The 55,662-nt window shown below is 70.7% G+C and carries 58 protein-coding genes and 2 pseudogenes (1 of these 60 cut by a window edge); 24 read left to right on the top strand and 36 right to left on the bottom strand.

Annotated elements, in window-relative coordinates; translation table 11 throughout:
• The first annotated feature begins 645 nt into the window (after nt 1-645).
• On the top strand, nt 646-1,257 hold the full coding sequence (locus B207_RS0131235; protein WP_018640628.1) for a M23 family metallopeptidase: 612 nt from the start codon (nt 646-648) through the stop codon (nt 1,255-1,257).
• 102 nt (nt 1,258-1,359) lie between these two features.
• Here B207_RS0131235 and dprA read toward each other — a convergent pair whose 3' ends face one another.
• Both dprA and B207_RS36490 read right to left on the bottom strand, forming a co-directional pair.
• Nucleotides 1,360-2,589: a DNA-processing protein DprA gene (gene dprA, locus B207_RS36495; RefSeq protein WP_051102730.1), complete on the bottom strand. Its 1,230-nt coding sequence runs from the start codon at nt 2,587-2,589 to the stop codon at nt 1,360-1,362.
• A pseudogene (locus B207_RS36490) lies at nt 2,582-3,202 on the bottom strand (ATP-binding protein); the annotation flags it as partial. The gene dprA and the pseudogene B207_RS36490, both read right to left, overlap by 8 nt.
• Before the next feature lie 470 nt (nt 3,203-3,672).
• Here B207_RS36490 and B207_RS37680 point away from each other — a divergent pair.
• The 3 genes from B207_RS37680 to B207_RS0131200 all read left to right on the top strand — a co-directional run bounded on the left by B207_RS37680 (nt 3,673) and on the right by B207_RS0131200 (nt 5,002).
• Nucleotides 3,673-4,062, top strand: a complete 390-nt coding sequence (locus tag B207_RS37680; RefSeq protein ID WP_018640625.1) for a hypothetical protein — start codon at nt 3,673-3,675, stop codon at nt 4,060-4,062.
• Between the two features lie 185 nt (nt 4,063-4,247).
• On the top strand, nt 4,248-4,625 hold the full coding sequence (locus B207_RS0131205) for a hypothetical protein (RefSeq protein WP_018640624.1): 378 nt from the start codon (nt 4,248-4,250) through the stop codon (nt 4,623-4,625).
• A complete protein-coding gene (locus B207_RS0131200) occupies nt 4,625-5,002 on the top strand; it encodes a recombinase family protein (RefSeq protein WP_035743222.1) in 378 nt (125 codons plus the stop codon). The genes B207_RS0131205 and B207_RS0131200 overlap by 1 nt, the downstream gene beginning before the upstream one ends.
• Before the next feature lie 550 nt (nt 5,003-5,552).
• On the opposite strand, the gene B207_RS40395 is transcribed toward B207_RS0131200, so the two are convergent.
• Nucleotides 5,553-6,476 (bottom strand): hypothetical protein, encoded by a 924-nt coding sequence (locus tag B207_RS40395; RefSeq protein WP_154675748.1) that lies wholly within the window; start codon nt 6,474-6,476, stop codon nt 5,553-5,555.
• An 870-nt stretch (nt 6,477-7,346) separates the two neighbouring features.
• On the opposite strand from B207_RS40395, the gene B207_RS0131185 reads away from it, so the two are divergent.
• The 5 genes from B207_RS0131185 to B207_RS0131165 all read left to right on the top strand — a co-directional run bounded on the left by B207_RS0131185 (nt 7,347) and on the right by B207_RS0131165 (nt 10,177).
• Nucleotides 7,347-7,637, top strand: coding sequence for a DUF397 domain-containing protein (locus tag B207_RS0131185; RefSeq protein ID WP_407671490.1), 291 nt, complete (start codon nt 7,347-7,349; stop codon nt 7,635-7,637).
• Nucleotides 7,638-7,691: 54 nt separating this feature from the next.
• Nucleotides 7,692-7,904: a hypothetical protein gene (locus B207_RS0131180; protein WP_026311634.1), complete on the top strand. Its 213-nt coding sequence runs from the start codon at nt 7,692-7,694 to the stop codon at nt 7,902-7,904.
• Between the two features lie 25 nt (nt 7,905-7,929).
• Entirely contained in the window at nt 7,930-8,430 is a 501-nt protein-coding gene (locus B207_RS0131175; protein ID WP_018640618.1) for a hypothetical protein, read from the top strand.
• A 129-nt stretch (nt 8,431-8,559) separates the two neighbouring features.
• Nucleotides 8,560-9,507, top strand: coding sequence for a D-alanine--D-alanine ligase family protein (locus B207_RS0131170; RefSeq protein ID WP_018640617.1), 948 nt, complete (start codon nt 8,560-8,562; stop codon nt 9,505-9,507).
• A 49-nt stretch (nt 9,508-9,556) separates the two neighbouring features.
• Nucleotides 9,557-10,177 carry a C39 family peptidase gene (locus B207_RS0131165; protein ID WP_026311632.1) on the top strand — a complete coding sequence of 207 codons (621 nt, stop codon included), beginning with the start codon at nt 9,557-9,559 and terminating at the stop codon, nt 10,175-10,177.
• 87 nt (nt 10,178-10,264) lie between these two features.
• Here the strand turns inward: B207_RS0131165 and B207_RS0131160 are convergent, their stop codons facing one another.
• A complete protein-coding gene (locus B207_RS0131160; RefSeq protein WP_018640615.1) occupies nt 10,265-10,837 on the bottom strand; it encodes a hypothetical protein in 573 nt (190 codons plus the stop codon).
• A gap of 273 nt (nt 10,838-11,110) precedes the next feature.
• Between B207_RS0131160 and B207_RS40920 the strand changes: the two genes are divergently transcribed.
• From B207_RS40920 to B207_RS0131145, 3 genes are read left to right on the top strand one after another with little or no spacing between them, the layout of a single operon-like run.
• Nucleotides 11,111-11,269, top strand: coding sequence for a hypothetical protein (locus tag B207_RS40920; RefSeq protein WP_195905383.1), 159 nt, complete (start codon nt 11,111-11,113; stop codon nt 11,267-11,269).
• 41 nt (nt 11,270-11,310) lie between these two features.
• Nucleotides 11,311-11,466 (top strand): hypothetical protein, encoded by a 156-nt coding sequence (locus tag B207_RS42490; RefSeq protein ID WP_018640613.1) that lies wholly within the window; start codon nt 11,311-11,313, stop codon nt 11,464-11,466.
• Complete coding sequence (locus tag B207_RS0131145) at nt 11,466-11,852, top strand: hypothetical protein (protein ID WP_154675745.1); 387 nt, start codon at nt 11,466-11,468, stop codon at nt 11,850-11,852. Before B207_RS42490 ends, B207_RS0131145 begins: the two co-directional genes overlap by 1 nt.
• 184 nt (nt 11,853-12,036) lie before the next feature.
• Here the strand turns inward: B207_RS0131145 and B207_RS0131140 are convergent, their stop codons facing one another.
• Nucleotides 12,037-12,435 (bottom strand): hypothetical protein, encoded by a 399-nt coding sequence (locus B207_RS0131140; protein ID WP_018640611.1) that lies wholly within the window; start codon nt 12,433-12,435, stop codon nt 12,037-12,039.
• Nucleotides 12,436-13,284: 849 nt separating this feature from the next.
• Between B207_RS0131140 and B207_RS0131135 the strand changes: the two genes are divergently transcribed.
• The 5 genes from B207_RS0131135 (at nt 13,285) to B207_RS0131115 (ending at nt 17,694) form a co-directional block, all read left to right on the top strand.
• Nucleotides 13,285-13,467, top strand: coding sequence for a hypothetical protein (locus B207_RS0131135; RefSeq protein WP_154675744.1), 183 nt, complete (start codon nt 13,285-13,287; stop codon nt 13,465-13,467).
• A gap of 23 nt (nt 13,468-13,490) precedes the next feature.
• On the top strand, nt 13,491-13,880 hold the full coding sequence (locus tag B207_RS0131130; protein ID WP_035743196.1) for a hypothetical protein: 390 nt from the start codon (nt 13,491-13,493) through the stop codon (nt 13,878-13,880).
• Nucleotides 13,881-14,064: 184 nt separating this feature from the next.
• On the top strand, nt 14,065-14,418 hold the full coding sequence (locus B207_RS0131125) for a hypothetical protein (protein ID WP_018640608.1): 354 nt from the start codon (nt 14,065-14,067) through the stop codon (nt 14,416-14,418).
• A gap of 84 nt (nt 14,419-14,502) precedes the next feature.
• On the top strand, nt 14,503-16,173 hold the full coding sequence (locus tag B207_RS0131120) for an FtsK/SpoIIIE domain-containing protein (RefSeq protein WP_018640607.1): 1,671 nt from the start codon (nt 14,503-14,505) through the stop codon (nt 16,171-16,173).
• A 93-nt stretch (nt 16,174-16,266) separates the two neighbouring features.
• Nucleotides 16,267-17,694 carry a replication initiator gene (locus B207_RS0131115; protein WP_035743194.1) on the top strand — a complete coding sequence of 476 codons (1,428 nt, stop codon included), beginning with the start codon at nt 16,267-16,269 and terminating at the stop codon, nt 17,692-17,694.
• Nucleotides 17,695-17,978: 284 nt separating this feature from the next.
• Here the strand turns inward: B207_RS0131115 and B207_RS0131110 are convergent, their stop codons facing one another.
• The 16 genes and pseudogenes from B207_RS0131110 to B207_RS0131035 form a co-directional block, all read right to left on the bottom strand.
• Entirely contained in the window at nt 17,979-19,667 is a 1,689-nt protein-coding gene (locus tag B207_RS0131110; protein ID WP_084692404.1) for a recombinase family protein, read from the bottom strand.
• Between the two features lie 20 nt (nt 19,668-19,687).
• Nucleotides 19,688-20,614: pseudogene (locus B207_RS0131105) on the bottom strand (YifB family Mg chelatase-like AAA ATPase); the annotation flags it as partial.
• Nucleotides 20,614-20,970, bottom strand: a complete 357-nt coding sequence (locus B207_RS0131100) for a YraN family protein (protein ID WP_018640603.1) — start codon at nt 20,968-20,970, stop codon at nt 20,614-20,616. The pseudogene B207_RS0131105 and the gene B207_RS0131100, both read right to left, overlap by 1 nt.
• Before the next feature lie 307 nt (nt 20,971-21,277).
• On the bottom strand, nt 21,278-21,574 hold the full coding sequence (locus B207_RS0131095) for a DUF2469 domain-containing protein (RefSeq protein WP_018640602.1): 297 nt from the start codon (nt 21,572-21,574) through the stop codon (nt 21,278-21,280).
• Nucleotides 21,571-22,287 (bottom strand): ribonuclease HII, encoded by a 717-nt coding sequence (locus B207_RS0131090; protein ID WP_018640601.1) that lies wholly within the window; start codon nt 22,285-22,287, stop codon nt 21,571-21,573. Before B207_RS0131090 ends, B207_RS0131095 begins: the two co-directional genes overlap by 4 nt.
• Before the next feature lie 11 nt (nt 22,288-22,298).
• Nucleotides 22,299-23,510 carry a signal peptidase I gene (gene lepB / locus B207_RS0131085; protein ID WP_018640600.1) on the bottom strand — a complete coding sequence of 404 codons (1,212 nt, stop codon included), beginning with the start codon at nt 23,508-23,510 and terminating at the stop codon, nt 22,299-22,301.
• Nucleotides 23,511-23,706: 196 nt separating this feature from the next.
• Nucleotides 23,707-24,063, bottom strand: a complete 357-nt coding sequence (gene rplS / locus B207_RS0131080) for a 50S ribosomal protein L19 (RefSeq protein WP_018640599.1) — start codon at nt 24,061-24,063, stop codon at nt 23,707-23,709.
• 405 nt (nt 24,064-24,468) lie between these two features.
• Entirely contained in the window at nt 24,469-25,242 is a 774-nt protein-coding gene (trmD, locus tag B207_RS0131075; RefSeq protein ID WP_018640598.1) for a tRNA (guanosine(37)-N1)-methyltransferase TrmD, read from the bottom strand.
• 112 nt (nt 25,243-25,354) lie between these two features.
• A complete protein-coding gene (rimM, locus tag B207_RS0131070; RefSeq protein ID WP_026311630.1) occupies nt 25,355-25,984 on the bottom strand; it encodes a ribosome maturation factor RimM in 630 nt (209 codons plus the stop codon).
• Nucleotides 25,985-26,023: 39 nt separating this feature from the next.
• Nucleotides 26,024-26,257, bottom strand: a complete 234-nt coding sequence (locus tag B207_RS0131065; protein ID WP_006544182.1) for an RNA-binding protein — start codon at nt 26,255-26,257, stop codon at nt 26,024-26,026.
• A complete protein-coding gene (gene rpsP / locus B207_RS0131060; RefSeq protein ID WP_018640596.1) occupies nt 26,258-26,698 on the bottom strand; it encodes a 30S ribosomal protein S16 in 441 nt (146 codons plus the stop codon).
• Nucleotides 26,699-26,963: 265 nt separating this feature from the next.
• Nucleotides 26,964-28,562 (bottom strand): signal recognition particle protein, encoded by a 1,599-nt coding sequence (ffh, locus tag B207_RS0131055; RefSeq protein ID WP_018640595.1) that lies wholly within the window; start codon nt 28,560-28,562, stop codon nt 26,964-26,966.
• 537 nt (nt 28,563-29,099) lie between these two features.
• Nucleotides 29,100-30,386: a signal recognition particle-docking protein FtsY gene (gene ftsY / locus B207_RS0131050; protein WP_018640594.1), complete on the bottom strand. Its 1,287-nt coding sequence runs from the start codon at nt 30,384-30,386 to the stop codon at nt 29,100-29,102.
• Between the two features lie 95 nt (nt 30,387-30,481).
• On the bottom strand, nt 30,482-34,294 hold the full coding sequence (locus B207_RS0131045) for a chromosome segregation SMC family protein (RefSeq protein ID WP_018640593.1): 3,813 nt from the start codon (nt 34,292-34,294) through the stop codon (nt 30,482-30,484).
• A 602-nt stretch (nt 34,295-34,896) separates the two neighbouring features.
• A complete protein-coding gene (locus B207_RS0131040; protein WP_018640592.1) occupies nt 34,897-35,094 on the bottom strand; it encodes a hypothetical protein in 198 nt (65 codons plus the stop codon).
• A gap of 505 nt (nt 35,095-35,599) precedes the next feature.
• A complete protein-coding gene (locus tag B207_RS0131035; protein ID WP_018640591.1) occupies nt 35,600-35,911 on the bottom strand; it encodes an acylphosphatase in 312 nt (103 codons plus the stop codon).
• Between the two features lie 33 nt (nt 35,912-35,944).
• Here B207_RS0131035 and B207_RS0131030 point away from each other — a divergent pair, with 33 nt between their 5' ends.
• Nucleotides 35,945-36,319 (top strand): hypothetical protein, encoded by a 375-nt coding sequence (locus tag B207_RS0131030; protein WP_018640590.1) that lies wholly within the window; start codon nt 35,945-35,947, stop codon nt 36,317-36,319.
• Between the two features lie 138 nt (nt 36,320-36,457).
• On the opposite strand, the gene B207_RS0131025 is transcribed toward B207_RS0131030, so the two are convergent.
• The 10 genes from B207_RS0131025 to B207_RS0130980 form a co-directional block, all read right to left on the bottom strand.
• The gene (locus tag B207_RS0131025; protein WP_018640589.1) at nt 36,458-37,219 is read right to left on the bottom strand and encodes a DUF2786 domain-containing protein; all 762 of its coding nucleotides are present in this window, start codon (nt 37,217-37,219) and stop codon (nt 36,458-36,460) included.
• Between the two features lie 184 nt (nt 37,220-37,403).
• Complete coding sequence (mutM, locus tag B207_RS0131020) at nt 37,404-38,309, bottom strand: bifunctional DNA-formamidopyrimidine glycosylase/DNA-(apurinic or apyrimidinic site) lyase (protein WP_018640588.1); 906 nt, start codon at nt 38,307-38,309, stop codon at nt 37,404-37,406.
• 27 nt (nt 38,310-38,336) lie between these two features.
• Complete coding sequence (gene rnc / locus B207_RS0131015; RefSeq protein WP_018640587.1) at nt 38,337-39,185, bottom strand: ribonuclease III; 849 nt, start codon at nt 39,183-39,185, stop codon at nt 38,337-38,339.
• Entirely contained in the window at nt 39,185-40,195 is a 1,011-nt protein-coding gene (locus B207_RS0131010) for a hypothetical protein (RefSeq protein ID WP_018640586.1), read from the bottom strand. Before B207_RS0131010 ends, rnc begins: the two co-directional genes overlap by 1 nt.
• Nucleotides 40,196-40,202: 7 nt before the next feature.
• Nucleotides 40,203-40,373, bottom strand: a complete 171-nt coding sequence (rpmF, locus tag B207_RS0131005) for a 50S ribosomal protein L32 (RefSeq protein WP_018640585.1) — start codon at nt 40,371-40,373, stop codon at nt 40,203-40,205.
• Nucleotides 40,373-40,957 carry a YceD family protein gene (locus B207_RS0131000; RefSeq protein WP_026311629.1) on the bottom strand — a complete coding sequence of 195 codons (585 nt, stop codon included), beginning with the start codon at nt 40,955-40,957 and terminating at the stop codon, nt 40,373-40,375. The genes rpmF and B207_RS0131000 overlap by 1 nt, the downstream gene beginning before the upstream one ends.
• Before the next feature lie 222 nt (nt 40,958-41,179).
• Nucleotides 41,180-42,043: an ATP synthase F0 subunit B gene (locus B207_RS0130995; RefSeq protein WP_018640583.1), complete on the bottom strand. Its 864-nt coding sequence runs from the start codon at nt 42,041-42,043 to the stop codon at nt 41,180-41,182.
• Nucleotides 42,044-42,265: 222 nt separating this feature from the next.
• Nucleotides 42,266-42,754, bottom strand: coding sequence for a pantetheine-phosphate adenylyltransferase (coaD, locus tag B207_RS0130990; protein WP_018640582.1), 489 nt, complete (start codon nt 42,752-42,754; stop codon nt 42,266-42,268).
• Nucleotides 42,751-43,308, bottom strand: a complete 558-nt coding sequence (rsmD, locus tag B207_RS0130985; protein ID WP_018640581.1) for a 16S rRNA (guanine(966)-N(2))-methyltransferase RsmD — start codon at nt 43,306-43,308, stop codon at nt 42,751-42,753. The genes coaD and rsmD overlap by 4 nt, the downstream gene beginning before the upstream one ends.
• A gap of 7 nt (nt 43,309-43,315) precedes the next feature.
• Nucleotides 43,316-45,640, bottom strand: a complete 2,325-nt coding sequence (locus tag B207_RS0130980; RefSeq protein WP_018640580.1) for an ATP-dependent DNA helicase RecG — start codon at nt 45,638-45,640, stop codon at nt 43,316-43,318.
• Between the two features lie 217 nt (nt 45,641-45,857).
• On the opposite strand from B207_RS0130980, the gene rpmB reads away from it, so the two are divergent.
• Complete coding sequence (gene rpmB / locus B207_RS0130975) at nt 45,858-46,046, top strand: 50S ribosomal protein L28 (RefSeq protein ID WP_026311627.1); 189 nt, start codon at nt 45,858-45,860, stop codon at nt 46,044-46,046.
• A 139-nt stretch (nt 46,047-46,185) separates the two neighbouring features.
• Nucleotides 46,186-47,289, top strand: a complete 1,104-nt coding sequence (locus B207_RS0130970; RefSeq protein WP_026311626.1) for a D-alanine--D-alanine ligase family protein — start codon at nt 46,186-46,188, stop codon at nt 47,287-47,289.
• Nucleotides 47,290-47,372: 83 nt separating this feature from the next.
• On the opposite strand, the gene B207_RS0130965 is transcribed toward B207_RS0130970, so the two are convergent.
• The gene (locus tag B207_RS0130965) at nt 47,373-47,834 is read right to left on the bottom strand and encodes a DUF3515 family protein (RefSeq protein WP_084692403.1); all 462 of its coding nucleotides are present in this window, start codon (nt 47,832-47,834) and stop codon (nt 47,373-47,375) included.
• Nucleotides 47,835-47,949: 115 nt separating this feature from the next.
• Nucleotides 47,950-48,183: an Lrp/AsnC family transcriptional regulator gene (locus B207_RS0130960; RefSeq protein ID WP_018640576.1), complete on the bottom strand. Its 234-nt coding sequence runs from the start codon at nt 48,181-48,183 to the stop codon at nt 47,950-47,952.
• 210 nt (nt 48,184-48,393) lie between these two features.
• Here B207_RS0130960 and thiD point away from each other — a divergent pair, with 210 nt between their 5' ends.
• Together thiD and murA are read left to right on the top strand one after the other, a co-directional pair.
• A complete protein-coding gene (gene thiD / locus B207_RS0130955) occupies nt 48,394-49,209 on the top strand; it encodes a bifunctional hydroxymethylpyrimidine kinase/phosphomethylpyrimidine kinase (RefSeq protein ID WP_026311625.1) in 816 nt (271 codons plus the stop codon).
• 297 nt (nt 49,210-49,506) lie between these two features.
• Nucleotides 49,507-50,913, top strand: a complete 1,407-nt coding sequence (gene murA, locus B207_RS0130950; protein ID WP_018640574.1) for a UDP-N-acetylglucosamine 1-carboxyvinyltransferase — start codon at nt 49,507-49,509, stop codon at nt 50,911-50,913.
• Between the two features lie 25 nt (nt 50,914-50,938).
• On the opposite strand, the gene B207_RS0130945 is transcribed toward murA, so the two are convergent.
• Together B207_RS0130945 and B207_RS36480 are read right to left on the bottom strand one after the other, a co-directional pair.
• The gene (locus B207_RS0130945) at nt 50,939-51,946 is read right to left on the bottom strand and encodes an NAD(P)H-dependent glycerol-3-phosphate dehydrogenase (RefSeq protein WP_026311624.1); all 1,008 of its coding nucleotides are present in this window, start codon (nt 51,944-51,946) and stop codon (nt 50,939-50,941) included.
• Nucleotides 51,943-52,896: a lysophospholipid acyltransferase family protein gene (locus B207_RS36480; RefSeq protein ID WP_154675743.1), complete on the bottom strand. Its 954-nt coding sequence runs from the start codon at nt 52,894-52,896 to the stop codon at nt 51,943-51,945. Before B207_RS36480 ends, B207_RS0130945 begins: the two co-directional genes overlap by 4 nt.
• A gap of 196 nt (nt 52,897-53,092) precedes the next feature.
• On the opposite strand from B207_RS36480, the gene cofC reads away from it, so the two are divergent.
• Complete coding sequence (gene cofC / locus B207_RS0130935; protein WP_018640571.1) at nt 53,093-53,785, top strand: 2-phospho-L-lactate guanylyltransferase; 693 nt, start codon at nt 53,093-53,095, stop codon at nt 53,783-53,785.
• Entirely contained in the window at nt 53,782-54,582 is an 801-nt protein-coding gene (locus tag B207_RS0130930; protein ID WP_026311623.1) for a cyclase family protein, read from the top strand. The genes cofC and B207_RS0130930 overlap by 4 nt, the downstream gene beginning before the upstream one ends.
• On the opposite strand, the gene B207_RS0130925 is transcribed toward B207_RS0130930, so the two are convergent.
• On the bottom strand, nt 54,558-55,662 hold the end of the coding sequence (locus B207_RS0130925; protein ID WP_018640569.1) for a putative bifunctional diguanylate cyclase/phosphodiesterase. Its footprint extends 1,295 nt past the window's final position; the window shows 1,105 of its 2,400 coding nt (coding positions 1,296-2,400); its start codon lies beyond the right edge, outside the window; its stop codon occupies nt 54,558-54,560. The two genes, B207_RS0130930 and B207_RS0130925, sit on opposite strands and share 25 nt — an antisense overlap.

The following is a 55,662-nucleotide window of genomic DNA, read 5'->3' as shown; positions in this document are numbered from 1 at the left end:
CGACACCGACCAACGCCGGGGACCACGCGGCGAGAACCCCCTGGCCTGAGAGGCCCAGGAGATTGGCGACGCCGGGGTGACCCCAGCCAATGGACTCCGTGTCGATGATACCCGGCCCTGCTGACGACTCCCTGGCGGCAGCCGGCACCGCCCGTCCGCCGCTCCGATCGCCCCACGCCGGTCAGGACCCCCGCGGGATCCGATCGACCCAGCTCGCGCCCCGATCCGGGGCAGGACGCCGGCGGCCCGCCCCGGCGCCCGGGCCGCGGTGGGGAGCCGGAGGTCCGGCGGGCCCGAGCAGCCCGGCCCGCCTCGGCCCCCAGCCGGAGAACCGCCCCTCGAAGACCACACACAGACACGAACAACGCTCTTTCAATTCCAGTTATCCACATTTGCATTCACGGATCTGTTTTTGGCTCCGATAAGGGTCATTCTGGTATGGCTGGCACTTCAGGCCCCCGCCGGCCAGCCGGGCGGCGGTCGGATCCAACCCCGACAGGGTCCGACCGCCGTGCCGTTATCGCGGCCGTCCAGTGACGGTGGCCGCGTCACCGGCCCACGTCCGGGCCCGCCCGCTGACGCCGACCTGGCCCATCCTCGACCGGACGGCGGCAGCCCCCACCGCCGATCTGGAGGCGACGCGTCATGCCACGCCGATCCCGCTGCCACCTGACCTGGCTGGTCATCCCCGTCCTCGCGGTGCTGATCGCGACCATCGGCCCGGGGCGAGTGCCCGTCCGGGCCCTGCCAGAAGCCGGCCCGCGTGCTCCGTCCGCTCCGCCTGCCCTGCCGACACCGCCTGCCCCGCCGACACCGCCTGCCCCGAACCCGCCCGGCGCCGCCGGCAGCGACGACTGGAGGTTGCCGCTTCTGCCGCCGGTTTCGGTGGCCCGGGGCTTCCAGTCACCGGAGCATCCCTACGGCCCCGGGCATCGTGGGGTCGACCTGCGCTCGGCTGTGGGGGGCCAGGTCGTTGCGGCCCGGTCCGGCGTGGTCGGGTTCGCCGGGTGGGTCGGCGATCGCCGGGTGGTGACCGTGGTCCACGATTCTCTGCGGACCACCTACGAACCCGTGCGGCCGCTGGTACGTGAAGGCGACCTGGTCGCCGCCGGCGCTGTGATCGGGCTGCTCGACTCCGGTCACCCGGGCTGCGCCGAAGTCGCCTGCCTGCACTGGGGAGTGCTGCGGGCTGAGGAGTACCTCAATCCCCTCGGTTTCTTCCGCCGGGCCCCACCCCGGCTGCTTCCCTTCCTCTGAGGAGATTCCGGTCCCGCGGAGAACAAGTGCCGCCCGGGCCGGTCAGGAGCTCCTGACCGGCCCGGGCGGCACGCTTCCGTGGCGCCGGACGACACGGGCCTGTCAGAGCCCGGTCAGCTTCCCCTGGGTGGGGATCGCGGCGGACTGCCTTCGACGACCCTGCGAGGACGAGGAGCGGCCAAGCGCCGTCAACCGGTAACCGCCTCGGGTCACCTCGACCAGGCCCTCCACCGTCAGCGGGCCAAGCAGGGCCAGCGCCGTGCCCGGTGGGCAACCGACACGGCCGGCCAGTTCCGCGACGCCCACGGCGGAGCGGGCCGGCATCGCGTCCAGCAGCTCCAGGACAAGATCCGACAATCCGTCGCGGGCGAGGGTGGGGCCGGTCGAACGGTCCTCGAGCTCGCCGATACCGCCGATCTCCTCACAGACATCACCTGCGCTCGTGACCAGCACCGTCTCCTCCCGGTGGTCCCGCAGCAGCCGGTGGCAGCCGGCGCTCATCGCACTGGTGACCGGCCCGGGCACTGCCATGACGGTGCGACCGAGACGACGGGCGTGACGGACGGTGTTCAGTGCTCCGCTGCGGAGCCCGGCCTCGACCAGCACCGTGCCGGAGCCCAGCGCGGCGATGATCCTGTTCCGGGTCAGAAAGCGCCGTCGATACGGTGGGCTCCCCGGCGGTGTCTCGCTGAGGACGAGACCGTTCGCGGCGATCTCGTCTAGCAGGTCGGCATGGGCCGCCGGATAGGGCACGTCGACACCGCCGGCGAGCACCGCGATCGTCGGGCCCGTGCCGGCCAGCGCGCCGCGGTGGGCCGCCGCGTCGATGCCGAACGCCGCACCCGAGACGATCGTCCAGCCCCGCTCGGCCAGCCCCAGGCCGATCTCCTCGGCCTGGCGGATGCCGTAGTCGGTGGCCGCCCGGCAGCCGACGACCGCCACTGCCCGCGGGGCGATGTCGCCGAGGGCGGCCTCTCCCCTGGCCCACAGAACGAGCGGCGTACCGACGTCAGAGTTCCCGACACCGCTGATCCGGTCCAGGGCGTCGAGACCGGCCGGCCAGTCCGCGTCGCCCGGGCAGATCGGGCGTGCCCCGACCCGTGCGGCGGCCTCGATGTCCTGCTCCGGGTCGATGCCCGGATGCTGCGAGCGCAGCCGCTCCCACAGCACGACATCGCCGAAGGTGCGTAGCTGGGCGTTCAGGTCGGAACGGGCCTGCCCGGTGATGCGGCTGAGCCCGATCCGTGCCAGCGCCCGTGGAACAGCGTCTCCCCGCGCCGGAGACACCCGCGGCGTGGGTTGTTGATCCGTCAGGTCTGTCAGGTCACTCATGCCGGCCTCCGGGCAGACGGAGGTCGAGCGCCAGCCCCACCTCTTCGGGGCCAGGACGCTCCTGGCCGTTGAGATCCGCGATGGTCCAGGCGACACGGAACACCCGGTCCAGCCCCCGGGTGGTGAGCAGGCCCCGCTCGAAGGCCCGGTCTGCCAGGCGGGTGGCCTCCGAACGCAGCGGCCAGCGACGCCGTAGCGAGGGGCCGGGGACCTCCGCGTTGCGACGCCATGGAGTTCCGGCGAAGCGACGTTCCATCACACACCGCGCCTGGCGGACCCGTTGGGCGGCGGCGGCCGAGGAGCCCGCCAAATCCCGGTCGGCCCTGAGCTCGGCGCGGCTGGGTGAGGTCAGCGCGATCTGGATGTCGATCCGGTCCAGGAGCGGCCCTGACAACCGGGCGAGATAACGACGACGCACGGTGCTCGGGCAGTCGCAGCGGAGATCGCGAGGACCACGCGCCCGAGAGCACGGGCACGGGTTCGCGGCAAGGACCAGCAGGAACCGGGCCGGGAAACGGGTCGTCGCCCGGGCCCGGGCGATCTCGACCTGGCCGCTCTCCAGCGGCTGGCGCAGCGCATCCAGTGCACTGCGTCCGAACTCCGGGGCCTCGTCGCCAGAACCCTAGTACACCGTGACGTGGGTCACATCTTAGTTCGAACAACTACGTCGGCGGCTCACGGTGCAGATCGGTCCTGCTCCCCCTACCAGGACGGTCAGCTAGCCATGCGTCGACCGTCGACGCCTTCCACCTAGGCCGGTCGGGCACCGACAGGTCATCCGGCTCGGGGAGCAAACCTTTATTGCGGTAGCTACGTAGCGTGCCCGGCTTGATGCCGGCCCGTTCCGCCATCTCCCGATAGCCGATCAACGGGTCTTCGTCCGCCACACATCTCCCCGTCCACCGGAACTATGGGACGCACCGTCCTATAGTGAGAGTCGTAGCGGTTCCAGGGCGGAGCTTGCACCTCCAACCCCGGAACCTTGATCACGACCTGCGCGAACAGGGGTGACCCATGTCTAGTATTCCGCCGTCCGGTCCGGGTAGGTGGCGCAACCCGTTCGACGGGCACCGGTTCGTTGCCGTGACGTCTCGCGCCCACGGGGTCTATGAGGTGACGGTCGCGGCCGGCGCGCTCCTGCGGGATCTCGTCGACGCCACGGCGACCCTGCCGCGGGCCATCTACACCGACCATCGCCCGGTTGCTCCGGGTCACACGGATGTGTTGTTGACCTTCCGGACGCTGGGTGACCGGCTACCGGCGTCTGGTGGCGGTGACGGGTGGGTGCCTCCTGACGGTACGTGGACAATGCCCGCGTGGAATTCCTTTCAGGAAGCTCTTCATGTGCTGCTGACGAGGATTCCGGGCGGTCCAACCGGTGAGCGGCTGTCCTCGGAGATCCTCGGGCTTGACCCTCGGTCCGTCGTGGCACTGGCGGACATGGTCCGCGACCATCGCCCGGTGCGCACGTAGCTTCGACGGTCCAGCTCAACGGCCGGCATCCGATCTTCGGATGTCGGCCGTTGCCGTTGATCGGCTGCGTTCACGTCGTACAGCAAAGTTGCGATAATTGATCTACAGAACAAAACGGCCCGGACGGTGCGGCAAACACCGGCTCCGGGCCTGGTCCCACACCTGAGAGAGCAGGAGCGGAACCTGTGAACAGGGTACGTGAGAACGTGAACGACACGGAAGTGATCGTCGGGAACGGAACATCCGCTGTGGTGGAGGTGCCGTCGCGGACCTGCCCGTGGTCGACAGAAGTCGTGGTGGTGGGCCCCGGGGTGCGGCTGCGGATGGATGCGGCCGATCCGGTCTGGGGATGGCTGTCCCTGGGCGTGGCCTGCCTGGATGCGGCGGCGGAAGAGCTGTGGCCGTCCTGGGCTGACGCGGGCCCGGATGTGGACGACGCGGTGTGTGAGGCGCGGGCGGCGGAACTGCGGGCGGCGGTGACCTCGGCGATGATGGCGCTGCTGTCGACGAACGTCATGGTTCTGCGTCGTCGTGCGGCGCGGCGGCGGCGGTGGTGGCGCTGATGCGGGCGCTGAGCTTCGTCCGGGATGACGTCTGCGTGATAGAGCGGGCGGTGCAGCGAACCGTGTTCGTGACCGTGTGCAGGTGGCGCGGCTGGGAGATCGGTCCGACGGTCCATCAGGAGCGAGAGGGGCTGTGGGCCTGGTCGGTCGTGCTCCGGCGGCTTCGGGACGAACGCTGCGGCCTGGTGGTCGTCGACAGCATCGATCGGATGGCCTCGACGGATGTCGGGCGGGTCGCGGTCCTGGCGCTGCTACGCCGTGAGGACGTGCGCCTGGTGGTCGTTCGTGACGACATCGACACAGCAACACCGGACGGGTGCAGACTGGTCGACGATCTGATCACGATGCCGGGGCCACGTCCGCTGATCATGCAATGACCGTTGGGATCGGGTCCGGTGCTCAACAGATCACCGGACCCGATTCTGATCTTCAAAGGCTCCGTGCTGAGCTGATCTCCTCCGGCGGCTGGGCAGGCTGCGCCTTACCCCGGGTTCTCCGGCCGTGCAAGAGCGCCAACGCTCCGGCCGTGCCTGCTGGGTGCTGTGCGCTCTTGCACGGTCGGGGGTTCCGGGGTAACCCCTCGGGTGTCCGGCCGCCGGAGGCGATCAGCGGACGTTCGCGTCCCTCCCCCTCCTCTGGAGCTGGCCGGGGTTTGGGGCAGAGCCCCAAAAGAAGCTTGAATAGCCGTAGGCGCCAACTTGCCGGTGCACAGCGGGTGATCTGACGCTCCGACGGGCAGACGCACCGACGCACCCGGTAGGCCGACGCTCCGGCGGGGTGCCGACCGAAGGGAGGCGGGGCCCCGTCGCGTGCGGCGAGCATGCCGGGCGCGGCGACGTGCGGCGCGCCCGGCGTGTGCGGCGGATCACACGCGCGCCCCGAAGGGGCGCCTTGAAACCGTACAGAAGATTAGCGACACCTTGGCTATCAGTCGGGCAAGGCCAGTAGGGCACCCTCGGAGACGTATGTCTGGATGGTGGCCGTGATATCGCGGGCTTGGGGAGAGCGCCGGCAAGCCGGGTCCGCGTCGATCACGGAGATGATGCGGTGCGCTCTCATACGGATCGGGAGAACCCTGTGCTGGGCAGGAATACTAAGGATCGCTTCTAGGGCTTGCTGAGCTCCGTCAAGATCATGCCTCCGGATCCGAGCGAGCGCCAGATCGGCATGGGCGATGGCTTGAGAGTTGTGAGAGCGGTCGGCGTAGGCGGCGTCGCCATAGGCGGATATGGCGTCCAGCGCGGCTTGCTCGGCAGCGGCGGCCTCGGGCAACCATGCAGCGGTGCCGGCGATGATGCCGAGCTGCTCGGGGAGACTCAGACGCATGATGCCGCCGATTGCGTCGAGGTCATCAGGACAGACCTGATCGCGCATCCGGCGGCTTGTCGCCAGTGCACCGCGCGCTTGCTCGACATCGCCGATCGCGGCATAGGCGCGGGCCTGTTGAACCGAGGGAAGTACGGCGATGGAGCCTCGGACGTGGTCGGCATGTCGTTGGGCGCGTTCGGTATGGCGGATGGAATCAGCGTATTCGTTCATCCAATATGCAGTGGCAGCTTGTTCGGTTCCAATGATTACATGGAGACCGGGGTGTCCGGCGCGTTCAGCGCAGACTAGCGCGGCGCGCTCGTACATAAGGACACGTTCGGTATTGCCTAGATCGCGCGAGGCGTGGACCAGCATGGCGCAGACCAAACCGCCGAGAAGGTAGAGATCCCGAGCATCAGCCGGATCGGTCGGTCCGTCGAGGAGTCGAAAGATGGCCTTTCGCGCGATGATCAGATCGCTAACTAGCAGGGTCAGGTGATCGCCGTATGCGTTCGCGAGTCGTTCAACTTGATTCCATAGCAAGGCGAGAATTTCCGGTGCCGGGGTGTTCTCAGTGCGAACGAGGAACCGAAAGGCGTCTTCAGCTTCGGTATCAAGTGTGGCCGGTATTTCCGGCCCAGCAGTGCGTGACTTCGTTACGGCCGCGGGTACGAGGGGTGTATGCGCGTATGGCCCGGTGGATGCGATATCCCGGTTAGGTACGTGTGACACTTCAGGTATGGGTGGGGGTCTTAGCAGGTCTTCGACCGGGTACCCGAAAAGACGCTCAAGGACGAGACAAGCGGCGGGATACGGTTTCCCGGCCACCGCTCCCGTGATCCATCTTTTCGCCTGGCGGTCGCTAACGGCTAGGTGACGGCCGTCGGGCACGGCGCGGGAGGCTACCTCGTAGCGTCGCCGAAAGTCGTCGATGCTCCATCGACGGTCGCGGAGCAGCTGGGCGAGCAAGGTCCGGGGATGGCCACTCGCTGCGGCTGTTGTCATGGTGCTCCTTAGCGGATGGCTACACAGCATCTGAGGAGGCACCGGCTTGCGAGTGCCGCGTCTCCCACGTCTCATCGTCGGGTTCGTGGCCAGCAATGTCACGACGTGGCAGCAAGAAGGCACCGGATGGGACATGGCGATGTCACCGCGATGGCACCACGACGTCTACAGCACGTCACTGTGGTGGCACGGTCCTGCACGCATAGTGACTGGTGTCGGTTCTGGCCGGGCTTGGGCCCTCCCCCCGGTTGGAACCGTTTGGGGAGGACTGCGCACCCAGCTCCGATGGCTGGTGTTTGCGGTCATCCTTTGGCGGCCCTGGGTGTGGCGTCGGACCACACACATTTGTCCTGTCCTGCCTGGGGCCGCCGTTTCTTCGTTCCGTCCGGCTGATCGGGGGGTGTGTGGGTGCGGGATGCATGGATGCGCCGGTGGGCGGCGAGTCTGGATTTCGAGCTGCCGGCGTTCGGTCGGGAGCGGATGGCGTGGCGGCGGGCATCGGGCTCGGGTGACGCGGCGGTGGAGATCGCGCCGTTGGGCTTCGCCACTGCGGCTGTCGGCGTGGGGGTGGCGCTGCGTCAGGCCGGCTGGCCGGATGGCCCGTCCTTGCTGTTCTCGGCGGTCGAGTGGCGGGCGTTCCTCGCTGGTGTCCGCGGAGGGGAGTTCGACGATCTGACGGATTTGGGAGGTAAGGGGTGAAGGACCAGGACAGATACGACCCGGATGATGAGGAGGAGGAGTGGGATCGTGACGATGAGTACGAGTACGGTCCTCGGAACGGCGGTGACCGTGCAGAGCGTGGTTACTCCGTTGGGGGTATGGGCGCTGGTGGTGCCGGGGGTGCAGGTGGTGGCCCCATTCAGGGACCTTGCGGCGCTGACCGAGTACGCCCGGGAGCAGGGGATTCCGGCGGCGGGGTATCGGGCGCTGCCGTTTCTGGGGCTGGGAGTGATTGCGACTCTTTGACCGGTGCGGGCTCGACGCTGGAGGCGTGGTGAAGGGGACAGCAACGGCGGCGGGCTGGGAATTCGACGCCGAGCAACTACCGGAGTTCATCCCGCACGCTTTTGACGGATTGATCATCGGTTTCTTGCCTGACCTATTGCAGGCGGGAAGCGATAGTCAGGAGATGCTCCTGTCGGATGACTTGCAGGTGGATGAAGACATCATGGTCGGAGCGAGCCTCGGGATTGCCCAGCTGGGTCCGGTGGGGCTGGTGGTGCTACACCGCCGATTCACGACCTTGATGTCGTCGCGGGTGGCGTGGGCGGTGGGGACTCGGTTGCGGCGACGGAAGCTTATGGCTGGCGAGTCGCCTCGGATTGTGATGGCCGGGTCGCTGCCGAGTGCGGACATGGTTCCGGACGGTGTGACGTTTACCTGTCACCCGGTACGGGTGCGGGACGGTGGCGTCATCTCGCCGATGGCAGTGTGGGAGGTTCATTTCCCTCCGCTAGTCACTGGTGCGGGAGATATTTGCACGCACCTGTAACATGACCGTTCCTCGAAGAACGATTCCACGACGTTCTTAGAAATTCCATTAGCGCGTGGTTATCGTTGCGCTCCTCTAAAGAATGAGAGCAAACGTGATTACGAGTATCGGGCTGATTGGTGGTGGCGGATGAGTGTCCTGTCGGACAGGATTACCGTTGGTGTCCTATGCGGCGGCAAGAGTCCTGAGCGTGCGGGTTCGCTCGTGTCGGGACAGGCGGCGGCGGGGGCGCTGCGGAGGCAGGGGATACGGGCCGACCTGATCGACTTGGTGGAGATGCCGGACGATCTGAGGATCGACGTGGCACTGATGGCGCTGCACGGTCCGCCTGGTGAGGACGGGAAGGTTCAGGGAGCGCTGGAGATGGCGGGTGTTCCCTACACCGGGTCGGGTGTGCTCGCGAGTGCTGTCGGCATGTTCAAGCCTGCGTTCAAGCACATTCTGAGTGGCGTTGGGATTGACACCCCGCGCTTCATGCAGTTGTCTCCGCAGGGTGACCCGATGGCGATCGCCGAAGAGGCTGCCGATCGCTTCCGACTTCCGGTGGTTTTGAAACCCGCTTCGGGTGGTGGAAGTCTGGGGACGACGGTTGCTCACACTGTCGAGGAACTGGTTACGGTGTTACAGGCGGGGTCGGTTGAGTATCAGACTTTCATCGTTGAGGAGTTTACGCCCGGTATCGATGTCACGGCCGGTATCCTGGAGTCGGACAGTGTAGCTCGCTGCTTTCCGCTTCTGGAGATGGAGACGGACCGCGACTTTTTCGACTATGTCGCGAAGCACGATCCGGACCAGCGGCGGTACTTCTGCCCGGCCCGTGTCTCCACGGAGCAGGCTGCCGAGGTGCGGGATATCGCTCTTCGGGTGCATAAGGCTGTGGGTGCGTGGGGTGTGAGCCGTGTCGACTTCCGGATCACCCCGGGTGGCCGTATTTCCGTGCTGGAGATCAATACGGGGCCGGGCCTGTCGCCGTCCGGGAATCTGGCTACGATGGCGAACGCTGCTGGTCTCAACTACGACGATCTCATCATCGCGCTCATGGGAACCGCGTTCAATAAGCCGTCCTACGTCCCCTAGCAGGGTGTCACCCGGCCGGGTCTCGGCGGGGCAGGCATACTCCTGATCCGTGTCTATCGTCCATCAGGTGCCGTATGTCAGTCAGTTCGCCTCGCCGGAACTGGCGGCTGAGTTCGTGCGGGAGGATGACCCGCTGCCGTTGGCCGCTGATCCTCGCTGGGCTGTAACGGGGGCAGCATGCCCCGAGGAATACGCTTGGTGGGCTCGGCGGCTCTGCGGCATGGCGTGCCTGAGCATGGCGCTTGGCGCACGCAACATCGTTGCTCCGGGGCTGGTGGCGCTCGCTGAGGAATGCACGACTCACGGGGGGTACGTACGCAGGGCGGACGGCGGGCTCGACGGCCTGATCTATGCACCGTTCGCGACGTGGGTAGGGGACCGCTTCGCCGTCAAGGCGGAAGTGCTGCCGACTCTTCCCATCGACCAAGTGGTGGACGCGATCGGCGCGGGCTGCCTCGCGATGATCTCCGTCCACCCTTGGGTCCGATGGCCGGACCGGCGCCCCCCGCACCGCGGCGGTCATCTGGTGCTCGTCGTGGGCGTGACGACCGACACGCTCGTGATCCACAATCCGTCCGGACTACCAGGTAGCTCCCAGCAATACGTCCATCTAACCCAAACCCAATTGGAGAACACATATGCGCAACGTGGCATCGTAATCCACCCTTAGATCTGGCGCTCGACTCAAGCTGACGGCCCCGTTGATCTTTCCCGCCCTTCCCTCGTTGGCGGATGTGGTCCGGGGCCGTCGTCGTTGCTAGGGACGACGCGGGCGGAACGCTGTGGCCGGTGGGGGTGGGGTCCTGGGTGCGGGTGCGGCGGCTTGGTGGGTGCCTTGCGGGTCGAAGGTTGCGGTGGGCATGGCCGGGTGTGGCTGTGGCCCGGTCTGACTGATGATCTCTGCGGCTAGCAGGACGGTGATGCGTCGTTCGGGTCGGCGTTGGAAGCTGGCGCCGCTGATGGGTTTGGTGGGGTCGGTGCTGTAGATGCGGGCTGCTTGCTCGCGGCGTTTCTCGATGCCGCCGCGGACGCGGGTCCGGTCGTCGTGGAGGTCGAGCAGGTGCCGGAGCATGCCGGTTTCCGGCTCGCCGATGGCGTCGACGGCGGCGCGGATGCGGGTGTGGGCCTGGGTGAGGCGGTGCAGGCGTGCGTGGTCGTCGGCTGGTGGGGTGTGGCCGGTGATCAGGCGGATGGTGTCCGCCGCGTAAGGGCTGTGAAGCAGGGTGGCGGGGTGGCGGATGCCGCTGCGGTAGAGGCGGCGGAGGAGATCGGCTAGCTCCTCGATGGTGCCGGGCTGGCTGGCGGTGGGGGGTTCCTCGGTGGTGGTCACGGGTGTCGGGGTCCTGTCCGGGTTCCGTCGTCTCTTTGTCCTTGTTTCGGCATGGAATCGTCCGGCTACTGATCGTGTCAAGGGTTGGTCCGGGTCTGGTCGGTATCGGGCGTGTGGTCCGGGTTACACCTGGTGTGGGCGTCGGGGTGTGGTCGGGCTTTCGGCGAGGAAAGTACGTGCTGGCGGTACTGTTTTTGTCGCGCTGTCCTCTTTCAGGATGTGCGGTGTGGGGCTGATCGGCTCCGCGTCGTTTCCTGAAAGGGGCTGGTTCGGATGTCTCGGCGGTCGTGGTGGTGGGTGTTCTGGCGGATCTGCGCGGCGGTCTGCGGGTTGTCCCTGGTGCTGGTGGGGGTGGAGTGGGCGTTTGAGACTGCGCCGTATCTGGTGGCTGGCGTGGCGGTGCTGGCGGTGGCTGGGCTGGTGGCCCAGTGAATCGGGAGGTGATATCTCGTCGTCAGAAGGTGCTGTTTTGGGTGGCGCTGCTGGCGTTGAATGTGGGTGTCGGGGTGGCCACGTTTTCGGTGGTGTTTCTGTACACGGTGCTGGATCCGGGTTCGGGGTCGGGGGGTTCGGTGTCGGTGACGGTGCCGGCGTCGGGTCCGGCTGGTCGGGTGGGGGTGTCGTGGTGATGGATGCGGCGGATGTGTGGGTGGAGCTGGATGGCGCGGTCCGGTGGGGGGCTCGGGCGTCGGCGCTGACGGTGCATGCTCCGGGGCTGGTGGATGTGCTGTTTCCGCCGGACGGGGTCTGTGACCTGGTCGTGCGTGCCGTCGCCGCGGAAGGGTTGCTGCGGCTGGCGGTGGAGGGGATGGAGCCTCGGGAGGGCGCTGCGGTCGCGGCGCTGCTGGACCTGGCGGACGGGTTGGGGAACGCGCCAATGGGGGTGCGACGTCGGCGGGCGGCTGCTGCGCTGGGGGTGACGCATTGGGCGTTGGAGAAACCGGCTCGCCGTGAGGGGCTGTTGCTGGCGCTGGCGGTGGAGGTATGCCGGGTGGCCGCGTATACGGCGCGTTAGTTCCGGCGGGGAATCCTGGGAGCTGGCCGGGTACGGGGTAATTCCCGTACCCGGTTTTCCTTTCCTGCGGGGGTTGGGGGCTGTGGTGGGGTTCGGGAATGGAAAAGGCCCCGGGGCGTGTCCGCTGGTGCGGGTGCTCCGGGGCCGTGGTTTTCCGGTGGTGGTCGGGGCCGGTGTTGCAGGGTCATGCGGCGTTGCGCTGGTGCTGCCAGATCTCCCAAGCGATGTCGCGCAAATAGGTGGCTTCGTGGTGGGGTCGGCGGAAGGCTCCCGGGGTGATGCCGAGAAGGGCGGCGGCGCGGTCGCGGCGGGTTTCGATCCGGACGTGCCAGGTTCCGGGTTCGAGACCGAGCATGATCCGCATGGCCGGGCCGATGGGGTCGCCCAGGGGCGTGGTCGCGTCCCGGATGATCTGCTCGGCGGCGATGGCCCGTTCGTCGGGGCTGCCGGTGGTGCGGTGGGTGAGCAGATCGACCAGGTGTGGTGCGTGCTTGGCGAGGCTGGCGGCGCGGGTGCCGTGTCGCATCGCCGTGCGGAGTTGCCTGGTCAGGGTCGGGACGTCGATCTTGGGTGTACTGGTCATGTGCGGTCCGGCTGGGGCCGTCTGTCGGCCCCCGCTTTCCCCCGCCGTGCCTCCCTTCTGGTGTGTTGCTCTGTACGCGGGGCCTCAGAGCAACAGCGAGCATCCTGACACATTCCGTCACCGTTTGCGGAGTTTGCGTCCACTAGCGTCCAACAACGCCCTGTGTGATCGCCTGCCGGTGGCTGCGTGCTGGTCCGCTCGGGGTGGCGTCGGTGGGTGCGCGGGCGGCCTGTCCCGGCGGGGTACGTCTGCGGGTGTCGGTGGTTGATCAGCGTCATAAGGCCAGGATGCGGGCTATCGGCGGCAGGTGAAGGCTAGTGGCGGCTGTCGTCGTGTTTCGGCTGTGTGACGGTCTGTCCGTGGTTGTCTGCCGACGTCCACCGGTGTCCACCGGCGTCCGGCTGCCCGCGTCGGATTTTCTTCCTCGGACTGGCACTTAAGTGGGGGTAGCTCCGGCCTCGGGACGGTGGGTGGCCGTGCGGGGGCTGTCCCCGGCTGGCTGCCTCGGGTGCGTGCCGCGGGGATGGGCCGTGGTCTCCGGGACGAGTGGGGCCCCCTGGGGGGTGCGGGGTGAGGTCGCTCGGCGGGGTGCTGCGGCGGGGTGTGGGAGCTGGGGTGATGCCGGGATGGTGCCCTGGGTCGTGCCGGGTGGCTGCCGGGCTGGTGGCACTGGGCTGCCGTTTCCCGTGCCGTTTCCGGTGCCGTTTTGGTTCCGAAAAGATTCCGGAAAGTGGCCGGTCTCGTGTGCAGCTTTCTGCCGGCGTTTCGGGCAATGCTTTGTGCACGGCGGGACAGCCCGCCGGTAGCCCGATCCGGGCTGCGTGAATCCTTCCCGGAAGGCGGTATGTGATGGGCCGGTATGTGTATCGGCGGTCGCCGTTGTGGTGGGTCTTCGCGAAGATCTGCGCCGCGGTGTCCGCGCTGTACCTGGTGCTGGCGGCAATCGAGTGGGTGTTTGAGGCGGCGCCGTACGCGGTTATCGGTGGCGTGACGGTGGCGGCGGCGGCGATGGTCGCGCGGGGTAGCCGATGACCGCCCCGGGGTCGGTGCCAGAGGTGGCGGACCTGTGGGTGGCGTTGGACGGGGCCCTACGGCGCGGTGCCCACGCGGACGGCCTGATGGGCCATGCGCCGGAGGTGGTGCGGCTGCTGGTCCCGGCCGGCGGGCTGGCACCGCTGGTGCGGGCGGTCGCGGCGGAAGGGCTGCTGCGTATGGCTTCGGAGCGTCTGCACCGTCCGGACGGTCCGGCGGCGGCGGTCCTGTTCGGGCTGACGGACGGGATGCGCGGTCAGCCGCTGGGCGTGCGGCGGCGTCACGCGGCGCGGCTGCTGCACCGGTCCCACTGGGCGTTGGCGAAGCCTCCGCGCCGTGACGCGCTGGTCCTGGCCCTGGCCGACGAAGTCCGCCACCTGGTGGCCACGGCCAACGGCTCGCGCCCGGCGTAGAAACGGCCGGTGCTCCCGGCTGCGGCCCGGAGCACCGGCGACGGTTCCGTTTCCTCTCCCTGTTCGGTCCGACGAATGTCCGTATCAACGGTGGACCTTTTCCGTGCGTTCCGCGGCACAGTCGTGGCAGCGGCGAAAATCCGCACTTCTTTCAGGTCTCTTTCTCATCTTCGGAGGTTTTGTCATGCGTGTGATCCCGATTGACATGGCTGCGTTCACGGTCGTTTTGGCGATGGGGCCGGCGGCTCCGGTGATGGAGCCGGACGCCCGTGGAAAGCAGATCCAGAAGGCGAACGCGGACGGTGAGCTGATGTTCCAGGTCCCGGTGGTGGTCGGGCTGGTGGACGGCCCGGCCAGCGTGATCACGGTCAAGGTTGCGGGTGCGGCCCCGGTGGTGCAGGTCGGTGCGCCGGTGGTGATTACGGGCCTGGTCGGGCGGGCGTGGGAGATGGGCGGCCGGCACGGCATCGCGTTCTCCGCGACGTCGATACGCCCGGCGTCCGGCCCGGGTTCGGTTCCGGCGGGTTCCAAGAGCTGATCACACGCGGGGGGCGGTTCTCGTCTGCGGGGCCGCCCCCCGCTTCCTCGTCCTGTCCGGTCTGCGTGAGGGGTGGTGGGTGTGATGCCGGTGTTGCAGGTGCGTCAGGGGCGGCTGCGCGCGGACTCGTTCCGGTTGCGGTTGCGGCCGTCGGTGTTCGAACTGGCGGTGAAGTACGGCGGGCGGCTACTGCTGGGGTGGCGCCGTGAGCTGGGGGTGCTGGTCGGGCTGGTGTGGCTGCGGGCACAGCTCGTCGGGTTGGTCGGCGGTGACGGGGCGATGGTGCTGCTGGGTCTGGCGGCGGTGCTGGTGCTGCTGGTCGGCCGGTGGCGCCGGGCGGTGCTCGGGTGGCTGGGGGTGGGTCGCCTGCGCCGTCGGTGGGCCGCTGCCTGTCGGGCCTGCGGTCTGGAAGTGGGGATGCGGACGCCGCGGGTGTGGCGGGTACGGCGCACCGAATCGGGCCGGCGGTTCCGTGTGCAGCTGCGGCCCGGTCAGGACGTGACGGATCTTCAGCGCAACGCGCTGCGCCTGGCGGCGGCGTTGGGGGGCCGGGGGCTGCGGATCATCCCGGACCTGACGCATGCGGGGCGTGCGGATATTGCGTTGGTCAGTCGTGAGGCGCTCGGGGACATGGTGACGGTCGAGCATCTCGACCCCGGTTCCGGGGATGTGTCCGGGCTGGATGCGGTGGTGGTGGGCCGGCGTGAGGACGGCGGGCCGTGGCTGCTGCGGCTGCGTGGCTCCCATGTCCTGGTCGCGGGCGCCAGCGGGGCCGGTAAGGGGTCGGTGCTGTGGTCGATCGTCCGCGCGCTCGGACCGTCGATCCGCTCGGGGCTGGTCGAGATCTGGGCCTGTGATCCCAAGGGCGGGATGGAGCTGGGGTTCGGGGAACCGCTGTTCACCCGGTTCGCCACTGACATCAGCGCGATCGCGGACGTGTTGGAGGACGCGGTGTCGGCGATGAACCGCCGTACGGGCTGGCTGCGGGGCCGGTCCCGGCTGCACAAGCCGACTCCGCGCCATCCGCTGATCGTGGTGATGGTCGATGAGATCGCCGCGTTGACCGCGTACGCGACGGACCGGGAGTCCAAGACCCGGATCTCGGCGGCGCTGTCGCTGCTGCTGTCCCAGGGCCGCGCGGTCGGCGTCGTCGTCATCGGCGCGGTGCAGGACCCCCGTAAGGACGTGCTTCCGTTCCGGGACCTGTTCCAGGTCAGAGTGGCATTGCGCATGCGGGCGGCGGAAGTCGCCCTGGTGCTGGGTGACGATGCGTACACCCGGGGTGCGTGGACGGATCGCATCCCGATGTCGCTGCCCGGCGTCGGCTATGTGTTGGAGGACGGCGACCCGACGCCGGTCCGGGTCCGCGCGGCGTTCGTGGACGATCCGGACATTCACACCATGGCGGCCCAGTACGGGCAGGCACCGGCGTGGGCTCCGGCAGCCTGGGAGAGCCTGCCCGGCGCTGCCCCTGCGCGGGGCCTGCCCTCGCTCGGCGGGCCGGTCCCTCCGGTGGTCCAGCCGCTGCCGGCGCGGCGCCCGGTCGACCCTGCACCACCACCCCCGGCGCCGGCGGGCGGCTGGGTGCCGGATGTGAGCGCCTACCAGGACGACGACCCGACGGTGCCGCTGCGGGCGTGGACTCCTCCGCCTCCGCGGGAGCTGCCGCCGGTTGCCCCTCCGGGTTTCGACGACGGAAGTCCTGCGGCTGAGTCGTGGGAGGACTTCGTGCGCCGGTACACCGACCAGGACTAGCCCGCTCTCCTTCTCCCTCCTTCTCGCGTGGCCGTAACCGGCCCGGTATACCCCGGGCCGGTCCTCGGCGCGCCCTTACACAGGGACACGATCATGAGTGAGGCGTCTACGGACGATCGGCCGGTCGCGGGGGGCTGCTCGCGTCCGATCCGCCTGTCCGGCCATGTCGATCACGTTGATGTGCACACGGGTGAGGTGCGACGCGCCGTGTCGGGGGCGGATCTACCCGGCGGGGTGCTGCATGTGCGGTGCAACAACCGGCGGGAGAGCGCCTGTCCGGCGTGCAGCGCGGTGTACAAGCGCGACGCGCGGCGCCTCGTCCTGGCGGGCTTGGCGGGCGGCAAGGGCGTGCCGGAGACGGTCACCGGGCATCCGGCGTGGTTCGTCACGCTGACCGCACCGTCCTTCGGCCCGGTGCACTCCCGGCGCCAACAGGGCGGGAAAACCGGTCCGGTGCGGGCGTGTCACCCCCGGCGGGGGCTGTGTCCGCACGGCCGTCCGGCGGGCTGTCATGAGCGGCACCGCGAGGATGATTCCCGGCTGGGTTCCCCGATCTGCCCGGACTGCTACGCCTACGGCCGGACCGTGGTGTGGAACGCGCTCGTCCCCCGGCTGTGGAAGGCCACCCGCGACGCGACGGAATCCGCGGTGGCGGCGGCGGCCGGGCTGACCGTGGCGAGGCTTCGCCGTGCAGCGCGGTTGAGCTTCGTCAAGGTCGCGGAGATGCAGGCACGCGGCGTGGTGCACCTGCATGTGGTGGTCCGGGTCGACGGGCCGGACGGCCCCGGTTCCGCTCCCCCCGCGTGGGCGGATAGTGATCTGGTCGCGGACGCTCTGCGGGACGTTGTCGGGTCGGTGGCGGTCCCTGCTCCCGATCCGGACGCGCTCACTCTCGACACGGGCACCGTTTCCGATGACGGGTGGGCGGTGCGCTGGGGTGTCCAGGTCGACATCCGGCGCATCGCGCTCGACGGGCCCACCGACGTCGGGCGAGTGTCCAACTACCTGGCGAAGTACATCACCAAGTCCGCGGCGGCCGGCGGGGCGTTGGATCATCCGGTCCGGTCGTTGGCCGCACTCGGCCGGCTGGTCCTGGCTCCGCATGTGCGGCGGTTGGTGGAGACCTGCTGGCGGCTCGGCCAGGATGCGACGTTCACCGCGGCGTTGGACGCGGTACTCGGCCGGGATTCCGGTGATGTCCCGCGGCTGCTGCGCTGGGCCCACCAGATGGGGTTCGGTGGCCACTGGCTCACGAAATCGCGGGCCTACTCGACGACGTTCACCGCGTTGCGGACGGTGCGGCGGGTGTGGTCCCGCACGATCGGGGCCGCGATGGCGGGCCGAATCCCGGTGGACGCCTTCGGCAGGCTCGACGGAGACCCGGAGACGATCATCCTCGGTGCGTGGACCTACGCGGGCCGCGGGCTACATCTCAGCCACGGACACGGCGCCGACCCTCCCGGCCTGCCAGCGTCACGGCCGGCTGATAGCCGTGGGGGCACCTGGCGGGCTGATCTATGAGCACCGAAGGTTCCGATGCCGGTTCGCAGGACCCTGCCACGATGCCGGCCGGCAGCGGTGATCAGAAGGCGGCCACGGTGTGGGTGGGCGGGTGGGCAGACACGCCGACCGCCAACGATGATCATCCGGTGGTGCCGGCTTTCATCGGTGACGGTGAGCGTGCTGACTACGTGGCAGGTTGGCGGGCGGGCCGTCAGGCTGCGGCGCTGGGTCCCCTACCCGACGAACTAGCACGTGATGTGATTCACATCATTGATGGCTTCGGGCGCGCCTCGGCCAGACCGTCACAAACGGGGAGCGATCTTCACTCTTTCGGCGAGCGGCTCCTTACCCGCAGTGACATCGATCCGCTCGATCACGCGGGCGAGTAGCTGGCGCCGTTGGCTCAGGTCCATGTCGGGCCACTGGGCGATGAGGTCCGCGTGGGAGGTCACGGGCAGCGTGTCCACTGTTGCAGCGTTCGCCTGCGCCTCCAGCTTGTCTATCCGCTCCTGCACATTGTCGATCATGCCGAGCAAGATCCCTACCTTGGGTCCACGGTAGGCAGGGCTCCCCTGCTGCGCAACCAGGATCTCACGCTCGGCTCGGGCGGCTTCTAGATCGCGCATCAGGCTGCCCGTCGGGCTCGCAAGCTGTCGGGCGGCGTCTTCCTTCGCGCGTGCCTGGGCGAGACGGTCATCGGTGAGGTAGGCAAACAGCCACCCCTGCACGTGCGCCTCCCCTGGCTCGGCGTGCAGCACCGATCGATAGGTACATGTCCCGGCGCCCTTCCGCCGGTTGGCGGTGCAGCGGTAGGCGTAGCGGCGGCGGATCACGCCTCCCTCGCCCTTGTACGCCTTCTGGAGCCCATAGAGCCTATGACCACACTCACAGTAGGTCAGCCCGGTCAGGAGCCACTCGAACGACCCCCACGGGCTGCGGGTCTGAGAGTTCCGGGCTGCCTCCAGCTTGCTGACCACCTGCCGCCAGACCGCAAGATCGCACACCGGCTGCTGCGCGATGACCGGGTTTCCTTCGGCGTCGCGGGCCACATAATCGAATAGATTGATCTTGACGCCCCGCTGATGTTCCGGGACCTGGCGCATGCGGTAGCCCACCATGCGCGGGGAGGTCAGCATGCGGCGGATGTTGGCTTCGGCCATCAACGACCCGTCCGCGGTCGTGATGCCGAACTGATCTTTCCAGTACCGGGCCACGCTCCGCAGACTCTTGCCGGAGATCACCAGCGGTACGGCGGCCTTCAGGGCCTCGAACTCGACCGGATGCGGCACCAAGCGCACCCCGCTCCGTCCAAGCTCGTCGGTCTCACGGGCACCGGCCATCCACCCAAACGGGCGCGTACCACCGTGATGGAACCCAGCTTCCGCAGCATGGCGCTTGGCGTTCAGCTGCCGCTCGGACATCACGTCAGTCTCAACCTCGGCCAAGATCGCCTTGATCCCAACGACAAGCTTGGCTCCGGCCGTGGCGGTGTTCAACTCATCAGCCGAATCCTGATGTGAGACCAACATCACACCCTTGATCTGACAGCGTGCGATCCACTCCATACAGCGAGTGGCGATCCGGTTGGTTCGGTCCAGCTTCCAGAACGCCACGGCGGTGACCGTCCCGGCTTCCACATCCGCGTTGAGCGCGTGCCACCCCTTCCGGGTCCGCACGGCGGCTGCGCTCGCCGAGTCGTTGTCGACGTACTCACCCATGATCGTCCATCCACCCTGGATGGCCAGTAGCCGCGTGAGGTCGATGCGGTGACGCTCGATCGCATCCGCACCATCCCGGTGGTACTTCGACAACCGCAGATAAAGCCAGATCGGCTTCGTTCCTGGCCGAACCTCGACGCCGTAGGACTTAAAGGGCGGATACACCACGGCCCGTGTACGCCTGCCTGGGCGACGCAAGAACGGGCGCTCTTCACCTGTTTCGGGGTCGATGGCGATGCCTTCGACCGTTCCGTCACTTAGTTCGCGTTCCATAGGGTGTACTTTAGTTTGCACGACTCGTCAAGAAAAAGCACACCGTGATGTGCCTGGCTGGCAAGCCCTGGACGGATGACCGAGGAGCCCGAGCCGACGAGCGCGGCCGGGGTGGCGGAATGATGCGGGCTCCGGAACGGAGGCCTGGTCACCAGCGGCTCGCCCAATGGGAGGACGCCTGCGACCGAGTGCACGGCCGTGACCTCGAGCGCCGCCGCCGTGTCGAGAGCCGGCAGCAGGCCGGGCAGTCGTTCGGCGATCATCGTCTTGCCGGTGCCGGGAGGGCCCTGCAGATACAGGTGATGGCCGCCGGCCGCGGCCACCTCGGCCGCGAGGCGCCCCCGAGCCTGACCCGCGACGTCCGAGAGATCCAGCTCGGGCGGATCAGGACGGACTGCGGTCACCGCCTCCGGCAGGACCTGGTCGAGCCGGGGGCGGCCGCGTAGCAGGTCGAGCACGCCCGCGAGGTCATGCATGGGCTCGATCACCGCGCCTGGCACCAGCGCGGCCTCCCGGGCGTTCGACGCCGGGACGACGATGCGCTCCAACCCGGCGCCGACCGCCGCGAGCACGGCCGGCAGGACACCGCGCACCGGGCGGAGCCTGCCGTCGAGGGCGAGTTCACCGATCAGGATCCGGCCGACGAGGGCCGCGCGCGGCACGGCACCGGCCGCGCCCAGGATCGCTGCGGCCATGGCGAGATCGAACGCGCTGCCCGACTTGGGCAATGTCGCGGGGAAGAGGCCGACGGTGATCCTGCGATCCGGCCAGCGCTCGCGCGAGTTCACCACCGCGGCGCGCACCCGGTCGCGCGCCTCGTGCAGAGCCGCGTCGGGCAGGCCGATCAGTGTCAGTCCGGGTAGGCCGTTCGCCAGATCGGCCTCCACCTCGACGAGGTGCCCTTCGATACCGACCACGGCGACGGCCAGTGAACGGGCGAGCGCCATCAGAAGGCTCCCCGCAGGTGATCCACACGCACCGCGCCCTGCTGCTCCCGACAGACTGAGAGCACGTCGAAGCGCACGATCGCGGGCGGCTGGGGATGCTCCGCCAGCCAACGCACGGCGAGCCGCCGGATCCGGGCCGCCTTGCGGCCGGTGACCGCCTCGGCGCCGCTGCCGTATCCGGTGCCGGCACGCGCCTTCACTTCGCAGAAAAGCAGAAGGTCGCCCTGGCGGGCGACGATGTCGATCTCGCCCTCACGGCAGCGCCAGTTCCGGACGAGGATCTCCGCGCCCTCCGCGCTGAGATGACGGGCCGCGACGTCCTCACCGAACCTGCCGAACCGCTGACTGACCCGCATCCGAGTCTCCGTCCCACCGCGGGTCGATCGCCCGTCGGTGAGATCAGGTTGCGTGTGCTCAGGCCGCAGAGGCAGCTCGGACTGCTCACTGTGGACAACCCGTTTCCGTCCACAGCCCCCCGGTGGCCCTCGTCCCCGCGTGACCGCGGGGCGCACGCGTGCGAATCGCGCAGGGGCAGCACGCAGCGGCCCGTGGGCCGAACCGCCGACACACGCGGGACGGACGAGGCCGCAACGGGCACGACGCAGCGGAGCGGAACGGAGCCCCGGCAGCCGGGTCCCCGACCTCAGCGGCAGACCTCGGGGTTCAGAGCTCGGCTTTGGTCAGTTCCTCGACGTTGATGTCCTTGAACGTGACAACCCGAACGTTCTTCACGAAACGTGCAGGACGGAACATGTCCCAGACCCAGGCGTCGCGCAGGGTGAGCTCGAAGAAGACCTCGCCGTCCGAACTGTTGCGGACCTCGATCTGATAGTCGTTCGCCAGATAGAACCGCCGCTCGGTCTCGATCACGTACGAGAACAACCCGACCACGTCGCGGTACTCGCGGTAGAGCTGGAGCTCCATCTCGGTCTCGTACTTCTCGAGATCCTCCGCGCTCATGCGCTCTCCGTGGCGCCATGCAGGCTGGTCATACCAACTCTGTCCTCCAGCCGCAACGATCGTGTCTTTCCTGCCGGCACCGCCTGAGCGGCGACGTTGACGTAGGACAGGCGGTGCTCCTCGCACGGCCCGTACCGCGCCAACGCGGCGTTGTGCGCCGCGGTGACGTACCCCTTGTGCTGCGCGAAATCGTACTCGGCATACCGCTCGTGCAAACTACGCATGATCCGGTCTCTGGTCACCTTGGCCACGACCGACGCCGCGGCGATGCACCCGACAACACGGTCTCCTTTGATCACCGCCAGCGACTCCACCCCGAAGCCCGCGACTGCGAACCCGTCCGTCAGCACGTAGCCCGGCCAGACGTCGAGTGCCGCCACCGCTCGGCGCATACCCATGATGTTGGCCACATGCACACCGATCCGGTCGATGTCCGCCGCGGAGACCACGACGGTCGCCACCGCGGCGGCACTCGCCAGGACGTCGGCGTAGACCTCCTCGCGGATGCGCTCGGTGAGCAGCTTCGAGTCGGTGAGCCGGCCGAGCAGTCGCGTCCGGCGCAGGTCGAGAACCACCGCGGCCACGACCAGCGGCCCCGCGCAGGCGCCCCGACCAGCCTCATCCACACCGGCCACCGGCCCGAGGCCGCCGCGGACCAGCGCCCGTTCGTAGCCGAAGAGGCCGGCATCGCTGCGAATCGCCGCTCTGCGCACCTGCGTCGAGATCAGGGTGAACCACCCGCGTCACGCCACGGCCACCTGTCCCGCCCGCGCGTCCCGTTCCGGTCCCGCTGACCGATGCTCCGCTGACCGATGTCCGGACGCCCTGTGCTGTCCGGACGCCCTGTGCTCGGGTGTCCCGCGCCTGACCGGCCCGCGTCCGGTCGCCGCCGGCCGGTGCGGCGGCGGAGCGGAACCACGAGGGCAAGCGCGGCGAGGGGGGCCGACAGCGCGTCCGAGGACCCGAGCGGCCCCGAGGCAGCCGGCGTGGGCGGCCCGGTGCCAGCGCCGGGCAATGTGGGAGCACCCGCTGCGGACGGCACACCTGAGAAGGTTCCCGGCACTGACAGCATCCCGAACCGGCCGAGTGGCCAGACTCGGACGAAGGCCCGACCGATCACCTTGTCCTGCGGAACGGGGCCGTTCTGGCGGGAGTCCGAGGAACGGGAACGGTGGTCACCCATCAGCCACAGGTCGCCGTCCGGAACAGTGATCGGCCCGAAGTCGCGGAAGTCGTTCTCATAGACGTACGGCTCGTCGAGACCCTTGCCGTTCACCGTCACACGCCCGGCGTCGTCGCAGCAGGCGACGACGTCGCCGCCCACTCCGATCACCCGTTTGATGAAGTCCTTCTCGCTCGGCGCGCCGAGCCCCAGGAGCTCCTGCACGTTGCGGACGAGACGGCTGAACCCGTTGCTCGGCGGCGAGACGACGACGGACTCCCGCTCGAACCCGGTGCCCTGACCGTTGAACACGACGATCTCGCCACGGTGCACGTCGCGGAAGTGGTAGACGACCTTGTTCACCAGGACGCGGTCGTCGATGAGCAGCGTCCGCTCCATCGACTCGGACGGAATCCAGAACGCCTGCACGAAGACGGTCTTGATCAGCAGCGCGAGCAGGAAGGCCACCAACACGAGGATCGGAAGCTCACGGAGGAAGGAGCCACGCCCGTGATCCCTTCCGCCTGCCGGCCGGGAGACCCGCCGGCCCGTGGCAGCGGACGTGCCGCCGCTCTCCCCGCCGGCATGCGATCCGGCCGAGGACGAATCGCCTGGACGGTCGTCGGCGGCGCCGGAAACGCTGAGTACGTCCGTCTGGTCCACGGCAGGGCCCTCGGCACCGGGGAGATCACCGCGGCCGGCGCCGGCCGGCGCCGGAACGCTCCCGGCAGGGCCGTCGAACGGCTCGGGCAAGCCGCGGTCCGATCCACTCACTGCGCCACCTCGTCAGGTCGGCCGTCGTTCGTCATGAGGACGGGCAGAGACCCGCCAGGGCTGCGACCTGACGAGATCAGCCCGCAGCCTGACCATCCTGATGCACCGCGCGCGCGGTGGAGTGGTTTCGCACCCGGCAAGTCGCCCGGTGTCCGCTCCGAGGGGGACACCGGTGGACGACCCCGCTCGGGAAAATTCAGCGGCCGACCGGCTCGCGCTTCTCCTTGATCTTGGCAGCCTTGCCACGGAGCTGGCGCAGGTAGTAGAGCTTCGCCCGACGGACGTCACCGCGGGTCACGACCTCGATCCGCGACACGATCGGGCTGTGGAGAGGGAAGGTCCGCTCCACACCGACGCCGAAGCTGACCTTGCGGACGGTGAAGGTCTCCCGAACGCCGCCTCCCTGGCGGCGAATCACCACGCCCTGGAAGACCTGGATGCGCTGGCGGTTGCCCTCGACCACGCGCACGTGGACCTTCAGGGTGTCGCCCGGCCAGAACTCCGGCACGTCCGTCCTGCGCGACTCGGCGTCGAGGCTGTCCAGGGTGTGCATGGCAGTCGCTTCCTCAGGGTTGTCACAGGCAAATACATCGAACGGCCCAGGGCCGTGCCTGGTCAGCCGCCCGGGCCCTCCGGCCGCATGGCGCGCGCCGCCGCCCCGGCACGGAGCCGGGCGGGCAGACGCCAGAACGGCGGAAAGCCAGGACAGCGGGGACCAGGCAAGCGGTCCAGTGGGGTGCGCCGGCTCGTCGGACCGACAACGCCAACCGACAGTGTGAGCAGACAGCCACCATCAGTGGACGATGCCATCGATGGTGAGTGCCAGCGGACAAGGTCAGTGAGCAGTGTCGGTCCAGTGAACGGTGTCGGTCATGGAACGATGTCGGTCATGAACCGGCGGACACTGCATCCTACTGTGCCACACGAATGCGGTGTCCGGCCGGTAGCCCCGCTCCGGTCAGCCTGGGCTGCCCGTCGGACCGAGGCTCACCGGAGCGGAGTTCACCGGAGCGGGGCGTGCCAGCACCGAGCGATCCCGTTCCGACAGATCGACGCGTTCCAGCAGCTCGGGGCGCCGACGGCCGGTACGCAGCAGCGCCTCGTCCCGCCGCCACCGGGCGATGGCCGCGTGATCGCCGGAGCGCAGGACCTCCGGCACCGCACGCCCCTCCCAGACCGGCGGACGGGTGTAGACCGGCCCCTCGAGGAGGCCATGCGCGAAGGAGTCGTCCGTAAGCGACTCCGCGTTACCGACCACTCCCGGCAGCAACCGCGTGACCGCCTCGACGATGACCAGCGTGGCGGCCTCTCCCCCGGCCAGCACGTAGTCCCCGATCGAGATCTCGTCGTCCGCCCAGACGTCGACCACGCGGCCGTCGATGCCCTCGTAGCGACCGCAGCAGAAGAGAAGCCAGTCCTGCGCGGCAAGCTCAGCAGCGTAGCTCTGGGTGAACGGCCTCCCGGCCGGCGTGGGGACGACCACCCGGGGCCGGCGGGACGGATCACGCGCGCAGATCTCGCGGAGCGCGCCGTCCCACGGCTCGGGCCGCATCACCATGCCGGGCCCGCCGCCGTAGGGTGAGTCGTCGACCGTGCGGTGGATGTCGTGCGTCCACTGCCGCAGGTCGTGCGTGTGGATGTCGACCAGGTCCCGCGCCGCCGCCCGCCCGACCAGGGCCAGTTCCAGCGGGCGCAGGTAGTCCGGAAAGATCGTCACGACGTCTATGCGCATCCGCTGCCTTCGTGCCTGAGGTGTGCCGCGGCCCGGAGGGACACCTGCCGAGCCCTGCCGCGGCGCCGCGCCGGGCAATCCGTCGTGCCCGGCAGACGGCCGTGCCGCGAGGTCAGTCGAGGTCCAGCAGGCCCGGCGGTGGGTCGACCACGATGTGGCCGGCCTTCGGGTCGACGGTCGGCACGATCTCACGGACGAACGGGACCAGGTACTCCCCACCGGCCGCACGACTGATCGCGAGGATCTCGCCTGCCGGGGAGTGAACGACGTCGGTGACGTCCCCCAGCACCACACCGTCGGGGGTCCGTGCCTGCAGGCCGACCAGGTCACGATCCCACCAGGTCTCACCGTCGTCCTCGCCGGCCACCGTCGGCGGACCGGACTCGTCGGAGTCGATGGTCAGCAGGCTGCCCCGCAGCGCCTCGGCGGCACGGCGGTCGGCGACCCCGGCGAACCGCACCAGCAGACGCCCGGAATGCCACCGGGAGGTCTCCACCCGCAGGACCGACCCGAAGGGCGGCACGGCGGCAGCGTTCGGCGGCGCGGGCCCCTCTTCCGTGCTGGGACCGCCCCCGGCGGGGGGCGTGCCCACCGCCGTCACCCGGTTCTCCGCGGCCTGGCGGACCAGGGCGGACCCGGGCGCGAAGCGCCGCTCCGGAAGGTCGGTACGGACGTCGATCGTCACATCCCCACGGATGCCGTGGGGACGCCCGACCCGCCCGACGACGACGGGTTCACCCATGGGACGCGGCAGCGTGCCCACGGGCGCCGACAGCGGGCATCAACGGTCCACGTCGACGACGTCGATGCGCAGACCGCGACCGCCCACACCGCCCATCACGGTGCGCAACGCCCGGGCGGTCCGGCCGCGGCGGCCGATGACCTTGCCGAGGTCGTCGGGATGGACCCGTACCTCCAGCGTCCGGCCGCGCCGGTTGCTCGACAGATCGACCCGGACATCGTCGGGATAGTCGACGATGCCGCGGACGAGATGTTCGAGGGCCGCCTCGAGCACTTACTGCCCCGCGGCCGGCTCTGCCGGCGCCGCCTCGGCGCCGTCGGCAGCGGCCGCCTTCTTGGCCTTCTTCGGGGTGGTCGCCGGCTTGTCGTCGGCTGCGGCCGCCGCCCGCGCCGCCTCGGCGAAGACCTCACGCTTGTCGGGCTTCGGAGCCGGGAGCCTCATCGGCGGAGGAGCCGGCAGGCCCTTGAACTTCTGCCAGTCACCGGTGACCTTGAGGATCGCCAGGACCGGCTCGGTCGGCTGGGCGCCGACGGACAGCCAGTGCCCGACACGGTCCGCGTCGACCTTGATGATGCTCGGGTCGGACTTCGGGTGGTACTGCCCGATGGCCTCGATGACACGGCCGTCCCGCTTGGTGCGGGAGTCGGCGATGACAATGCGGTAATGCGGCTCGCGCATCTTGCCGAGGCGCTGAAGTTTGATCTTTGTTGCCACGGTGGTCGAACGACTCCAGACATATCGGTGACCACCGGAACACACGGGAGGACCGTGGCGTCCCGATGGCGGGAGAGCACCGCCGGCGGCCGACCGCAACGGAACTCCCTCAGGGAGCCGACCCGAGCGGCCACACCGACGCCGGCAGGCAAGGCCTGTATGACCTTACAGTCTGCCAGATCACCCGCCGGGACAACGCCCTGGGGCTCGCCACGCTCGAAGGGACCCCGGAGAACACCGCGCGAACACCACCCTGCGGTGGAAATCAGCGGCCCTTCCGGGGCCCACGCCCCGGGTTCCCGCCGGCGCCGGGGCCACTCCCGCCGGCGTTGCCCCCGCCGATCCCGTGCTGCTGCATGAGGGCCGCGAGGTCGGGCATCCCCTCCAGGTCGGCCCCGCCGACGCCCGGGCCGAGGGCCGGCGCGCCGTCCTGGCCGGTGCGGCGTTCCTGCGCCTGGGCCGCCCGAGCCGCCGGGTTCCCGCTGCGCCGCGCGCCCTTGCCCTTCTTGACCGCCTTGCGCGCCTGTGCGGCCTTCCCTCGCCCCATCCCGGGGAGGAGGCCGGCGCCGCCCGCCATCTGCTTCATCATCTTGCGGGCCTCGCCGAAGCGGTCCAGCAGCTGGTTGACCTCGGTCACCGTGACACCGGAACCGCGGGCCACCCGGGCCTTGCGGGAGGCCTGCAGGATCTTCGGGTCCTGCCGCTCGGCCGGGGTCATGGACCGGATGATGGCGACGACCCGGTCGAGATCGCGGTCGTCGACCTGGGCCAGCTGGTCCTTGATCTGGCCCATCCCCGGCAGCATCCCCAGCAGGTTGCCGATCGGGCCCATCTTGCGCACGGTGAGCATCTGCTCGAGGAAGTCCTCGAGGGTGAACTCCGAGGCGGCCATCTTGGCGGCCATCGCCTCGGCCTGCTCGACCTCGAAGGCCTTCTCCGCATGCTCGATGAGCGTCAGGACGTCGCCCATGCCGAGGATGCGCGACGCCATCCGCTCGGGGTGGAAGACGTCGAAGTCCTCGAGCGCCTCACCCGTGGAGGCGAACATGATCGGGGCCCCGGTGACCCGGGCCACCGACAGCGCGGCGCCACCGCGGGCGTCACCGTCGAGCTTGGTCAGCACGACGCCGGAGAAGCCCACCCCGTCGGCGAACGCCTGGGCCGTGGAGACCGCGTCCTGACCGATCATCGCGTCGAGGACGAAAAGGATCTCGTCCGGCGAGACCGCGTCCCGGATGTCGGCGGCCTGGCGCATCATCTCCTCGTCGACGCCCAGGCGGCCGGCGGTGTCGACGAGGATCACGTCGAAGACCTGCCGGCGGGCGTGCGCGAGTGCGTCCCGAGCGACCCGTACCGGGTCTCCGACGCCGTTGCCGGGTTCGGGCGCGAACACCTCGACGCCGGCCCGCGCGCCGACGACCTGGAGCTGGTTCACCGCGTTCGGGCGCTGCAGGTCGGCGGCCACGAGCAGCGGGGTGTGCCCCTGGGTCTTCAGCCACCGGCCGAGCTTGCCGGCGAGCGTGGTCTTACCCGTTCCCTGCAGGCCCGCCAGCAGGATGACCGTGGGCGGCGTCTTGGCAAAACGCAACGTGGTCGTCCCACCGCCGAGAACGGCGACGAGCTCCTCGTTGACAATCTTGATGACCTGCTGCGCGGGATTCAGCGATGTACTGACCTCGGCGCCACGGGCACGCTCGCGGATCGCCGCGACAAAGCTGCGGACGACCGGCAGGGCGACGTCGGCCTCCAGCAGCGCCACCCGGATCTCACGGGCGGTGGCGTCGATGTCGGCGTCGGTCAACCGCCCCCGGCCGCGCAGCGACGTGAAGACCTTGTCGAGGCGGCTGGAAAGGGTGTCGAACACGCGCACACACTCCGAGATCGCAGACGGACCGCAGCCACCAGCGTACGCATCACCCGCTGATCCGGAACCGGGGGCCGCGCGGCGGCGGCGCTCCCCACGGACCGCACGGCGCCGCCGCCCAGCCCGGCGAGGCGTGCCCGCACGGAACCCGGCATGACGCCGGACGGCTCCGCCCTCTGCGCTGAGGAGGGCGAGACACCTCGCCGGAGGCTCACAAGCCCGACTGGCCCGACTGGATGGACCAGGGACAAGGCCTGGGCGCGGCTGGCCGCGGATCTCGGGCGAACCCGGCGCAGTTCCGGGCGCCAGACGGCATGGGAGACCAGGACGGCCTGGAAACCCGTGCCGCGCTGACGCCGAGAGAGCGCCGAGCCCGGCGGATCCGCGTACGCGGAAAGCGTAGATCCGCACCCGCCCACAGGGGAAGAGCACTGACGCCCCGGAGTGTGGTCCCTGCGTCCGCAGAGGTCAGGAGAAGCGGACCAGACGGGCCAGGCGAGACGGATCGGGCGATCGGGCGGTCAGGCGGTCAGGCGGTCAGGCGGAGTCACCCACGAGTGCGTCGACGAAGGCCTCGGGCTCGAACGGCGCCAGATCGTCCGGGCCCTCGCCGAGACCGATCAGCTTGACCGGCACGCCCAGCTCGCGCTGCACCGCGATGACGATCCCGCCCTTGGCCGTGCCGTCGAGCTTGGTCAGCACGATGCCGGTGATGTCGACGGCCTCGGTGAACACCCGCGCCTGGACAAGCGCGTTCTGGCCGGTGGTCGAATCCAGCACCAGCAGCACCTCGTCCACCGGACTCTGCTTGCCGACCACTCTCTTGATCTTGGACAGCTCATCCATCAGGCCAACCTTCGTGTGCAGCCGGCCGGCGGTGTCGACGAGCACTGTGTCCGCGCTGTCCTCGATCCCGCGTTTCACGGCCTCGAACGCGACCGACGCCGGGTCGGCGCCCTCCGCGCCGCGGACGGTCGTCGCACCGACCCGGCCGCCCCAGGTCTCCAGCTGGTCCGCCGCGGCGGCTCGGAAGGTGTCCGCGGCGCCGAGCACGACCGACCGTCCGTCCGCGACCAGCAGCCGGGCGATCTTCCCGCAGGTGGTCGTCTTACCGGTTCCGTTGACTCCCACGACCAGCACGATGGCGGGTCGGCCAGGCACCGAGGTGCACAACGACCGGTCCATCGCGGTGCCGACCTGGGCGAGCAGCTCGTCCCTCAGCATGGCGCGGGCGTCGGCCGCGGTGCGGGCGCCCAGGACCCTGGTGCGCTCGCGCAGGGCCTCCACCATCTCCGTGGTCGCCGCGACGCCGACGTCGGCGACCAGGAGCGTGGCCTCCACGTCCTCCCAGGTCTCCTCGTCCAGGTTGTCCCCGGACAGCAACGCGAGCAGGCCACGGCCCAGCGCGTTCTGGGAACGGGCAAGCCGCGCCCGCAGGCGCACCATCCGACCAAGCGCCGGGGCGGGGACGTCCAGCGGGGTACGCGGAGAGACGATCTCCGGCTCGGCGGAGAGCTCGCCGGAGAGTTCGCCGGCGGGGGCGGGGACGGCGGGTGCCGGCTCCGTCTCCTCGACGGGCGCGGGCGTCCCGACCGCCGGCGGACCGGACAGATCCACCCGGGTCTCGCCCGTGGGCAGGACCGACGGGGCATCGCCGGGGGTACCGGCAACGGAACCCGGTGGTTCGGTGCCCCCGTGCCTGCCGGCGTGGCCCAGACCACGCGGGCCCCGGCGGGTGCGCCCCCGCAGGGCGCTGCCGGCGACGAGGCCGACCACACCCACCAGGGCGACGGCGATGAGAACGATGAGGATGACCAGCTCCACGACACGATCCTTACAGATCGCGGCGCAACGATCGCTCGTCCACCCCCCGCGCCACCGCGAACGAGGTACCCGGACGGGGTGGTTCCAGCACCTGGTCAGGCCGAGGCGCGTGCCCGCAGGCGCTGACTGATCACCGTCGTGATGCCGTCGCCGCGCATCGCCACGCCGTAGAGCGCGTCGGCGATCTCCATCGTGCGCTTCTGGTGGGTGATGATGATCAGCTGCGACTTCTCCCGCAGTCCCTCGACGGCGTTCAGCAGCCGGCCGAGGTTACGGTCGTCAAGCGCCGCCTCCACCTCGTCCAGGACGTAGAACGGCGACGGCCGGGCACGAAAGATCGCGAGCAGCAGGGCGAGTGCCGTCAGTGACCGTTCGCCGCCCGAGAGCAGCGACAGCCGCTTGACCTTCTTGCCCGGCGGGCGTGCCTCCACCTCGATACCGGTGGTCAGCATGTTCTCCGGATCGGTCAGGACGAGCCGGCCGTCGCCACCCGGGAACAGCGTGGCGAAGACGATCTCGAACTCGCGGGCGGTGTCGGCGAACGCCGTCGCGAACACCTCGCGGACCCGCGCGTCCACCTCGTCCACCACGAGTAGAAGGTCCCGCCGGGTGCTCTTCAGATCGTCCAGCTGGGTGGAGAGGAACGCCGCACGTTCCTGCAGGGCGGCGAACTCCTCCAGCGCCAGCGGGTTGATCTTCCCGAGCCGGGCCAGCTGCTTCTCGGCCCGGCCCGCCCGGGTCACCTGCTCGGCGCGGTCGAACGGGACGGGCTGGCCGTCCGGTTCGTCGGGTGGCACCAGAACATCCGGGCCGAACTCGGCGATCAGGTCGTCCGCGGCGACCCCGTGTTCCTCGAGGGTCTTGGCCTCAAGTGTCTCGACTCGCAGCCGCTTCTCGGCGCGCGCCAGATCGTCACGGTGCGCGGCGTCGCGCAGGGCCGCCAGATCGTTCGCCCACCCGCGTACCTGTTCGCGGACGGTGCCGAGCTCGACCTCGGTCTCCCGGCGAGCCGCCTCCGCCGTCTCGCGCTCGGCCGCCGCAGCGCCGAGCGAGCCCTCGAGCGCCACCAGCGCGGTGTCCGCCGCGGCGGCGAGTGCGGCCGCGATGGCGGACTGGCGTTCCCGCACCTCGCGGCGCGCGGCGGCGGCGGCCCGCGCCGTCCGCTCGCCCGCGGCGGTCCGCATCAGCGCCTCGGCGCGGCCGTGCAGCCCCCGCACCCGCTCCTCGCTGGTGCGCACCGCCAGCCGCGCCTCGACCTCCGCCGCGCGGACCGCCGAGGTCGCCGCCACCAGGCGATCCCGCTCCGCCTGCGAAGGCTCACCGACATCCGGCTCGGCAGAGCTGGCCGCGAGCTCGCCCTCCAGCTCGGTGAGCGCCCCGTAGGCCTGGTCGCGTGCGGTCTCCGCCGCGAGTCTGGACCGCTCCAGGCGGGTGATCTCACCGGCGGCGGTACCACGGGTCCGGTCGATCTGCGCCAGATGCTCGGACAGCGCCCGATGCCGGGCGTCTGCCCCGTGCCGCTCGGCGAGTGCGGCGTCAATGGCGGCGCGGGCCCGCTCCACGGCCTCACGGGCCGGGCCCAGGTCCTCGCGGGACGCCTCCCGGCGGGCCAGGGCCTCGATCGCCCCGCGGTCCGCCTCGTCCGCGGCGGCCTGGACCTCCAGGACTGACGGCGGCGTGGCACTGCCGCCCAGCGCCGCCCGCGGGCCCAGCACATCGCCGTCTCTGGTGACGACTGTCGTGTGGGGGTGGCAGGCGAGGACCTGCCCGGCCACCTCCAGATCGTCGGCGACGACGGTGTCTGCGAGAAGATCCTGGACCGCGGCCTCATAGCGCGCATCGACCACCGTGACCAGGTCGAACGCCGGCACGGACCCGGCAGGCAGCGCGATGGGCAGCGCGCCGCCGGACGATGCTCCCCCGGCTGGCTCCCCGCGGTCGGTGCGCGGAGGGTCTGCCGCCACGAGCGCCGCCCGGCCGGCGTCCGATCCGCGCAGCCAGCGCAGCGCCGCGAGAGCATCCTGCGGGGCGCCCACCAGCAACGCGTCCGCGACCGGACCCAGCGCCGCCGCGATCGCCGCCTGTGCGCCCGGTGCGACGGTGACAAAGCTGGCCAGCCGTCCGATGATCTCGACCGACGGATCGAGCGGCGGGAGCTCGATGATGGTGTCCGGCTCGTCGCGGCGGGCACCGCGCCCGTGCCGCTTCTTCCCTCCCCGCCCCTGGCGGCCGGCCTCGGTGGCAGTGGATGTTCCGGCGCGCGCTGCCGTGGCTGCCACCGTCGCGGCGGCTGCCACCGTCGCGGCGGCGGTCGCCGGGTCGGCGGCGGACGCCGTCTCCTGATCGTCCGGCCGAATCCCCGCCGCCGCGCGTTCGCTGGCGGTCACGGCCGCGGTCAACAGTGCGCTGGCGCCGTCAGCGGGAGCGAGAGACAGTTCGAGGGCTTCTCTGCGCGCCTGCCAGGAGGCCCGGTCACGCTCCGCCGCGCGCTCGGCGTCGCGAAGCGCCTCCAGGCGTTCGCTGGCCGCGCCGTGCACGACAACAGCCTCGCTGTGCCGTTCGGCCAGTTCGTCCCGCGCGGTCTCGATCCGCGCAAGCTCCGCGTCGAGCGCCGAGCGGGAACCCGCAGTCTCCTCGTCCCGCGCGTGCGCTGCCTGCAACGCCTCGGTCATCCGGATGATGTCGGCCTCGGCGGCCGCAGCGCGCGACCGGGCCGCCTCCACCCGCCCCGCGAGCCGGGCCAGGGTCTCGCGGTGATCCGACGCCGCCTTCGCGGCGGCGAGCAGGGCCTTCTCCTCATGTGCCAGCAGCTCTTCGAGCGAGCCCCGGCGGGCCATCACCTCGTCGAGCGTCTCACGGTCCAGCTCCAGTCGCTCGGTCAGCGCGAGTTCCTGTTCCCGGACCGCCGTGGCCTCCTGCTCGAGCTCCTCCGGATCGCGGCCGCCCCGGTGCTCCTCGGCCGCCCCCAGCAGCCGCGACCGCTCGGCCGCCAGCGATCTGCTGCCCCGTAGCCGCTCCCGGACGGAAGCGAGGCCGTACCAGGTCTCCGCCGCTCGCGACGCCCGCGGAACTGCCGCCGCGAGCTGGGCCTCGAGTTCCGCCTCCCGCCGCTGGCCGTCGGCCAGCACCCGCTCGGTCCGCGTGACGCGGGTCCGCAGCGCCTCCTCGTCCGCCGCATCGGAGACGATCGCGGCCCGGGAGGCGGCGAGGTCGTCAGCCAGCAGCCGCAGTCGGGCGTCGCGCAGCGCAGCCTGGATCACTCCGGCCTTGCGGGCGATCTCAGCCTGGCGGCCCAGCGGCCCAAGCTGCCGTCGCAGCTCGGCGGACAGATCGGTGAGGCGAGTCAGGTTCGCCGCCATCGCCTCAAGCTTGCGCAGCGCCTTCTCCTTGCGCTTGCGGTGCTTGAGGACGCCCGCCGCCTCCTCGATGAACGCTCGGCGGTCCTCGGGGCGGGCGTGCAGCACGGCATCGAGCTGGCCCTGCCCCACGACCACGTGGAGCTCGCGCCCGATACCGGAGTCGCTCATCAGCTCCTGGATGTCCAGGAGGCGGCAGGTTGTGCCGTTGATGGTGTATTCGCTCTCGCCGCTGCGGAACATCAGTCGCCCGACAGTCACCTCGGAATACTCGATCGGCAGCGCGCCGTCAGTGTTGTCGATCGTCAGGAGCACCTCGGCACGGCCCAGCGCGGGACGGGACGGCGTGCCGGCGAAGATGACGTCCGACATCGTGCCGCCACGCAGAGCCTTCGCCCCCTGCTCGCCCAGCACCCAGGCGATCGCGTCGACGACATTGCTCTTGCCCGACCCGTTGGGGCCCACGACACAGGTGATGCCGGGCTCGAGATGCAAGGTGGTCGAGCTCGCGAAGGACTTGAAACCCCGCAGGGTGAGACTTTTGAGATGCACCGGGCTCCGGGCGGCGGAGGGACGAAAAACCGCGTCTGGGCCGGCGACCGCCGGCCCAGACGAAGATCAGTCGACATTCGACCCGCTCATGGTACCGAGCGAGGCCCTGCACCCCACCCAGGCACCCCGAACACAGGGCCGGTGACCTGCGACATTCCGCCCGCCGCAGCTCCCCGCCGCGACAACGGGCCGTACGAACGGCCGTCAGCTCGGCGCAGCCACGCCCGACGTCAGGAACTCACAGCGCACACAGGCGCAGACCACCAACGTGTGCGACAACTCGGACACACGCCGCCGGACGCTCGACACCGGGCCCTCCGCGGATCCGCCGGATCAACAGAAGACCGGCACCCCGGATGACTCACCCGAAACAAAGATCAATCACTCCGGGTGACAGTTCGACCACTTTTAGTCGTCGAAAAACGGCACAGCGAGACCTCGTCGCACCGAGCACGACCCCCCGGCCGGAAACAACCCCACAAGGAGGCAGCACTGGACATGAAGGATCCCTGCCCGGCAAGAGACAAGGGGCCCTCACCGTGCACGACATTGCATATGGGGCACCCTAAGTGCCCGGGATGTGAGTTACCTGCGGAGCCGGATCAGGTGAGCGCGGGCTCGACCTCGAGCGAACGCACGTCAGCGGGGACGTCGACCCCGTCGACGAGTGCCTCGTTCACTGCCCGGACGCGCGCGAGCTCAGCCTCAAGCTCCGCCACCCGGACACGAAGACGGCGTACCTCGTACGAGAGACGCATGTCGCTGCCAGAACCGACGTGGCCGAAAAGGGCCTTCGCCATGGTGATGGTCCTCCACGATGAGTGACCTAGCGGGATGTTGGGGCGACGAGATCAGAAGGATCAGAGCGCGCCCCAGAGAATGACCTAAGAATCCCACGCCAGGCGACCGAAAGTCAAGAGCATGCCACAAGCCCCACGCACGGTCCGCCGAACATCAGAAAATCGCCGCTGCCGTACACCTCACGGGACACATGGCGCGGGACCAGACGCAGCAGGTTCGTCCGCGCTTCGCCCATGTGACGGCGTCGGCACCCGGCTTGTTCCGCGCCCGCTGCCGCCCCCGATCGGGCCTTCCACCAGCAGCGATCATCTGCAGGCGCAGGGAAAGCAGGCAGCGACCCCACATCCAGGCGCAGCAATGATCGCGCCGTCGCCACTGTGATCGCATGGTCTCGTTGAGCAAAAGCAGACTTGCGCCAACGCGGCCTTCTCTGTGAAGTTCGACTCCGTTCGCGCGGGCGTCGCCGCGGATTACCCACTCGTTCAGTCGAGCCCGGAAGCACGTTCAGCGCCGAAGGAACCCGGCCAATCCGCCCCGCGGGTCACTCCATGCATGATCGACGCGATCCGTGCGTCCCGGGGTGTGCCCGGTGACGAGCAGCTCCAGCAGTGCCTCGCAGGCTGCCCGCTCGCCCTCGGCGATCACTGCGACCGCACCATCCGGCAAATTCGTCGCAGACCCGACAAGACCCATACGGCGCCCCTTGGTACGCACGTAGTCACGGAACCCGACGCCCTGAACCAGACCTTCGACCCTCGCGGTGAGGCGGACCACGTCCCTGCCGGAGGCGTCCTTCGTCTCGCGAATCTCGTTCATCGGAGCGGTAGGGTACTAGCCATTGTGGACACCATGTACATCGAGAGCGCGCAGCTCAACAGGGGCACCGAGGCCACCCTTCCGGCGGGGCGCGATCCGGGGATGCCGTCGAACGGCAGCACCGCCGGTGATCATGTGCGCATCCCTGGGCGATCAGGGCGGCGACGGTCGCTGGCGTGCATGACCGCCGTGTGTTCGATGGGGGTCGCACTCCTCCTTTCCGGCTGTGGTCAGAACTTCGAGCAGGACGGCGGAGTGATCCCGGTGCCGCATGCCAGCACCGAGGGCTCCACTGTGACGCCGGCAGCCGTACCGTCCGAACCGGTGATCGGCCCGGGCTACGCACCGCCCCGCGGTGAGCGCCCGACACAGACCGCCGTCCCCAACCTGCCTGGTGGCAAGCTGTAGGTCAGTCAGGCTGATCGGCGTGGCTTCACAGCCACGCCGATTCGATCGGATCTCCGCTCACAGCTTCCGCAGCTGGTGTCGTCTTCCAGGGCGGAGGCGGAGTCGAGCCGTTCCGCGCGGGTCACCCACCCCTGCGCGTCAACCGAGCTCTGGTCTCGCGCCGCGCCGCGCCGGCACGCGCCGCCCCTCCCCCAGATCTGCCCGTTGGCCGGCCCGGTAGCCGTCACGGCCGCCCGATCCCGAGAGCTGACGCGCCCGGGTCGTGCGCAGGCGCGGGTAGACCCGCGCCAGGTGAGCGTCGACGACACCCTCTCTGCTCGCCAGTACCACGGCGACAGAACGCCGCTCGGGTGCTCCGTCCGCCGCCGGCGGCTTCTCGGCTTTCTCCGCACGACGGCGCGCTGCCTCCTCGGCCTGGGCGAGTCTGTCCCGCACCGCCACGGAGAATCCCGCCATCCAGGATCGCCGGAAGGCCCGCGGGTCCTCCCAGTGGGGTGGGTGCACCGCGGCGAGGCCGTGCGCCTGCTGGACGAGCAGCGACGTGAACAGCATCTGCACACGTTCGATGTCACCTGCCATGCCGAACAGGTGAGCGGCGTGGGCCGTGCCCGAGCCCGCGGGCTGCGTGCGGTGGACCAGCCGGCAGCCCAGCGGGTCCGCCACACTGGCGAGCAGCGAGATCTTGTCCCGCGCATAGGGCGCGTCGATGCCCATCACGACGTCGCCGGCGACAGCACCCGCTGGAGCGGCGTCATCCAGCAGCGCCCGGTCGATCCCGTACTGGGCGATGAGCTCCGCGGCCTTGGCGTTGTAGTTCTCCCGAGCCGCGTCGGGCAGGCCCTCGGCCTCCGCCATCGCCAACAGCTTGCGGACGCGGCCAAGCAGAGCGTCGGGATTCATGGCGCCTCCGTCCACGGTCCTCCTCCGGAGTGGATACCAGAAGAGGACACCGTCTGTACGGCCTCGCCGAACCGGGGACGACAGCCTGCCGGCGGGGCTCCCGCACGGAACACCTTCAGCCGGCTTCCACCGTCAGCTCCCGGTCACGGCCATGAACGAGGCTGAATCGAATGTGTGTTCGACTCTACCATCGCGCACGGCGTGGCCGCGGTTGGCACACCGGGCAGCTGAAGCTGGAACGGTTCATGAACGCGTCCCGCTGGATGAGCGCCCCGCACCGCGAGCACTCCTGGCCACCGCGCCCATAGACCGTCAGGGACCGCTCGAACAGACCGCTGACACCCTCGGTCGAGACGTACAGCCGGTCGAAGGACGTCCCACCCGCGGCAAGCGCTGCCGTCATCACCGTGCGGACGGCCTCAAGCAGACGGGTGGCCTCCGCCCGGGTCACCGATTCGGTCGGGCGGGCATAGTGCAGGCCGGCCGCCCAGAGTGCCTCGTCAGCGTAGATGTTGCCGACACCGCTGATCAGCGTCTGGTCGAGCAGCGCACGTTTGAGGCCGGTCCGGCGCCGGCGCAGCGCGGCAACGAAGCGATCGGGGTCGAACTCGGCCGAGAGGGGATCTGGCGCTATGTGGGAAATGGTCACCGGTAGCTCCGAGCCCGGGACGACGCAGAGGCCACCGAACGTCCGCTGATCGACGAAGCGCAGCTCACGCCCGCCGTCGGTGAAGCGAAGACGAACGCGCAGATGAACCTGATCCGGGCTGTCCGCGGGGACCACGAGGAGTTGTCCGCTCATCCCGAGGTGACCCAGCAGCGCCTCGCCGGCGTTGTCCACCTCGTTCATGCTGGTCACGCCACTCCTGCCGGCCGCGGCGGCCGGGCTGAGGCCCAGCCACAGGTACTTGCCGCGGCGAGACGCGGAGAGCATCGTCCGCCCCACCAGCGTGGCCTCGAAGTGATCGGCACCGGCGGCGTGACGACGGACGGCCCGGGGGTGGCGCACCTCCACCTGCGCGATCGTCCGGCCGACCACCCCTCGTTCCAGCCCGCGCCGGACGACCTCGACTTCCGGAAGTTCAGGCATCACCGGTGGCGCGCGCCGCGGGAGGGGTCATCGGGGCTCGCCCGCCCTGGCCCCGGGGTCTCCGGCCGGAGTGCTGGCAGCGCTGCCAGCACTGCCAGCGCTGGCGCCGGCCGCGTCCATCGGACGCTCTGCGTCCTGGCGCAGTTCGGCTCCAGCGCTCTCGGCCGACCGCTTCTCCAGCACGGCGAAGGCCGTCGCCGCGGCCCGCTGCTCGGCCTCCTTCTTACTACCGCCCTCGCCCTCACCGAGAACCTCACCGGCGACCCGCGCGAAGGCGGTGAACCGTTTCGCGTGATCCGGGCCGGCCTCGGTGACCACGTAGTCCGGCGGACCGAGCCCGAGCAGCGCCGTCTGTTCCTGCAGCGAGGTCTTCCAGTCCAGGCCCGCGCCGCGGCCGGCCGCCTCGTCGAGCAGCGGGTCGAACAGCCGGTGGACGAAGTCGGAGGCGACGTCGAGGCTGTTCGAGAGGTAGACCGCGCCGATCACGGCTTCCAGCGTGTCCGCGAGGATGCTGGGCTTGTCCCGCCCGCCGGTCGCCTCCTCGCCGCGGCCGAGCAGCAGGTACGGCCCGATTCCGGCCGGGCCGAGGCGCCGTGCCACCTCGGCGAGCGCGCGCATGTTGACCACCGAGGCACGCTGCTTCGCCAGCTGGCCCTCCGGCAGATCAGGGTGGCGGCGGAACAGCGCTGCGGTCACGATGAGCCCGAGGACCGCGTCGCCCAGGAACTCCAGCCGCTCGTTGGTCGGCAGGCCGCCGTTCTCGTAGGCATAGGACCGATGGGTCAGCGCCCGGTCGAGCAGCTCCGGATCGACGTTGACCTGCAGCGCTTCGACGAGCCCTTCCCGCGGCGGGGGAACCGACTGAGCCCGGCTCATCAGGACAGCCCCGCCAGCTCCCGGCGGCGCTCGACGAGCGTCGCCATGGCGTCACGGACCGATCCGGCGAGCCCTGCACGCACCGCGCCGACCGCCGCACCGACGGCCACGGGAAGCGCTCCCGGCGGCACCGGGCCGACCACGGGCAGGTCACCCACCCGGACGGCTGTCCCGTCCACTCCCAGCACGATCATTCCCCCCTGAGGTTGCGAAGTGTCCGCCTGCCCCGGAGTCCGGCCCGGCTCGTCCGGCGCCCCGCCGATGGACGGCCCCAGCGCGGCGAGCAGGACGTCCCCGGTGAACCCGTCGGTGACGACGACATCGGCTCCCGCTCCCGCCCCGGCGAGGAGCCTGTCGGCGGTCACCGGCCCGACGAAGTCGACGCCGAGCGAGGCCAGCAGATCGCCGGCGGAGCGGCGCAGCGGGTCGAGCAGCGCCGGACGCGCCGACAACAGACCGACCCGCGGACTGTCGACGCCGTGCCGAGCCCGGGAGAGACGGGCCCCGACCAGGGCGAACTGAGCGAGCTCATCGGCGGTGACGTCAACCGAGCCCCCGGCGTCACACAGGATCACCGGCCTGCCGGTGGGGCCGAGACCACCAGGACCGAGGCGGAGGGTGACGGCCGCGGCGGCCCTGGTAGCCCCCGGGACGAGGCCAAAGGTGAATCTGGCAGCGGCCAGGACGGCCTCCAGGGGCGCCAACGACACCATCGCGTCGGCCTGCCCGTCCCGCACGAGCCGGGCAGCGATCCGCACGCCGCTGTCGCGGCGGGCACGGACCTCACGCAGCGCGTCCGGGCCCGGTGCCACGCCGCGCCGGGCGTCGACCAACCGGACACGCCCGCCGGCGAGAAGCCCCCGCTCGGCGGCCACCGGTTCGACGTCGCCCGTGGGCGCCACCACGGTCAGCGTCAGCTGCGGATCGCTGTCCAACGCTGTGATCAGCTGGTCGAGGGCGCCTTCCAGCGGAAGGCCCTGGCCGATCAGGTCGACTGCGATGCGCGCCACACTGTCGTCAGACGTCGAGCACCTGACGATCGTTGTAGCGACCGCAGGTCGGGCACGCGTTGTGCGGGCGGATCACATGGCCACGGGCGCACTTCGCCAGCGTCGGCACCTTGGCCTTCCACTGCGCGCGACGAGACCGGGTGTTGCTGCGCGAGGTGCGCCGCTTCGGGACGGCCACTAGTCCTTCTCCTTGTTCTCAGTGGTGGCGGGATCCGCGGCGAGGCCGGACAGCGCCGCCCATCTCGGATCCTGCCGGTTGTGGGAATGGTCCGGGCCGACCTCGTCGAGGCGGGCGCCGCAGTCGACACACAGGCCGGCGCAGTCCGGACGGCAGACCGGTGACAGCGGCAGGCTGAGCACCATCGCGTCACGCACCACCGGCCCGATGTCGGCATGGTCGTCGACAAGGACTCCGACGTCGTCCTCGTCCCCGGTCTCGACCACCCGGTCGGGGTAGTAGAACAGTTCCCTGATCTCGACGGAGGCCGTGTCGCTGACCTCGTCCAGGCAGCGACCGCACTCCCCTGACAGCGGCGCCGTGACGACGCCGCTCACCAGGACTCCCTCCATGACCGACTCGAGCCTCAGGTCGAGCGCCACCGTGGCGCCCGCGGGCAACCGCAGCATCTCGGTGCCGAAGTCGGACGGCTGGACGATCGTGATCTCGACACGACGAAGCGAACCCGGCCGGCGGCCGAGTTCCCGGGTGTCAAGCACGTAGGGACCCCGAGGGGCGCGTCGACGTACTCGTTGTGTGGTCATGGCTGTCACAGCAGATGTTCTCACGTCGCGGTCGTTGCGGGACTGACCAGAGAGCAGGGAACCGATCGTACCGACCGGAGATCGCCCGCCCCACCCCTCCCGGCAGCCGGCGGAGGCCAGCGACGAGCGGCCGGCGAACCCGCCAGCCAGCCCGGGCCGGCCTGGAACAGGCCGGATCCGGACGGGAGTGCGCACCCACGTCACCGGGCACGGACGACCAGCCTATCCGATCGGTGCTCCGGCACCCGACGTCAGCCGGACATGACCCGTCATGCCGCTGCGTGCCGCCGGCATCCCGCTCCACTGCTCCCCGCTCTGGGAGAACGCGGCCTCCGGCGCCCTGCGTGTCCTCCCGACGGTGCCGGCCATGCCGCCGGCGTCCCTGGACCTGCCGGTGTCGATACCGGCCGCGTCGGCGCGGGTCGACTCCTCCAGCTCGCCGGCTGGTCCGTGGCCGACGGACTCGTAGCCCCCGGGCTCCCCCTGCCGGGGCACCATCACATGCTGATCGCCACCGGCCCAGCCGCCGGCCGGTCCGGCCCCGCCCGCACCCGGACGCGCCCCACCCATGCCCATCTCGACTCCGGACGGGTCGGCCGAGCCGACCATGCCGGGAGAACAGGCCGCACTGGCCATCGCCGCCCGCGAGGCGAGGCGCTCCCGTCCCCGGGTCACCGAGGTGAGCGTGCGGTCGAGCAGCTCCTCGAAGCCGGCGAGCTTCCCGTCGACGTAGGAGTCGATCTGGCTGCGCATGTCCTCGGACTCCCGACGGGCGGCAGCCATGATCGACGCCGCGTCCGACTGGGCCTGGACCACGACGGCGCTGCCCGAGGCAAGGCGGGCGCCCTCCCGACGGCCGTCGGCGACGATGGCCGAGGCCTGGCGGTGCGCGTCATCGATGATCGCCTCGCTGTCCGCAAGGATCCGGTCGGCGTCGGCGAGGCGCTCGGGCAGCCGGGCCCGCAGATCCTCCAGAGCCTCCAGCATCTCGGCCCGGTTGAGCACGCAGGACGCCGACAGTGGCATCGCCCGCGCACCCTCGACCAGGGCGATGATCAGATCGAGGCGCTCAGCGAGATCGTCCATGACCGGTAGGTTACGACCGGTCGTCAGGGCACCCGGTAGCGACACTCCGCTAACACACGTGGACCGACCACGGAGATACAGAAGCCCGGAATTGGCGCAACGTGATGCTCTGACCACAATTCACGCGTATTCCACGGATGCGGCACCCCCCGAAGGGTCGCCCGCCTGGCCCGCGGCGCTCGCCGCGGGCCAGGCGGGCGACCGACCTCCGAGGGCGGGTGGTCACGATGCCGAGCGGTCGCGCAGCCCCTTGAGCACGATGTCCGGCACCAGGCCCGAGACGTCGCCGCCGTAGCGCGCGACCTCCTTCACCAGGCTTGACGAGAGGAACGCGTACTGCGGGTTGGTGCTCATGAACAGCGTCTCCACTCCCGCCAGCGAGTTGTTCATCTGCGCCATCTGAAGCTCGTAGTCGAAGTCGCTCACCGCACGCAGGCCCTTGACGATGGACTGGACCCCCCGCACACGGCAGAAGTCGACCAGCAGACCGTGCGACGTGTCCACGATGACGTTGGTGGGCGAGTCTGGATGACTTCGCACCGCCTGCCGGATGAAATCCATCCGCTCGTCGATCGTGAACAGGGTGGCCTTCGTCTTGTTGATCCCAACGGCGACGACGACCTCGTCAAAGAGCCTGCTGGCCCTGACGATGATGTCGAGGTGACCATTGGTGATGGGGTCGAACGATCCAGGACAGACTGCCCTCCTCATGATCGATTACCGTACCAGAGGACACCCTCTCCGTACCTGCGCTCACGGAGTGCGACAATCCCGTCGGGCCAGGTCACGGGTGCCCCCCGGGCTGCCCGCTCGACCACGCAGACACCGCCTCCCGCCAGCCACCCGCCGCTGGCCAGCCGCCCCAGCACGACGTCGACCTCGGCGTCGGGCAGGGCGTACGGCGGGTCGAGGAAGACGACGTCGTACGGCTCGGCCGGATCGACCTCCACCACCCGCGTGACGGGCGAGCGGACCACCTCGGCGCCGGGCAGCCCGAGTGCCTCGACGTTGCGGCGCAGGACCCGTACGACGCCCGGGTCCCTGTCGACCAGCAGGACGTGGGCCGCTCCGCGGGACAACGCCTCGAGGCCGACCGCACCGGAGCCCGCGTAGAGATCAGCCACCCGGGTGCCAGTCAGGTCGATCAGGGTCGCGAGGGTGTTGAACAGACCCTCCCTCGTCCGGTCGGACGTCGGTCTGGTCGTGCCGCCCGGTGGCACGACCAGGCGCCGTCCGCCGGCCCGCCCGCCCACGATGCGCGTCACCGCCGGGTCACCCCTTCTCCAGGAAGGCCACACTCGTCTCGTCCAGCGCCTCGGCGAGCTGGCGGCGCAGCACCGGGAGCGACCGGAGCTCGGGATCCTCGGCCACGATCGTGGCGGCCTCCTCACGCGCGGCGAGAATGAGGTCCTCGTCCCGCAGCAGCTCCAGCAGGCGCAGGGACCGGCGGCCGCCCGACTGGGCGGCGCCCAGGACATCGCCCTCCCGGCGTTGTGCCAGGTCGAGCAGCGCCAGCGCAGCGCCATCCGTGGTCGAGGCGACAGCGCGCAGCCGCTCAGCGGCCGGCGCCGCCGCCTCGACGCAGGTCTGCAGCAGACAGACGCCGGGAGCCCGGCCACGCCCGACCCGCCCGCGGAGCTGGTGGAGCTGGGACACACCAAACCAGTCAGCGTCCAGCACGATCATCACGGTGGCGTTCGGGACGTCGACGCCGACCTCGATGACGGTGGTCGCCACCAGCACGTCGACCTGGCCCGCCCCGAAGCGGGTCATCACGTCCTCCCGGACCGCTGCCGGCATCCGCCCGTGCAGGCCCTCGACCCGCAGGCCGGCGAGCTCCCCCGCTGCCAGCCGGGGCAGTGTCTCGGTGACTGTCGCGCCGACCCGCTCGCCGGGGCCGCCCTGTTCACCGGCGCCGCCCCACGCGCGGTCGCCGTCCTGCCTGCCGGCGGCACCGGGCTCGGCGGCACCGGGCTCGGCGGCGTCCTCCGTTCCCTCGCCGACCCGCGGGCACACCACGTACGCCTGGTGCCCTGCGGCGACCTCCTCCCGCACGCGCCCCCACATCCGTGTCATCAGCACCGTGTTCACCTCGGGGACGACGAACGTCGAGATCGGGGACCGGCCGGCCGGGAGCTGGTCCAGCACGGAGACCTCGAGGTCGCCGAAGACCGTCATCGCGACCGTGCGCGGAATGGGCGTGGCGGTCATGACCAGCAGATGGGGAGGCCGGCGGCCGCGGGAGCGCAGCTCGTCGCGCTGTTCCACCCCGAACCGGTGCTGCTCGTCGACCACGACCAGCGCGAGGTCGCGAAAGGTGACATCCGCGCCGAGCAGCGCGTGGGTGCCGACGACGAGGCCCACGCTGCCGTCGGCGAGCGCGGCGAGCGTCTCGCGCCGGGCCCGCGCGGGCATCGATCCGGTCAGCAGCGCGATCCGGGTCGCCGGGCCGTCGACGCCGAGTTCGCCGGCGCGGGCCCGGTCCCCGAGCAGGGCGAGCAGGCTGCGGTGATGCTGGGACGCGAGCGTCTCGGTGGGTGCCAGCAACGCCGCCTGGCCGCCCGAGTCGACTGCTGTCAGCATCGCCCGCACAGCGACGACGGTCTTGCCCGAGCCGACCTCACCCTGCAGCAGCCGGTGCATCGGGTAGGCCTTGGCCATCTCCGCGTCGATGGTCTCGCCGACCGAGCGCTGGCCTTCGGTGAGGTCGTAGGGCAGCCCGGCGTCGAAGGCGTCACGCAGCCCGCCGGCCCGGCCCGGCCGGGCCTCGGTCGCGACCAGCTCCGCCTGGCGACGGCGGCGGGCCAGGGCCACCTGGACCACCATGGCCTCGTCCCACTTGAGCCGGACGCGGGCGGCGGCCACCTCAGCCCGCGAGGCGGGCCGGTGGACGAGCTCGTAGGCCCGCCGAAGCCCTACCAGCCGGTGCCGGGCACGCACCGGGCCCGGCAGCGGATCGTCGATCTCGCCGAGCGAGTCGAAGACCAGCCGCAGGCAGTGGACGATGGTCCAGCTCGCGACCTTGGCCGTGGCCGGATAGATCGGGACCAGCGAGCCGGCGAAGTCGACCGGCCGCTCGCCGGCCGCACTGGTCTCGCTGGCTTCGGCTCCGCCATCGCCGCCCCGCTCACCGCCGGGTTCGTCCGGGTCGGCGGGGCCGTCGAGCAGGTGCACCTCGGGATGGATGAGCTGGCGGCGGCCCCGGAACTCGGCGACCTTGCCCGCGAACATCGCGGTCGTTCCGGGGACGAGCGCCCTGGCCCGCCACTGCTGGTTGAAGAAGACCAGGGAGAGATGGCCGTCGCCGTCGGTGACGGTGATCTCCAGCCGGCCGTTCTCCCGCCGGCGCGCCCGCTCGGACGGGTCACGCCGGGGCCTGTGCGCGACGACCTTCGTGACCCGTGCCTGGACCGTGGCGATCTCACCCACCACGAGCTCGTTCAGGTCGGTGAGCTCACCGCGCTCGTGATAGCGCCGGGGAAGATGGTCGAGGAGATCACCGATCGTCAGCAGATCCAGCTCGCTGGCGAGAAGCGCGGCGGAGCGGGCACCGAGAGGCCCCTTCAGCGGCGAGTCGAGATCGAGCACACCATGCATAGTGCACCTGGCCACCGACAGTTCCCGCCGCCCGGCCACCTTCACGGCACCGGAGCGTGATCCGCCGGGCTCGGAGCGGCACAGGGCATCGGCCCGCGCGGGCCGGCCCGTCGTGATTGGGCGTTGCTAGGGTAGCCTCGCAGTCGACTACAGGCTAGAGCGGCCGGCGGTTCCCGGCCATCGCTATTGACCCAATCGCTATTGACGGAGTGTTCTCGTGTCTTCGGTGTGTGACGTCTGCGGCAAGGGGCCGGGCTTCGGCATGTCGGTCTCCCACTCCCACCGGCGCACCCGCCGTCGCTGGAACCCCAACATCCAGACCGTCCGTGCCATGGTCGGCCGGACGCCCAAGCGTCTCAACGTGTGCACGTCCTGCCTGAAGGCGGGCAAGGTCAGCCGCGGCTGACCCGCACCGGTCAGCCTGATCGGCTGGCCAGCCGGGGCCCAGGAGCCCTCTGAGGGCGTCCTCCCGGGCTGGTGAAACCCCGGCCAGTCGCACGGGGCCCCGTAGCGCCGGGCAGGCAGTCATCGGCTACTGTCCCGGCATGGGAGCCTCCACGCGCAGGACTCGGCTCGTTCTTCTGTTCGGCGGGCGCAGTACGGAGCACGCGATCTCGTGCGTGTCGGCCGGCGGAGTCCTGCGGGCTCTGGACCGGTCCCGTTATGACGTGATCCCGGTCGGTATCGACACCGAGGGCCGCTGGGTCGTCGTGCCCGACGACAGCCCCACCCTCACCGCGGCGGGTGCCGACCTCCCCGCCGTCGACGCGGCGGCCGGTCTGGGCGTGACTCTTCCGCCCGACCCGACCACCGCCCGCCTGCTGGTTCGTGATCCGGTCGCCACCCTGCGGGACCTGGGTCCCGTCGACGTTGTCTTCCCGCTCCTGCACGGACCGTTCGGCGAGGACGGCACCATTCAGGGCCTGCTGGAGATGAGCGGGCTGCCCTATGTCGGCTCCGGCGTGTTCGCGAGCGCCGCGGCCATGGACAAGCACCACATGAAGCGCATCCTGGCCGGCGCCGGGCTTCCGGTCGGGCCCTACAGCGTGCTGCGGCCGGAACAGCGCCTCACCGAGGAGGACCGAGACCGGCTCGGGCTGCCGGTCTTCGTCAAGCCCGCGCGCGGGGGCTCCAGCATCGGGATCAGCCGGGTCGACGCCTGGGCCGACCTGGACACCGCGCTGAAAGCGGCCCGCGCCAGCGATCCCAAGGTGCTCGTCGAGGCGGCGGTCGTGGGCCGGGAGATCGAGTGCGGTGTGCTGGACCGCCTGGACGGTTCGGGCCCGGAGGCCAGCGCACCGGCCGAGATCATGGTGACGTCGTCCGCCGGCTTCTACGACTTCGAGGCGAAGTACGTCTCCGACGGGGCCCGCTTCGACGTGCCTGCCACCCTGCCGGCCGCGCTGACCGAACGGGTGCGTGCGACGGCTGTCGCCGCGTTCGAGGCGCTCGACTGCGCGGGGCTGGCCCGGGTGGACATGTTCGTCACCGCTGCCGGGCAGATCGTCCTCAACGAGGTGAACACGATGCCGGGGTTCACCCCGATGTCGATGTTCCCGCGGATGTGGGCGGCCAGTGGCCTCGACTACGGGCCACTGGTGGACCGTCTCATCCAGCTGGCCCTGCGTGACGGCGCTGGTCTGCGCTGACCACGCGTGCCGCCGGCGTGGCAGGAGCAGAGACCATGGCCAGCCCGGGCAGGGGCACGGGCAGGCAGGGGCAGCCCAGCTGGTCAGGCGGTGGTGGCGCGGGTGTGCGCGCTGACGGGGGCAGCCAGCGCCACCAGGACCTCGAAGGCCTGCCGGTCCGCCGGCAGGGTGACGACGACCTGGGGCGCTCTGGTCGGGGTCGAGTACCGGATCCGGTCACCGAGGTCCTCCGAGAACCAGCCGACCCCGTCGACCTCGGAGAGCAGCGAGGTCGGCTGGTACCCGGCCGCGACACCCGAGGCACCGCAGGTGAGAACGACCGGATCCGGGCCGAACGCGGCCGCCGTGGCAACGGGAGGCTCCACCTCTCGGCGTTCGAGACCCTTGCCCAGCGAGCCGGGCAGGGCGCCCGCCAGCGCCGAACAGGCAGCCTGGTCCTCAGCCGCCGGGATGGGCACTCCGGTGATCGACACCGGGCCAGGCCCACCACAGGCGGTGAGCGACGCCGCCGCGAGACAGGCGAAACCGGCAAGGCGGGACGACAACGACCGTCCCCTCCGCCGCGCGCCGGCTCCTTCGCCTCGCACCCCGCGCTGCCCCAGCGACCCACACCGGCGCACGACGCCGTCGCCTCCCGTGGTTACGCTCAGTAGCCCGCCCTCAGAAGTGGACCACCGGACAGGTCAGGGTGCGGGTGATGCCGTCCACGGCCTGGACCCGGGACATCACGAGCTTGCCCAGGTCATCGACGCTTGACGCCTGTGCACGCACAATGACGTCGTACGGGCCGGTCACATCTTCGGCCTGGGTGACCCCCGGGATCTGCTCGATCTCCTTGGCCACCGATGCCGACTTGCCGACCTCGGTCTGGATAAGGATATACGCGTGTACCACAGACGCTCCCTCGTCGGACGTCGACAGCCCGTCGAGCAGACACGGGCTGACAGAAGGTAACAGGCAAACGGGCCGGATGAGAGGGTCTGAGGCGAGGAATTTGCTCTGATCGCCCGACTGACGCGGAGGAACCGCGCCCCACCGGCGATGAACTCGGCCTTTGGCGGCCTCTCACCCCCGCTCCCACCCGCACTGTGAGGATCCCCACGCATGACCCCATCAGTACGGCGGGTGCCCGCCCCGCCGCGGGTGCTGACCGTCGCCGGCTCTGATTCCGGTGGCGGCGCCGGCATCCAGGCGGACCTGAAGACGATGCTCGCACTCGGCGTGCACGGGATGAGCGCAGTTGTGTCGGTCACCGCACAGAACTCCGTGGGCGTGCATGGCGTCTGGGACCTGCCACCCGAGGCGGTACGCGCCCAGATCCGCGCCGTCGCCGACGACATCGGCCTGGACGCCGTCAAGACGGGCATGCTCTCGTCCGCGGCGCTCGTCGAGACCGTGGCACGCGAGCTGGCCACACTCGGGGTGCCCAGCGTCGTCGACCCGGTCGGCGTCTCCAAGCACGGTGACCCGCTGCTGGCTGCCGACGCGGTGGAGGTGGTTCGCTCCGAACTCCTTCCCCACGCCACCGTCGTCACACCGAACCTGGACGAGGTGCGCCTGCTGACCGGCGTGGATGTTCACAGCGAGGCCACGATGCGCCGAGCCGCCGAGGCTCTGCTCGCCTTCGGCCCCACCTGGGCCCTGGTCAAGGGCGGTCACCTGGCCGGCGACGCCGTGGACCTGCTCACCGACGGCTCGTGCGACGTCTGGCTACGCTCGACTCGGTTGCAGTGCCTTCACACCCATGGCACGGGTTGCACCCTCGCCTCCGCCATCGCCGCCCACCTGGCGCACGGGGCCGATGTCCCGACGGCGGTGCGGGCCGCCAAGAGATACGTGACCGGTGCGATCGCCGCGGGGTTTCCCCTGGGCGCCGGCATAGGCCCGGTGGACCATGCACACCTGACCCGGCACGCCTGACCCGCACATCTGGCCCGACGCTCGACTGACCCGACACTCGACGGACCCGCCGGCCTGCCGTTGACGGCAGCTGATGTTCCCACACCGCGAGATTCGAACATATTTTCGAATCGACGTCCAGCAGGCGCACCCGTGGGCCTCGCGGAGCCGATCCGGGCGTCTGATTGAATCTCCCCGGCCACAGCTGGAGCGCTCGCACAGCGGGCCCGGACGCACCATGCGATGTGACGCATCTCAAACCCTGGCGCAATCGACCCACCGTCGTGGAGGCAGCCCGTGAGGGAAACCAGTACCGGCATGATCACTCCCCCGGGCGCTGACCAGCACTGGTACACGATCGTCGGTGGCGCGCCACTGACCGGGTCCGTCGAGGTCTCCGGGGCGAAGAACTCGGTCACGAAGCTGCTCGTCGCCACCCTGCTCACTCCCGAGCCGTGCACCCTGACCAAGGTGCCGCGCATCGTCGAGGTGGACGTCGTGCTCGGCATGCTCGCCGAGCTGGGCACCCAGGTCGAATGGCTGGACGCGCACACGGTGCGGGTCGCGACGCCGCGAATCGTCGACGCGTCGCTCGCGGAGGCCTACTCCGGGGTCAACCGGATCCCCATCCTGATGATGGGCCCGCTGCTGCACCGGGTCGGCGAGGCGGTCGTCCCCCTGCCCGGAGGGTGCCGGATCGGCAAGCGCCCGGTCGACTTCCACCTGCGCGGGCTGCGCGCGATGGGCGCCGAGATCACTGAGCAGCTGCGCTCGGTCGAGGTCAAGACGCTGGGTCTGCACGGGGCGCACGTGACGCTGCCGTTCCCGAGCGTCGGGGCGACCGAGAACCTGTTGCTCGCGGCCGTCCGCGCCAAGGGCACCACGGTGATCTCCAACGCCGCAGTGGAGCCCGAGATCATCGACCTCATCCTGTTCCTGCAGCAGATGGGCGCGCTGGTCGACGTCGAGGTCGACCGCACGATCGTCGTACAGGGCGTCGAGGCCCTGCACGGAGCGACGCACGCGCCGATCCCCGACCGGATCGAGGTCGCCTCGTTCGCCGCGGCGGCGGTCGCGACGAACGGCCGGGTGGACGTCGTCGGTGCCCGCCAGGAGCATGTCGCCACCTTCCTCAACCACCTGCGCCGGCTCGGCGGCGAGTTCGAGGTCAGCCCGCACGGCCTGACGTTCCGGCGGGCGCGCGAGCTCACCGCGACCCACGTCCAGACCGATGTCCACCCGGGTTACATGACCGACTGGCAGCAGCCGCTGACGGTCCTGCTCACCCAGGCCAAGGGCGTGTCGGTGATCCACGAGACGATCTACGAGGACCGGTTCGGCTACACCCGCCAGCTCAACGAGATGGGCGCGGGCATCGCGCTGTCGACGATCTGCCTCGGCAGCAAGGGATGCCGGTTCGCCTCCCGCGACTTCGAGCACTCGGCCGTCGTCAGCGGGCCCACCCCGTTGCGCGGCACGGACCTGGAGATTCCCGACCTGCGGGCCGGCTTCGCCTATGTGATGGCCGCGCTCATCGCGGAGGGGTCCAGCCTGATCCGCGGCACTCGTTTCCTGGAACGCGGCTACGAGGACCCGGTCGGCAAGCTCCGGTCGATCGGTGCGCTGATCGAGACCCGACCGGCGGGCGCCCCCGCGTCGGATGCCGCCGCGGCCCCGGCGGCGGCGACGGCCCCGGCGACGGCCCCGGGCGCCGCGGCCGGCTGAGCGCCGCCGGCCGACTCTCCCGCGGTCAGGGGGTGCGGTACTCCGGGCCGGGCTCGCGGCTCATCAGGTCCTTGACCGCCTCCAGCGGCGGCAGGCCCTCGTAAAGCACCCGCTCGACCTGCCGGGTGATGGGCATCGACACGCCGAGGCGCTCGGCCAGGGCGAGCAGCGGCCGGCAGGAGCTGACCCCCTCGGCGACCTGGCGCTGCTGCGCGAGCACCTGGTCCAGGGTCATGCCACGGCCCAGCTTCTCGCCGAACGTCCGGTTCCGCGACAGTGGGGAGCCACAGGTGGCCACCAGGTCACCGAGCCCGGCCAACCCGGCGAACGTCATCGGCTCGGCGCCCAGCGCGGCGCCGAGCCGGGTGGTCTCGGCCAGCCCGCGGGTGATCAGCGAGGCCTGGCTGTTGGTGCCGAAACCCATGCCTTCCAGCATCCCGGCAGCGAGCGCGATGACGTTCTTCACCGCCCCGCCGAGCTCGCATCCGACGACGTCACCGTTGGTGTAAGGCCGTAGGTAGGGCGTCCAGCAGGCAGCCTGCACAGCGTGCGCAGTGGACGTCGAGGCGCTGGCGATCACGGTGGCGGCGGGATGTTCGGCCGCGATCTCGCGAGCCAGGTTCGGCCCGCTGACGACCGCGATGCGCTCCGGCCCGACCCCGGCGGTCTGCGCGATCACCTCGCTCATCCGCCGGCTGCTGCCGGCCTCGATCCCCTTCATCAGGCTGACGTAGACGGCCTGGGAGCCCACCAGCGGCGCCCAGTCGGTCAGGCAGGCCCGCAGCGCGTGCGACGGCACCGCCAGCACCACCAGGTCGGCACCGGGCAGTGCCTGCTCGGGACGGACCGTGGCACGGACGAGGTCGGGCAGCCGGACGTTCGCGAGGTACCGGGGGTTCACGTGACGGGCGTTGATCGCGTCCGCGATCTCCTGGTCACGGGCGACCAGTGTGACCCGGGCACCGGCGTCCCCGAGCACCTTGGCGAACACGGTGCCCCAGGAGCCGGCCGTGAGCACTGCCGCGCGCCTCACCCGCCGCCTCCGGGGCGGGCCGTCGACCCAGCGTCCGACCCGGTACCGGACGCGGTGCCGGCCTCTGTACCGGCTGCGGCTGTACCGGCCGCGGCTGCACCGGCCGCGGCGTCGGCCGGAGCCACCTGCAGGGGTGGGATGGCCTCCTGGCCCGGCCGGGGCATCACGGCCGGCCTCGCGGCACCGCGGATCCGCTCCAGTTCCGCGGTCAGGCCGGCCATCACCGCCTCGGTCACCTCGCGCAACAGCGGCGCCAGTCCGCCGGACCCGTACTCGCCGCCGGATTCCTGCTCGCCGCCGAACCCGTGCTCGCCACCAGCCGGCTGCTCGCCGTCGGTCGCCACGGTCGGCCTGAGCAGCGGTTCCGCCCGCGCGGCGAAACGGGCGAGGTCGACCGGCGGACCGGCATGGATCCGGATCTCGGGGCGGGCGAACAGCCGCAGCCGGCGCTCCCGCCCCCAGATGCGCTGGGCGCCCCACTGGGCCACCGGAACCACCGGTGCCCCGGTCGCGAGGGCGAGCCTCGCCACGCCGGTGCGCGCCGGCCTCGGCCAGTAGTCCGGATCGGTGGTGATCCCACCCTCGGGATAGATGACCAGGGCCCGCCCGGCCCACAGCGCCGCGATCGCGTCGCGCAACGCCTCCTGGGCGTTGGGATCCCGGCGGTGTACCGGGATCTGGCCGGCGCCGGCCAGCACATGGCGCAGGATCGGAACCTCCCACAGATCGCTCGTCGCCATGAACCGGGGATTACGCCCGGTGGCGTACACATAGTGCGCGAGCAGGGGTGGGTCCACTGTCGAGAGGTGGTTCGCGACCAGGATGACGCCCCCCGACCCGGGGATGTTCTCCTGGCCCGACCAGCGCCGGCGAGTCAACAGCCACGACAGCGGCCGGATGACGGCCGCGGCGAACGCGATCCAGAAACCTCCGTGCCACGGTCGTCTCATGAACGCGCAGTCTCGCTCAGTGCCGGGAACGCTGTCGAGTTCGCCTTCGTCCCGCCATGGCACGACATGCGCACGGCACACCACAGGCACCGGCCCCGGTGCTGGTGGAGCCGCTGACCTGCAGCGGCTCCACCAGCACCGCCGGGGACGCCCAAGGCCGGGCCCGCGAGGGCCGGGATGTCCTATCGTCGGCGCTGTGCAGCCCGCCGAGAGCACGCCGCCCTGGGTCGCGCTGGTGCCGCTGAAGCCGCTCGGAGCCGCCAAGTCCAGGCTGGACCATCCGGCGCGCCGCTCGCTGGCACTGGCGATGGCGCTGGACACCGCCGCCGCCGTCCTGGACGCCGGGAGCGACGCGGTGGGCGCGCTGATCGTCGTCACCGACGACCGCGCGGCCCGGGACGCGCTGACCGCCCTGGCCCGGGCGCGGGGGCTCGCCGAGCGCCTGCTGGTGACCACGGACGAGCCTCGGGGCGGGCTGAACCCGGCGTTCGCGCACGCGGCGGCACTCGCCCGCGTCCTGTACCCGGGCTGGGGCACCGCCGCGCTGTCCGCGGATCTTCCGGCGCTTCGCCCGCAGCAGGTGCGGCGGGCCCTCGCCGCCGCGCCCGCGGCCGGCCACGGCGTGCTGGCCGACGCGGTTGGTACGGGCACCGTCCTGCTCAGCGCCGCCGCCGGCACCGACCTGCATCCGAGGTTCGGCCCCGGCAGCTTCGCCGCACACCGGGATTCCGGCGCGGTCGACCTCACCCTGCTGCTCACCGACCAGGTGCCAGGCCTGCGCCGTGACGTCGACACGATCGCCGACCTCGCGGTGGCCCGGGCGCTCGGGCTGGGCCCGGCCACCAGCAGGGTCCTCGCGGCCGCCCCGTCGCCCCGCAGCGCGGCGTGAGGGATGTCCCGGGCCGGCCAGGTGGCCTCGGCGCGCTGCGGGTGGTGAGCCTCGCCCACGTGCACGACCCCGCGGTGACGCCGCTGTTCCCGGGAGATCCGGAGTTCACCCTGACGACGGCGGCGACGATCGAGCGCGACGGCTACTACCTCCAGCGGGTGTCCCGCGGAGAGCACACCGGGACGCACTGGGGGGCGCCCGGCCACTTCGAGCCCGGCGGCGCCCTCGCCGACGAGCTGTGCCCCGCCGATCTCTTCCTTCCCGCGGTACGGATCGATGTCCGCGCCGCCGTCGCCGCGAACCAGGACTACCAGGTGAGCACGGCCGACCTGGTGGCCTTCGAGCGTCGGCACGGGCGCATCCCGGCCGGTGCCGCGGTCATCGCCTGGACCGGGTGGTCGGACCGCTGGGGAACCGCGGCCTACCCGAACCTGGACGGGCAGGGCCGGATGCACCAGCCCGGTTTCAGCCCTGAGGCGGCCCGCTGGCTGATCGGGACGGGACGGCTCGGTCGGCGCGGGGCGCTCGGTTCGGACACCTTCGGACCCGATCCGGGCCTGGACACCACCTTCGTGGTCTCCCGGGAACTCTTCCATGAACATCGCATTTCCCTGGAGAACCTGACGAACCTTCAGGATCTGCCGGCGGCGGGGGCCTGGGTGCTCGCCGGCGGCACGGTGAACCGGGCCGGGTCGGGCTCGGCCGCCACCGTGTTCGGCCTGATCCCCCGGCAACCGTGCGCCGGCGGACGCCGGATCCGGACCGTCCGCCATCAGGATGGCCGTCGCCACCGCTGAGGCTCGTCCGCCCTGCCATCGCCCCCGGCCCTGCCATCGCCCCCGGCTCCGGCCCCGGCGGTGTTCTCGTCGATGCGGGCCAGGCCGGCCAGCGGACCCGGCCGGGCGAAGAGGAACCCCTGGCCGAGCTCGCAGCCGAGCCGGTCGAGCTCCACCAGCTGCGCCTCGCGTTCGATGCCCTCGGCGATCACGACCGCGCCGAGCGAGTGGGCGACGTCGATCATCGACCGCCGCAGGTTCGCGGAGCGGCTTCCGTCCATGGGCGCCTCGATGAGCGTGCGGTCCAGCTTGACGACGTCCACCGGCAGCCGGTGCAGCACCGCCAGGTTGGTGTTGCCGGAGCCCATGTCGTCCAGTGCGATCCTGACGCCGAGGCTGCGCACCTCCGACAGGACGTCCACCGCGGCGCCGAGGTCGGTGATCCGGCTGGTCTCGGTGACCTCGACCACGAGCCGCCGTGGGTCGAGCCGGCTCGCCGCGAGCACCCGGGCGACGCTGTCGCGCAGCCGGATGTCGGTGATGCGGCTGGCCGACACGTTCACGTGCAGGCGCAGCCGGGAGCCGCTCGGGTAGGCCAGGGCGACCTCGGTGCAGGCCCGGGTGAGCACCAGGTCGTCGAGGAGCCCGACCATGCCGCCGCTTTCCGCCGCGGCGACGAACGTGCCGGGTGAGACCGGCCCGCGGCCCGGATCCGTCCACCGGGCAAGTGCCTCGAGCGCGACCGGACGCCCGTCGCGCAGCCTGACGATCGGCTGGTAGTGGACGTCGAAGCCGGCGGACCTCCCGCCCCGGCGCAGCGCCGTGGCCAGCGCGTCCGCCAGATGCGCACCCGCGTCGGGCGAGGTCATCCCCGGCCGGTAGGTCACCAGGCGGTCCTTACCCGAGCACTTCGCCACCTGCACGGCCGTCTCGGCGTGCCGCAGCAGCGACTCCCCCGTCTCGTGGCTGCGCCGGGCCACGGCGAGCCCCACACTCGCGCGGATCGACCGCTGGCGACCGCCGACCGACACCGGATGGCGCAACGCGGCCAGCACCCGCTCGCCTACCACCTCGGGCGACTCGCCGCCGCCGGCGAGCAGC

It is taken from the genome of Parafrankia elaeagni (genome assembly GCF_000374165.1).
In the GTDB taxonomy this organism is placed as follows: Bacteria; Actinomycetota; Actinomycetes; order Frankiales; family Frankiaceae; genus Parafrankia; species Parafrankia elaeagni.
The sequence above is the reverse complement of the archived record's forward strand: the minus strand, read 5'-3'. Positions and strand labels throughout refer to the sequence as shown.

What these genes read in the sequence shown, in the direction of transcription:
- B207_RS0131235 (WP_018640628.1), top strand. Translation starts at nt 646, where the DNA reads ATGCCACGCCGATCCCGCTGCCACCTGACCTGGCTGGTCATCCCCGTC.
- dprA (WP_051102730.1), bottom strand. Translation starts at nt 2,589, where the DNA reads ATGAGTGACCTGACAGACCTGACGGATCAACAACCCACGCCGCGGGTG.
- B207_RS0131200 (WP_035743222.1), top strand. Translation starts at nt 4,625, where the DNA reads ATGCGGGCGCTGAGCTTCGTCCGGGATGACGTCTGCGTGATAGAGCGG.
- B207_RS0131180 (WP_026311634.1), top strand. Translation starts at nt 7,692, where the DNA reads ATGAGTACGAGTACGGTCCTCGGAACGGCGGTGACCGTGCAGAGCGTG.
- B207_RS0131170 (WP_018640617.1), top strand. Translation starts at nt 8,560, where the DNA reads ATGAGTGTCCTGTCGGACAGGATTACCGTTGGTGTCCTATGCGGCGGC.
- B207_RS40920 (WP_195905383.1), top strand. Translation starts at nt 11,111, where the DNA reads ATGTCTCGGCGGTCGTGGTGGTGGGTGTTCTGGCGGATCTGCGCGGCG.
- B207_RS0131145 (WP_154675745.1), top strand. Translation starts at nt 11,466, where the DNA reads ATGGATGCGGCGGATGTGTGGGTGGAGCTGGATGGCGCGGTCCGGTGG.
- B207_RS0131140 (WP_018640611.1), bottom strand. Translation starts at nt 12,435, where the DNA reads ATGACCAGTACACCCAAGATCGACGTCCCGACCCTGACCAGGCAACTC.
- B207_RS0131135 (WP_154675744.1), top strand. Translation starts at nt 13,285, where the DNA reads ATGGGCCGGTATGTGTATCGGCGGTCGCCGTTGTGGTGGGTCTTCGCG.
- B207_RS0131125 (WP_018640608.1), top strand. Translation starts at nt 14,065, where the DNA reads ATGCGTGTGATCCCGATTGACATGGCTGCGTTCACGGTCGTTTTGGCG.
- B207_RS0131120 (WP_018640607.1), top strand. Translation starts at nt 14,503, where the DNA reads ATGCCGGTGTTGCAGGTGCGTCAGGGGCGGCTGCGCGCGGACTCGTTC.
- B207_RS0131115 (WP_035743194.1), top strand. Translation starts at nt 16,267, where the DNA reads ATGAGTGAGGCGTCTACGGACGATCGGCCGGTCGCGGGGGGCTGCTCG.
- B207_RS0131110 (WP_084692404.1), bottom strand. Translation starts at nt 19,667, where the DNA reads ATGGAACGCGAACTAAGTGACGGAACGGTCGAAGGCATCGCCATCGAC.
- B207_RS0131100 (WP_018640603.1), bottom strand. Translation starts at nt 20,970, where the DNA reads ATGCGGGTCAGTCAGCGGTTCGGCAGGTTCGGTGAGGACGTCGCGGCC.
- B207_RS0131095 (WP_018640602.1), bottom strand. Translation starts at nt 21,574, where the DNA reads ATGAGCGCGGAGGATCTCGAGAAGTACGAGACCGAGATGGAGCTCCAG.
- rplS (WP_018640599.1), bottom strand. Translation starts at nt 24,063, where the DNA reads ATGCACACCCTGGACAGCCTCGACGCCGAGTCGCGCAGGACGGACGTG.
- trmD (WP_018640598.1), bottom strand. Translation starts at nt 25,242, where the DNA reads ATGCGCATAGACGTCGTGACGATCTTTCCGGACTACCTGCGCCCGCTG.
- rimM (WP_026311630.1), bottom strand. Translation starts at nt 25,984, where the DNA reads ATGGGTGAACCCGTCGTCGTCGGGCGGGTCGGGCGTCCCCACGGCATC.
- B207_RS0131040 (WP_018640592.1), bottom strand. Translation starts at nt 35,094, where the DNA reads ATGGCGAAGGCCCTTTTCGGCCACGTCGGTTCTGGCAGCGACATGCGT.
- B207_RS0131035 (WP_018640591.1), bottom strand. Translation starts at nt 35,911, where the DNA reads ATGAACGAGATTCGCGAGACGAAGGACGCCTCCGGCAGGGACGTGGTC.
- B207_RS0131030 (WP_018640590.1), top strand. Translation starts at nt 35,945, where the DNA reads ATGTACATCGAGAGCGCGCAGCTCAACAGGGGCACCGAGGCCACCCTT.
- B207_RS0131025 (WP_018640589.1), bottom strand. Translation starts at nt 37,219, where the DNA reads ATGAATCCCGACGCTCTGCTTGGCCGCGTCCGCAAGCTGTTGGCGATG.
- mutM (WP_018640588.1), bottom strand. Translation starts at nt 38,309, where the DNA reads ATGCCTGAACTTCCGGAAGTCGAGGTCGTCCGGCGCGGGCTGGAACGA.
- rnc (WP_018640587.1), bottom strand. Translation starts at nt 39,185, where the DNA reads ATGAGCCGGGCTCAGTCGGTTCCCCCGCCGCGGGAAGGGCTCGTCGAA.
- B207_RS0131000 (WP_026311629.1), bottom strand. Translation starts at nt 40,957, where the DNA reads ATGACCACACAACGAGTACGTCGACGCGCCCCTCGGGGTCCCTACGTG.
- B207_RS0130995 (WP_018640583.1), bottom strand. Translation starts at nt 42,043, where the DNA reads ATGGACGATCTCGCTGAGCGCCTCGATCTGATCATCGCCCTGGTCGAG.
- coaD (WP_018640582.1), bottom strand. Translation starts at nt 42,754, where the DNA reads ATGAGGAGGGCAGTCTGTCCTGGATCGTTCGACCCCATCACCAATGGT.
- B207_RS0130980 (WP_018640580.1), bottom strand. Translation starts at nt 45,640, where the DNA reads ATGCATGGTGTGCTCGATCTCGACTCGCCGCTGAAGGGGCCTCTCGGT.
- B207_RS0130970 (WP_026311626.1), top strand. Translation starts at nt 46,186, where the DNA reads ATGGGAGCCTCCACGCGCAGGACTCGGCTCGTTCTTCTGTTCGGCGGG.
- thiD (WP_026311625.1), top strand. Translation starts at nt 48,394, where the DNA reads ATGACCCCATCAGTACGGCGGGTGCCCGCCCCGCCGCGGGTGCTGACC.
- murA (WP_018640574.1), top strand. Translation starts at nt 49,507, where the DNA reads ATGATCACTCCCCCGGGCGCTGACCAGCACTGGTACACGATCGTCGGT.
- B207_RS36480 (WP_154675743.1), bottom strand. Translation starts at nt 52,896, where the DNA reads ATGAGACGACCGTGGCACGGAGGTTTCTGGATCGCGTTCGCCGCGGCC.